Origin of the sequence: Rhizobium hidalgonense, from assembly GCF_005862185.2 — a bacterium.
Lineage (GTDB): Bacteria > Pseudomonadota > Alphaproteobacteria > Rhizobiales > Rhizobiaceae > Rhizobium > Rhizobium hidalgonense.
The window spans coordinates 3,198,766-3,252,836 of the sequence record NZ_CP054027.1 but is presented as its reverse complement, the minus strand read 5'-3'; the positions used below and the strand labels follow the sequence as shown (position 1 = coordinate 3,252,836).

Annotated in this window: 63 protein-coding genes and 1 pseudogene (1 of these 64 running past the window's edge); 28 read left to right on the top strand and 36 right to left on the bottom strand. The window is 60.7% G+C overall.

Translation table 11 applies throughout. The annotated features are described in order from the left end of the window. Positions 1-118 precede the first annotated feature (118 nt). Positions 119-490 carry a COG4315 family predicted lipoprotein gene (locus FFM81_RS15825; protein ID WP_003569690.1) on the top strand — a complete coding sequence of 124 codons (372 nt, stop codon included), beginning with the start codon at positions 119-121 and terminating at the stop codon, positions 488-490. Positions 491-687: 197 nt separating this feature from the next. On the opposite strand, the gene FFM81_RS15820 is transcribed toward FFM81_RS15825, so the two are convergent. The 5 genes from FFM81_RS15820 to FFM81_RS15800 all read right to left on the bottom strand — a co-directional run bounded on the left by FFM81_RS15820 (position 688) and on the right by FFM81_RS15800 (position 4,359). Then, a complete protein-coding gene (locus FFM81_RS15820) occupies positions 688-2,271 on the bottom strand; it encodes a hypothetical protein (RefSeq protein WP_138385152.1) in 1,584 nt (527 codons plus the stop codon). A gap of 241 nt (positions 2,272-2,512) precedes the next feature. After that, a complete protein-coding gene (locus tag FFM81_RS15815) occupies positions 2,513-2,962 on the bottom strand; it encodes a type II toxin-antitoxin system VapC family toxin (protein ID WP_003569686.1) in 450 nt (149 codons plus the stop codon). Continuing rightward, entirely contained in the window at positions 2,959-3,210 is a 252-nt protein-coding gene (locus tag FFM81_RS15810; protein WP_003569684.1) for a type II toxin-antitoxin system Phd/YefM family antitoxin, read from the bottom strand. Before FFM81_RS15810 ends, FFM81_RS15815 begins: the two co-directional genes overlap by 4 nt. A gap of 98 nt (positions 3,211-3,308) precedes the next feature. Then, positions 3,309-3,917, bottom strand: coding sequence for a hypothetical protein (locus tag FFM81_RS15805; protein ID WP_003569682.1), 609 nt, complete (start codon positions 3,915-3,917; stop codon positions 3,309-3,311). 253 nt (positions 3,918-4,170) lie between these two features. Then, positions 4,171-4,359, bottom strand: coding sequence for a hypothetical protein (locus tag FFM81_RS15800; protein WP_138385153.1), 189 nt, complete (start codon positions 4,357-4,359; stop codon positions 4,171-4,173). 178 nt (positions 4,360-4,537) lie between these two features. On the opposite strand from FFM81_RS15800, the gene FFM81_RS15795 reads away from it, so the two are divergent. Continuing rightward, positions 4,538-4,777, top strand: coding sequence for a DUF982 domain-containing protein (locus FFM81_RS15795; protein WP_003569678.1), 240 nt, complete (start codon positions 4,538-4,540; stop codon positions 4,775-4,777). A gap of 20 nt (positions 4,778-4,797) precedes the next feature. Here the strand turns inward: FFM81_RS15795 and FFM81_RS15790 are convergent, their stop codons facing one another. The 3 genes from FFM81_RS15790 to FFM81_RS15780 form a co-directional block, all read right to left on the bottom strand. Further along, positions 4,798-5,025, bottom strand: coding sequence for a hypothetical protein (locus tag FFM81_RS15790; RefSeq protein WP_138385154.1), 228 nt, complete (start codon positions 5,023-5,025; stop codon positions 4,798-4,800). 11 nt (positions 5,026-5,036) lie between these two features. Beyond that, the gene (locus FFM81_RS15785; protein ID WP_003569674.1) at positions 5,037-5,300 is read right to left on the bottom strand and encodes a hypothetical protein; all 264 of its coding nucleotides are present in this window, start codon (positions 5,298-5,300) and stop codon (positions 5,037-5,039) included. Between the two features lie 806 nt (positions 5,301-6,106). After that, positions 6,107-6,754, bottom strand: a complete 648-nt coding sequence (locus tag FFM81_RS15780) for a S24 family peptidase (protein ID WP_003569670.1) — start codon at positions 6,752-6,754, stop codon at positions 6,107-6,109. 83 nt (positions 6,755-6,837) lie between these two features. Between FFM81_RS15780 and FFM81_RS15775 the strand changes: the two genes are divergently transcribed. The 7 genes from FFM81_RS15775 to FFM81_RS15745 all read left to right on the top strand — a co-directional run bounded on the left by FFM81_RS15775 (position 6,838) and on the right by FFM81_RS15745 (position 9,392). Beyond that, a complete protein-coding gene (locus tag FFM81_RS15775) occupies positions 6,838-7,056 on the top strand; it encodes a hypothetical protein (protein ID WP_138385155.1) in 219 nt (72 codons plus the stop codon). 186 nt (positions 7,057-7,242) lie between these two features. Then, positions 7,243-7,497, top strand: coding sequence for a sigma-70 family RNA polymerase sigma factor (locus FFM81_RS15770; protein ID WP_097537477.1), 255 nt, complete (start codon positions 7,243-7,245; stop codon positions 7,495-7,497). Positions 7,498-7,529: 32 nt separating this feature from the next. After that, complete coding sequence (locus FFM81_RS15765) at positions 7,530-7,895, top strand: hypothetical protein (protein WP_138385156.1); 366 nt, start codon at positions 7,530-7,532, stop codon at positions 7,893-7,895. Further along, entirely contained in the window at positions 7,861-8,256 is a 396-nt protein-coding gene (locus FFM81_RS15760; protein WP_138385199.1) for a hypothetical protein, read from the top strand. Before FFM81_RS15765 ends, FFM81_RS15760 begins: the two co-directional genes overlap by 35 nt. Next, a complete protein-coding gene (locus FFM81_RS15755; protein WP_003569661.1) occupies positions 8,253-8,564 on the top strand; it encodes a GcrA cell cycle regulator in 312 nt (103 codons plus the stop codon). Before FFM81_RS15760 ends, FFM81_RS15755 begins: the two co-directional genes overlap by 4 nt. An 11-nt stretch (positions 8,565-8,575) precedes the next feature. Beyond that, on the top strand, positions 8,576-8,773 hold the full coding sequence (locus FFM81_RS15750) for a response regulator transcription factor (RefSeq protein WP_172643046.1): 198 nt from the start codon (positions 8,576-8,578) through the stop codon (positions 8,771-8,773). A gap of 13 nt (positions 8,774-8,786) precedes the next feature. Next, positions 8,787-9,392, top strand: coding sequence for a hypothetical protein (locus tag FFM81_RS15745; protein WP_138385157.1), 606 nt, complete (start codon positions 8,787-8,789; stop codon positions 9,390-9,392). Positions 9,393-9,539: 147 nt separating this feature from the next. On the opposite strand, the gene FFM81_RS15740 is transcribed toward FFM81_RS15745, so the two are convergent. The 3 genes from FFM81_RS15740 to FFM81_RS15730 form a co-directional block, all read right to left on the bottom strand. Then, a complete protein-coding gene (locus FFM81_RS15740; RefSeq protein ID WP_138385158.1) occupies positions 9,540-9,842 on the bottom strand; it encodes a hypothetical protein in 303 nt (100 codons plus the stop codon). A gap of 344 nt (positions 9,843-10,186) precedes the next feature. Then, positions 10,187-11,170: a phosphotransferase enzyme family protein gene (locus FFM81_RS15735; RefSeq protein WP_138385159.1), complete on the bottom strand. Its 984-nt coding sequence runs from the start codon at positions 11,168-11,170 to the stop codon at positions 10,187-10,189. Between the two features lie 75 nt (positions 11,171-11,245). Beyond that, on the bottom strand, positions 11,246-11,941 hold the full coding sequence (locus FFM81_RS15730; RefSeq protein ID WP_138385160.1) for a class I SAM-dependent methyltransferase: 696 nt from the start codon (positions 11,939-11,941) through the stop codon (positions 11,246-11,248). A 423-nt stretch (positions 11,942-12,364) separates the two neighbouring features. Between FFM81_RS15730 and FFM81_RS15725 the strand changes: the two genes are divergently transcribed. After that, positions 12,365-13,195 carry a glycosyltransferase family 25 protein gene (locus FFM81_RS15725; protein WP_138385161.1) on the top strand — a complete coding sequence of 277 codons (831 nt, stop codon included), beginning with the start codon at positions 12,365-12,367 and terminating at the stop codon, positions 13,193-13,195. Positions 13,196-13,299: 104 nt separating this feature from the next. Here the strand turns inward: FFM81_RS15725 and FFM81_RS15720 are convergent, their stop codons facing one another. The 7 genes and pseudogenes from FFM81_RS15720 to FFM81_RS15690 form a co-directional block, all read right to left on the bottom strand. Then, on the bottom strand, positions 13,300-14,694 hold the full coding sequence (locus FFM81_RS15720; RefSeq protein WP_138385162.1) for a sensor histidine kinase: 1,395 nt from the start codon (positions 14,692-14,694) through the stop codon (positions 13,300-13,302). Positions 14,695-14,700: 6 nt separating this feature from the next. Next, positions 14,701-15,378: a winged helix-turn-helix domain-containing protein gene (locus FFM81_RS15715; protein WP_003569642.1), complete on the bottom strand. Its 678-nt coding sequence runs from the start codon at positions 15,376-15,378 to the stop codon at positions 14,701-14,703. Positions 15,379-15,747: 369 nt separating this feature from the next. Continuing rightward, the gene (locus FFM81_RS15710; protein ID WP_246401115.1) at positions 15,748-16,671 is read right to left on the bottom strand and encodes a transglutaminase domain-containing protein; all 924 of its coding nucleotides are present in this window, start codon (positions 16,669-16,671) and stop codon (positions 15,748-15,750) included. Between the two features lie 141 nt (positions 16,672-16,812). After that, positions 16,813-17,352, bottom strand: a complete 540-nt coding sequence (locus tag FFM81_RS15705) for a DUF995 domain-containing protein (protein WP_138385163.1) — start codon at positions 17,350-17,352, stop codon at positions 16,813-16,815. Between the two features lie 169 nt (positions 17,353-17,521). After that, a pseudogene (locus tag FFM81_RS15700) lies at positions 17,522-17,758 on the bottom strand (response regulator); the annotation flags it as partial. A gap of 147 nt (positions 17,759-17,905) precedes the next feature. After that, the gene (locus FFM81_RS15695) at positions 17,906-18,685 is read right to left on the bottom strand and encodes a hypothetical protein (RefSeq protein WP_138385164.1); all 780 of its coding nucleotides are present in this window, start codon (positions 18,683-18,685) and stop codon (positions 17,906-17,908) included. Positions 18,686-18,902: 217 nt separating this feature from the next. Beyond that, positions 18,903-19,208, bottom strand: coding sequence for a hypothetical protein (locus FFM81_RS15690; protein WP_138385165.1), 306 nt, complete (start codon positions 19,206-19,208; stop codon positions 18,903-18,905). A gap of 133 nt (positions 19,209-19,341) precedes the next feature. On the opposite strand from FFM81_RS15690, the gene FFM81_RS15685 reads away from it, so the two are divergent. Beyond that, positions 19,342-19,872: a dihydrofolate reductase family protein gene (locus FFM81_RS15685; protein WP_138385166.1), complete on the top strand. Its 531-nt coding sequence runs from the start codon at positions 19,342-19,344 to the stop codon at positions 19,870-19,872. An 81-nt stretch (positions 19,873-19,953) separates the two neighbouring features. Here FFM81_RS15685 and FFM81_RS15680 read toward each other — a convergent pair whose 3' ends face one another. Continuing rightward, positions 19,954-21,744 carry an ABC transporter ATP-binding protein gene (locus FFM81_RS15680; RefSeq protein ID WP_138385167.1) on the bottom strand — a complete coding sequence of 597 codons (1,791 nt, stop codon included), beginning with the start codon at positions 21,742-21,744 and terminating at the stop codon, positions 19,954-19,956. A gap of 390 nt (positions 21,745-22,134) precedes the next feature. Beyond that, a complete protein-coding gene (locus tag FFM81_RS15675; RefSeq protein WP_003569631.1) occupies positions 22,135-22,632 on the bottom strand; it encodes a DinB family protein in 498 nt (165 codons plus the stop codon). 477 nt (positions 22,633-23,109) lie between these two features. On the opposite strand from FFM81_RS15675, the gene FFM81_RS15670 reads away from it, so the two are divergent. Together FFM81_RS15670 and FFM81_RS15665 are read left to right on the top strand one after the other, a co-directional pair. After that, positions 23,110-23,616, top strand: a complete 507-nt coding sequence (locus FFM81_RS15670) for a hypothetical protein (RefSeq protein WP_025415571.1) — start codon at positions 23,110-23,112, stop codon at positions 23,614-23,616. A 99-nt stretch (positions 23,617-23,715) separates the two neighbouring features. After that, positions 23,716-24,411: an SDR family NAD(P)-dependent oxidoreductase gene (locus tag FFM81_RS15665; RefSeq protein WP_138385168.1), complete on the top strand. Its 696-nt coding sequence runs from the start codon at positions 23,716-23,718 to the stop codon at positions 24,409-24,411. Between the two features lie 177 nt (positions 24,412-24,588). Here FFM81_RS15665 and FFM81_RS15660 read toward each other — a convergent pair whose 3' ends face one another. The 5 genes from FFM81_RS15660 to FFM81_RS15640 all read right to left on the bottom strand — a co-directional run bounded on the left by FFM81_RS15660 (position 24,589) and on the right by FFM81_RS15640 (position 29,435). After that, on the bottom strand, positions 24,589-26,517 hold the full coding sequence (locus FFM81_RS15660) for an adenylate/guanylate cyclase domain-containing protein (protein ID WP_138385169.1): 1,929 nt from the start codon (positions 26,515-26,517) through the stop codon (positions 24,589-24,591). Between the two features lie 232 nt (positions 26,518-26,749). Further along, a complete protein-coding gene (locus FFM81_RS15655) occupies positions 26,750-27,541 on the bottom strand; it encodes an aldolase (RefSeq protein WP_138385170.1) in 792 nt (263 codons plus the stop codon). Positions 27,542-27,683: 142 nt separating this feature from the next. Beyond that, entirely contained in the window at positions 27,684-27,998 is a 315-nt protein-coding gene (locus FFM81_RS15650; protein ID WP_003569626.1) for a hypothetical protein, read from the bottom strand. Between the two features lie 268 nt (positions 27,999-28,266). Beyond that, complete coding sequence (locus FFM81_RS15645) at positions 28,267-28,581, bottom strand: hypothetical protein (RefSeq protein ID WP_245456691.1); 315 nt, start codon at positions 28,579-28,581, stop codon at positions 28,267-28,269. Positions 28,582-28,730: 149 nt separating this feature from the next. Then, positions 28,731-29,435 (bottom strand): TetR/AcrR family transcriptional regulator, encoded by a 705-nt coding sequence (locus tag FFM81_RS15640; protein ID WP_128399546.1) that lies wholly within the window; start codon positions 29,433-29,435, stop codon positions 28,731-28,733. Between the two features lie 293 nt (positions 29,436-29,728). Here FFM81_RS15640 and FFM81_RS15635 point away from each other — a divergent pair, with 293 nt between their 5' ends. Together FFM81_RS15635 and FFM81_RS15630 are read left to right on the top strand one after the other, a co-directional pair. After that, a complete protein-coding gene (locus tag FFM81_RS15635; RefSeq protein WP_138385172.1) occupies positions 29,729-30,217 on the top strand; it encodes a RidA family protein in 489 nt (162 codons plus the stop codon). Positions 30,218-30,502: 285 nt separating this feature from the next. Beyond that, positions 30,503-30,859, top strand: coding sequence for a hypothetical protein (locus FFM81_RS15630; RefSeq protein ID WP_080687555.1), 357 nt, complete (start codon positions 30,503-30,505; stop codon positions 30,857-30,859). 115 nt (positions 30,860-30,974) lie between these two features. Here FFM81_RS15630 and FFM81_RS15625 read toward each other — a convergent pair whose 3' ends face one another. Beyond that, on the bottom strand, positions 30,975-31,319 hold the full coding sequence (locus FFM81_RS15625; protein ID WP_003569620.1) for an ArsR/SmtB family transcription factor: 345 nt from the start codon (positions 31,317-31,319) through the stop codon (positions 30,975-30,977). A gap of 107 nt (positions 31,320-31,426) precedes the next feature. Here FFM81_RS15625 and FFM81_RS15620 point away from each other — a divergent pair, with 107 nt between their 5' ends. Continuing rightward, positions 31,427-32,173 (top strand): glucose 1-dehydrogenase, encoded by a 747-nt coding sequence (locus FFM81_RS15620; RefSeq protein ID WP_003569619.1) that lies wholly within the window; start codon positions 31,427-31,429, stop codon positions 32,171-32,173. A gap of 290 nt (positions 32,174-32,463) precedes the next feature. On the opposite strand, the gene FFM81_RS15615 is transcribed toward FFM81_RS15620, so the two are convergent. The 3 genes from FFM81_RS15615 to FFM81_RS15605 all read right to left on the bottom strand — a co-directional run bounded on the left by FFM81_RS15615 (position 32,464) and on the right by FFM81_RS15605 (position 37,429). Then, complete coding sequence (locus FFM81_RS15615) at positions 32,464-33,573, bottom strand: sulfite oxidase (protein ID WP_138385173.1); 1,110 nt, start codon at positions 33,571-33,573, stop codon at positions 32,464-32,466. 617 nt (positions 33,574-34,190) lie between these two features. Beyond that, on the bottom strand, positions 34,191-35,483 hold the full coding sequence (locus tag FFM81_RS15610) for a mechanosensitive ion channel family protein (RefSeq protein WP_025415595.1): 1,293 nt from the start codon (positions 35,481-35,483) through the stop codon (positions 34,191-34,193). Positions 35,484-35,722: 239 nt separating this feature from the next. Further along, positions 35,723-37,429 carry an adenylate/guanylate cyclase domain-containing protein gene (locus FFM81_RS15605; RefSeq protein ID WP_138385175.1) on the bottom strand — a complete coding sequence of 569 codons (1,707 nt, stop codon included), beginning with the start codon at positions 37,427-37,429 and terminating at the stop codon, positions 35,723-35,725. A gap of 512 nt (positions 37,430-37,941) precedes the next feature. Here FFM81_RS15605 and FFM81_RS15600 point away from each other — a divergent pair. Continuing rightward, a complete protein-coding gene (locus FFM81_RS15600) occupies positions 37,942-39,903 on the top strand; it encodes an elongation factor G (RefSeq protein WP_138385176.1) in 1,962 nt (653 codons plus the stop codon). 119 nt (positions 39,904-40,022) lie between these two features. Here FFM81_RS15600 and FFM81_RS15595 read toward each other — a convergent pair whose 3' ends face one another. Further along, the gene (locus FFM81_RS15595; protein ID WP_138385177.1) at positions 40,023-41,090 is read right to left on the bottom strand and encodes a cyclic nucleotide-gated ion channel; all 1,068 of its coding nucleotides are present in this window, start codon (positions 41,088-41,090) and stop codon (positions 40,023-40,025) included. A gap of 300 nt (positions 41,091-41,390) precedes the next feature. On the opposite strand from FFM81_RS15595, the gene FFM81_RS15590 reads away from it, so the two are divergent. Further along, positions 41,391-41,771 (top strand): hypothetical protein, encoded by a 381-nt coding sequence (locus FFM81_RS15590; protein ID WP_003569613.1) that lies wholly within the window; start codon positions 41,391-41,393, stop codon positions 41,769-41,771. Positions 41,772-41,906: 135 nt separating this feature from the next. Here the strand turns inward: FFM81_RS15590 and FFM81_RS32760 are convergent, their stop codons facing one another. Further along, the gene (locus FFM81_RS32760) at positions 41,907-42,107 is read right to left on the bottom strand and encodes a hypothetical protein (RefSeq protein ID WP_025415599.1); all 201 of its coding nucleotides are present in this window, start codon (positions 42,105-42,107) and stop codon (positions 41,907-41,909) included. Positions 42,108-42,323: 216 nt separating this feature from the next. On the opposite strand from FFM81_RS32760, the gene FFM81_RS15580 reads away from it, so the two are divergent. Then, positions 42,324-42,674, top strand: a complete 351-nt coding sequence (locus tag FFM81_RS15580) for an AraC family ligand binding domain-containing protein (protein ID WP_138385178.1) — start codon at positions 42,324-42,326, stop codon at positions 42,672-42,674. A 112-nt stretch (positions 42,675-42,786) separates the two neighbouring features. Here FFM81_RS15580 and FFM81_RS15575 read toward each other — a convergent pair whose 3' ends face one another. The 4 genes from FFM81_RS15575 to FFM81_RS15560 form a co-directional block, all read right to left on the bottom strand. Then, positions 42,787-43,599, bottom strand: a complete 813-nt coding sequence (locus tag FFM81_RS15575) for an alpha/beta hydrolase (protein ID WP_138385179.1) — start codon at positions 43,597-43,599, stop codon at positions 42,787-42,789. A 200-nt stretch (positions 43,600-43,799) separates the two neighbouring features. Continuing rightward, complete coding sequence (locus tag FFM81_RS15570; protein ID WP_173883790.1) at positions 43,800-44,420, bottom strand: glutathione S-transferase family protein; 621 nt, start codon at positions 44,418-44,420, stop codon at positions 43,800-43,802. Next, entirely contained in the window at positions 44,413-44,889 is a 477-nt protein-coding gene (locus tag FFM81_RS15565; protein ID WP_003569609.1) for an SRPBCC family protein, read from the bottom strand. Before FFM81_RS15565 ends, FFM81_RS15570 begins: the two co-directional genes overlap by 8 nt. After that, on the bottom strand, positions 44,882-45,214 hold the full coding sequence (locus FFM81_RS15560; RefSeq protein WP_003569608.1) for an ArsR/SmtB family transcription factor: 333 nt from the start codon (positions 45,212-45,214) through the stop codon (positions 44,882-44,884). Before FFM81_RS15560 ends, FFM81_RS15565 begins: the two co-directional genes overlap by 8 nt. Positions 45,215-45,466: 252 nt before the next feature. Here FFM81_RS15560 and FFM81_RS15555 point away from each other — a divergent pair, with 252 nt between their 5' ends. After that, a complete protein-coding gene (locus FFM81_RS15555; RefSeq protein WP_138385180.1) occupies positions 45,467-45,814 on the top strand; it encodes a hypothetical protein in 348 nt (115 codons plus the stop codon). A gap of 137 nt (positions 45,815-45,951) precedes the next feature. Further along, complete coding sequence (locus tag FFM81_RS15550) at positions 45,952-46,485, top strand: YidB family protein (RefSeq protein ID WP_138385181.1); 534 nt, start codon at positions 45,952-45,954, stop codon at positions 46,483-46,485. 189 nt (positions 46,486-46,674) lie between these two features. Here the strand turns inward: FFM81_RS15550 and FFM81_RS15545 are convergent, their stop codons facing one another. Further along, positions 46,675-47,544, bottom strand: coding sequence for a dienelactone hydrolase family protein (locus tag FFM81_RS15545; RefSeq protein WP_425504972.1), 870 nt, complete (start codon positions 47,542-47,544; stop codon positions 46,675-46,677). A 159-nt stretch (positions 47,545-47,703) separates the two neighbouring features. Here FFM81_RS15545 and FFM81_RS32755 point away from each other — a divergent pair, with 159 nt between their 5' ends. From FFM81_RS32755 to FFM81_RS15510, 7 genes are all read left to right on the top strand, one after another. After that, positions 47,704-48,258, top strand: coding sequence for a hypothetical protein (locus FFM81_RS32755; RefSeq protein WP_246401113.1), 555 nt, complete (start codon positions 47,704-47,706; stop codon positions 48,256-48,258). Positions 48,259-49,175: 917 nt separating this feature from the next. Then, entirely contained in the window at positions 49,176-49,412 is a 237-nt protein-coding gene (locus FFM81_RS15535) for a spike base protein, RCAP_Rcc01079 family (RefSeq protein WP_128398695.1), read from the top strand. Positions 49,413-49,429: 17 nt separating this feature from the next. Next, positions 49,430-49,900, top strand: a complete 471-nt coding sequence (locus FFM81_RS15530) for a terminase small subunit-like protein (RefSeq protein ID WP_128398694.1) — start codon at positions 49,430-49,432, stop codon at positions 49,898-49,900. Next, entirely contained in the window at positions 49,866-51,437 is a 1,572-nt protein-coding gene (locus FFM81_RS15525) for a terminase large subunit (RefSeq protein WP_138385183.1), read from the top strand. Before FFM81_RS15530 ends, FFM81_RS15525 begins: the two co-directional genes overlap by 35 nt. Then, positions 51,437-53,539 carry a hypothetical protein gene (locus FFM81_RS15520; protein WP_138385184.1) on the top strand — a complete coding sequence of 701 codons (2,103 nt, stop codon included), beginning with the start codon at positions 51,437-51,439 and terminating at the stop codon, positions 53,537-53,539. Before FFM81_RS15525 ends, FFM81_RS15520 begins: the two co-directional genes overlap by 1 nt. A 21-nt stretch (positions 53,540-53,560) precedes the next feature. Beyond that, a complete protein-coding gene (locus FFM81_RS15515; protein WP_138385185.1) occupies positions 53,561-53,872 on the top strand; it encodes a hypothetical protein in 312 nt (103 codons plus the stop codon). Between the two features lie 72 nt (positions 53,873-53,944). Beyond that, positions 53,945-54,071, top strand: the 5' portion of a protein-coding gene (locus FFM81_RS15510) for a hypothetical protein (protein ID WP_138385186.1). Its footprint extends 905 nt past the window's final position; the window shows 127 of its 1,032 coding nt (coding positions 1-127); the start codon lies at positions 53,945-53,947; its stop codon lies beyond the right edge, outside the window.

Genomic DNA, 54,071 nt, shown 5'->3' with positions numbered 1-54,071 from the left:
ATTGCTGGCCTGTCGTGTTCGTCCCCCGTGGACGGAACTGCTTTCATAGTTGGGCGTTTTTCTCAGTTAGTCCGGCACTGCTGGCATTCCGCCGGCACTGCCGGATGGGAGAAAAATCATGAGAACGATATTGATCGCGATAGGTGCCTTAACTGCTGTAGCCGGGTCTGCTTTTGCGGCCGAGCCTGCCAAGACGGTGGACACGAAAATGGGCAAGGTCCTGGCTACTGAAAAGGGCATGGTCCTTTACACCTTCGACAAAGATACAAAAGGCAAATCCAACTGCGATAAGGATTGCCTGAAGAAGTGGCCGGCGTTCCACGCCGGAGCCAAGGCCAAGGCAGAAGGCGAATGGACGCTGGTCAAAGCTGCGGATGGCAAAGAGATGTGGGCCTACGAGGGCAAGCCGCTCTACACCTATGTCGAGGATAAGAAAGCCGGTGAGGCCAACGGCGATGGCGTTGGGGGAGTTTGGCACGCGGCCAAATAGCCGAACCGGCGACCGTTTGAACGGGCGTTCGCCGGATCGCCTAGAACGGCGGCGCGGCTTACCGACGCAATGCCGGGGGCACGTTGTCGTAGCGCGGCCCGGCGAAGCCTGATCTGGAGATCTGCTCGTGTCAGTACCGGTCATTCCGGCCGGAACGCGGTTGGAGAAGAAGCAGCGTGCGGCTCTGTGCTGCGATCTCAGCCGCCGACCGTGATTTCACCGTCGGCAACACGTTTGACAAATATCTTCAAACCTTCATGCCGCAGTTTCTTCCAGCCGCCGTCGGAAACCATCGATTTAGCCAGATCGGCAAACCCCTCGGTAAGGTAGGGAACCTGCGATGCCGGTCGTTTGCCGAGCGCTTGAATCAAGCAGTCGGTTCTTGGCGGGGACGAGAACGTGTTTCCGGAACGTTGCATGACGATCTCCAAATGATCTGTGCCGTCTGGAAATCGGATCGTCCCATAGCCGCACTTGGCCGCGGCATTCACTTCGGCCTTGGAGAGATTGTCTTGCAGAAGAAATGACAGCTGGCTGAAACTGTTGTCAGTGTAGTCGAACTGCCCCAATATGATGAAGTCCAGTTCGTTCTGCCCCTTCCTGGCGCCTTTGATCTTGCCAAAGAAGTTGGAATTCACCTTGGTGTCTTTGCCTGTCTTCATGGCAAGCATTTCGCCCAGCTTGATATAGGTCCTCGGTTTTGACGAACCGTTTTCGGCACCGGCCGCGGCGTTGCCTGAAGGCAGACTTGCGGTCTCCGGCTTGGCATAGGCGTCAGCGAAGGCTTGCAGCGTCGTCAGATTGAGCGCCTCGGGAAGCCCGCTCTCAAACTTGCGGCAGGAGAGTGCGGCCTGCCGTGTTGCCTTGTCAGGCTTGCCCTCGACATTCCCTGGCTTGCAGCCCAAATGAACCAGTTGCTGCTGCAACCTCTTGAGCAAAACTGCTTGTTCGGCGGAATAGTCGCTGACACCGCGGGTCACACTGACATTGCGGACATCGATGCCGATACCATCCGGCTGCACCACGTCAAACTGGGACGTATGATGGTCATAGTTCTTCCATTCGTTGCCCCAGCCCATCATCACCGGGCCGAGAATGAAGTTGAATGATTTCGGGTCGCGGTTTGATTGCGGCTCGCACTCGTTCGATTCCCAGCAATGCGGCGCTTGGTTGGTTGCTTCACCTTCGGCGGCGTAGATCACCTTGTTGTCGCAGCTTGCCGCAACCCATCCGCTCTCATCGTTTGCCCATCGGATTTTCAGCGAGAATGTCGCCCATTTGCCGAAATCTCCCGGTTTCTGGCACTGGCGGGCGAGAAAGTTCACGCCGTTGCGCGTGTCGGCTTTCAGCATGTAGATGAAATTGTGGATTGCCGGTCCTTCCCAGGACGCGAGGCGCAAATGGCTGTCCCAGCCATCGGGATAAAAGCCATTTGCGGAGTTGTTGTGCCAGCCCTTGTAGGCAAAAGCCGGATCGAGCCGGAAATCAAACTTGTATTCGACGCTTTCGCCAACCCTCATGTCTCGCATATAGCGGATCGTCGAGCGGACGTTGCCATTGCGACAATCATTTTCGCCGCGTCCATCTCCATAGTCGACATTGGAACACTGACGGTCGAATATCTCGAACCGGGTCACGCCGTCCTTGACCTCCGGTCTGACCGATCCGTTGAATTTGTGGCGCTCAAAACCTTTGGGGAGCGGGTCGGCAGTCGCACCTGCGTGGGGCGCAAAAACCATAAGCGCGCCAACCGCCAGCCCAACTATGGGATTTTTCAGCATAGCTCCCTCTCCAAATTGGACGCCAACCATACCACGATCTCTCTTGGAAGGTCGGGTTTAGCTCGGGTTCAGATCGGTGCGTGAGGCGCTGCGATGAGAAGGAGCCGCGGTCAAAGCTGCCCAACTGCTTGTGCTTGATGTCTTCAACGATGCCACCGAGGCCGAGCAGGCGCGACGGGCGTTTAGCCGGCAGCCAGGGCGAGCGACATCAAGGGCGGCTCGTGATCGGCGATGCTTCGGATCATTCCGACCGGAACGCGGCGGGGAGATCGACAGCGACGTCAAGCGGCTGGAAATGCCGCAGGTTTTCCGTAATGACGGTAAGGTCGTAGGCCCGCGCGGTCGCCGCGATGATGAGGTCGCCGAGACCGGGGTGACGGCCTTGGCTCTCGGCTTCATCTTCCAGAGCGCCGGCGATGCGCGCGACAATAGTATCCATCGGCAAGATCCGATCGCCGAAACTGTCGGTGATGAAGTCCAGCCATGTCGAAAGGCGCTTTGCCCGCTCGATCCCGCCGCGACGGTGAAGGCTCCGCATTCCCTTCTCGATCTCGGCGACCGATAGAGCCGACAGAAACAGGCTATCGGCTTCGCCTTGTTCATGAAACCATGCCCGTACCGGATCGGACGGCGGCATCTTGCCTGGCGCGAACTTCGAAATGATATTGGTATCGAGCAGGTAGGCGGTCACAGATCGATATCGCGCATTGTCGACGGGTTCCGCTCCAGTTCGACCCCGCCGGGGAAGGTCAACAGGAAATCCCCGAAATTCGGCCGTGGCTTCTTCAAAGCCCTTTTCGCGGCCTCGGCCGCTTTGACGGAAACGAGGACGGCAGCGGGCTTTCCGTGCCGCGTGATCGTGACGAATTCCCCCTTCGCCGCGTCATCGACCAAACCGGCGAAACCGGCCTTTGCCTCTGCCACGCTGATTGTCGACATCGCCGCCTCCGTTTCTAAATGACCATATATAGTCAAATTAGGCGGCGGCGTCGGCGAAATCAAGGGCGAGAATTTTCCAAGGGCGCTGCGGCGGCGGCTTAAGGAAACGCGTTCGGCAGACTATCGTCCAGAATATAGAAGTGTTCGCCGATCTTTCTGATGTTGACGTATTCGTCCGGACCTGAATCGAGATCCACGCATTCCTTCTTTTCCGAGCATGATATTTGGACACGCTGTTGCCAGGCCGCGGATTGCTCGCCCCTGGGCAAGGAGACTTCATCACTCTCGTCGTAGACGAGCGTCGAGTAGGTTTTCTCGAGGAAGGTATCGTCCCATACGAATGTCCTGAATCGTTGCTCTCCGCCCGGCAGATCGGTTCGTTCGATCTCTGCCAGGTACGTTTGCTTGGTCAGCGCAAATCTAACGCTGTCGGACGTTATGCCGACAGCAGCGAGGATACGGAGCAGGACCAGCAACAGAAGGGGTGCGATCAGGAGAGAGACGAGACGCCGCCAGCGTCGCTGCGCCAGATTGATGCAGAGGGAGCCTGCGACGGCGATTAGGGTCACTACCCATATGATCAGGCTAATCGTCCACCAATCCAATTGGGGATGAAGCCAATATAGCCAATTTTGCGCCAGGAATGGCAACAGCCAGAGGGCATATGTCCACGTAAACCTGTCTCTACGCTTTACTGGCTCTGGCACGTTTTAGCCACCGGCAAATTTCATTGATTCTCTGATCCACAATAACATGACAGGCGCCTCAACCGGAGCAGTCTGCCGTATTTCGCGCGAGGTGCCGCGTCATGAGCATTGGTCGCGGTCGAGCCTATTTGCTCGGCGCCCCGGCGCTCAGCAGCGCCCGCACCAATGCCGCCTGGCTGCCGCCCATCGCGCGGTCCCCAGTGATAAGGGATCGCAGCATAACATGATCGATCTGTCTGACCATAAGGGCACCTCATGCCTTGATGACGCCAGCCAGAAGCAGCGTCACGCCGGCGGTTGCGGCCGTCAGCCCGAGGAGCCGAAGCCTCAGGCGCGGAAGGGTGATCTGATTTTGGTAGTATCGGTCCCCGGCCGCAGCGCCCATCGGCATCGGGCGGCGACGGTTTGGCATATGCGCGGCGACCAGACTCTGAAGGTCCATTGTGTTGCCTCCTGGTTCGGGCTTCATCTGCCGCATTCTCGCACGCGTCCGGGCCCTGCTCTGTCATGCAGGCGGAGGACATCGGGCTCGGCGCCCGGCTGGCGAACGAAGAGCCGTCTCAACCGGAACGAGTCGCAAAGTGATTCGTTGAGTCGCGTTCCGTGTGAGATACTGGGCCATGAGCAAGCGACGAAGCTTCAAACCGGTGAAGATCACCATCAATGGCAAGGTGAGGACGGTCTATAATGTCGTTCAGGCCGGCAATGCCTTACTGAACGACTGGCCCGACCAGACGCCGGCGGCCAAGGTTGCCGAAGGGCTGGTGCTCGACGTCTTCAACGATGCCGCCGAACCCGAGCAGGTGCGGCGGGCCTTCATCACCGCGGCCAAGGCGAGCGACATCAAGTTCAGCTCCTGATCGGTGATATCGAGCAAAGCTTATTTCCATGACATCAGCTCCTGATCGGCGAGATCCTGCGTCTTGAACTGTGTCTCCAACCAGGCGGCGGTGACGATGGCGGCGAGGAAGCCGAAGGCGAGGCAGGTGATGGCCTGCTTGCGCCAGGAGATGAAGGTGACCGGCGGGGAGGTGAGGGGCTTTTCCGCGCATTCACCGGCTGGGCAGGCGCAGCCGGAAAAAGCCTTGACGATGCAGTCTGACGACATCTGCGTTTTCCTCAGGCGTAAAGCTGGTCGCGATCGGTCATGCCCATGATCTCGCGGGCATAGCGGTAATGCTCCTCGACGGAGGCACTCGCACCGCGCAGCCAGGATGGGCCGCGGACCGAATGTTCGGGACGGCGGAGATAGGCAAAACCGAGAGCACCCATGCGCTGGGCCTCGATCGCCATATAGGCGCTGCAGTCGCTCGTCCCGCGCGCGCCATTCCAGCGGGCGCCGCGCTTGCTTTCCTCGGTCTCGATATTGCGGATGTGCTGCATCGCCCTGTCCTCTGCCTGCCGTATCGGCTCGAGATAAAGGTATATATCATACCCAATCACGTCAACCGTAAAAGGTATAAAAAATACCTTAATGATTGACGAGGTACGAATCATAGGCGTATGTCTGGGCCAAGTGATTGGGCGACCGGGTGCAACTCCCGAGCTGACGAAGCCCAGCGGCGCGGGAAGCGAAAGTCCTTAAGTGCGCTGTCAGAAAATCAGGACGAGGGCGAAGCGAATGGCCCCTCTGGCACGTGTCCCATCCCGGCTCCGGCCTTCAGGACCCTGGCCAATGCTCTCCCGGCTTCATGGGCTTTGCTCATGGGGTAGGGGGAAGCTTTGGCCGGAACCCTCCCTCACCAGCCTTCAGGATCGAAGACAGAAAGATAGAAACAAGGTTATCCTGGAATCTGATGCTGCGAAAAAACGGAGGCGCAACGAGATCGAAATCGCCGACGCGGTGATCGAGCCCGGGCCTTGGGCTCGCCCAATTTAACGATCTGGGGGAGAGTGGCTGCCGAAGGATGTTGCTCGCAGCCATTCGTTCCATTCCGGCGAGAATGCCGGTGGTATGCGGATGGCGTCTGCAGCTTCCGCAATGTGTAGTTTCAGGGGGGGTGCCTCTCACGATCCTGGTCGCCGGATCGGGGGAGTCGGAGCGAGATCCTACAGGCCGTACATCTCACGCGCGGCGCTGAAGGTCAGCAGAGATACCGCTGATGTGACGATATAGAGCCAAATTCTGCCGGCGGAAGAAGGGCGGATCATCTTGTTTTCCCTAATGAATATGGTTTATTCGCAACGGCTTACATCTCGATGATCGATCGGCGGACGCGGCCGACGATGGTGACGGCACCCTGGAATTGCGGCGGCGGCACATCCTCGTAGGAGGCGGGCTGGAAGGGCGGGTCGTCGTTCGGGCGATAGCGTTTGTAGGTGGCGGCCCCGGTCTCGTCGGCGACGACATAGAGCGCGTTCGGCGCCAGGCGCTTGTCGCGAAGGTTGACGAAGATGATCGAGCCGGGCGGCGAGATCTTGTTCATCGAATTGCCTTCGACCTCGAGCGCGATCCATTCGCCATCCGGCAGATCAAGGGCTGCCACCGTCGGGAATTCCGAAAAGTCGGTGATCGGCGCCTGTTCGCTCAGCTGGCCGGCGCTGACCCAGGAGATCTTCGGCACATCGGCGACGGAGACCGGCAGCTCATCCGGATCGAGCGCGTTGCCGGTTCCGAACTGCAGCCAGTTGAGGTTGACCTTGAAGGCGCGGGCATATTTCTTCGCATCGGCAATGCCGAAGCCGTTGCGGCCGGACTCATGCGCCTTGTAGACATTCGCATTCCAGCCGAACCGCTCGACGATCGCCTTCGGCCCGGCAAAGCCCGCGTTTTTCCTGGCCATGACCAGCCGCTTTGCGCGTTCTTCGCGCTCAAATTGTTCCTGATCTTTCAACATGATATAAAAAATACCCTAGTTTAGGGTATATGTCATGCCCTTTTACGCTTGACATATCGGGTATTAATTGTACCCTAATCGACATGACAAACAGCGATATCATCAACAACTGGCCAAGCCTCCGGCGCTGCGGCGCCCACTACACCGGCTGCCCGAACTGCGGCAAGGCGCTGTCGATCGCCGAGGTGATCGAGCGCCACTGCGAGACCTGCGGCCGGCAGACGAACCCGAAAGAGATGCGGCGGACCGCCGATCCAGGCTCTTCTCGGCTCACCGATCCCGACGGCGTCACCCCTCCCTGACGGCGCTCGGCGGCCGGCGTCGCTGCCCTCCCTCGGCGACGCCGGCGTCCATACCCCGGACGGCGGCCCGGCAGGCGACCGGAGCCTTTGCTCCTGCAACTGAGCCGGCGCTCCGGTCGCCGTCGATGAATTCACATGAAGCAGCTGGCAGCCCCGCTTCGGCGGGAACGCCGCGCTGCGCTCGAAATGGACAAGAAGGATCACACTGGCATGAACTCGCTAGAGCTTTTCCGCACCGGCAGGGACTACATCGAAATCGCCGCCATCCTCGGCATGTCGGTGCCTTCGGTGGAAATCGAGATCCACCGGCTGCGCAGCGCCGAGAAGGGCGATACCGCCCACGAGGTTCATGCCGGTGCGGAAATCCACCGGTTTGGCCGCCGTCTCAAGCCCGGCACGCCGGTCAATTTTGCCGGCGGCCAGCGGCGGCTGGGGGTTTGAGCGTGGCTCGATCGACCGGGAAAGGAAAATGCATGGCGAAGGAAACAATGAGCAAGGACATCATGGACATCCTCGGCCCGGTGCTGGGGGAGGAGCTGGCGGCAGCCGTCATCGAGCATCGCAAGCGCACGCTGAAGCGGCCGCTGACGGCTTACGCCGCAAAGATCCAGGCCAGGGAATATCTGCTGACCGGCGATCCGGCCGGTGCTGCCGAGATGCAGATCTTCCGCGGCTGGCAGGCGATCAAATGCGACTGGTACCTCAAGGAGAAGGCGAGGGAAGCCCAATCGATCAACAGCAGCCCGAGAAGGACGACAGTCGATGCCGCAAGAGATTTCCTCTCCGGTGAAGATCATAGCGGCGATGCTTTCGGGTTTCCCGGCATCATCAGGCACTGATCCCGATATGCAGATCCGCGCCTATCTGCTGGCGATCGACAGCATCCCGCCGGAGGCTGTCTGGCAGGCCGCCAAACTCTTCATCTCCGGAAAGGTCAAGAACCATAACCGCGCCTTCGCCCCGAGCTGCGCCAGCTTTGCCGAGCAGTGCCGCCGTCAGCAGGCGGCGATCGAAGCGCAAAGCCGCCCGCGCCTTACGCGGCAGCCCGAGACGCCGCAGCCGAAAGTCGCGGCCTACAAGATGCAGCTGCTGCGCGACGCGGCGAACGGCAGCCGCAGCGCCAGGCGGAAACTGGCGGAAATGTTCCCCGACAACCCGATCATTGCAAAAGCCGCACGGCACGAGGAGGCATTGAGATGAGAGGCCTATTCTGGACGGAAGACAAGATCGTCGAGGCGCAGAAGCTCTGGCAGGCGGGGCGCTCGGCACGAGAGATCGCCGATCTGTTCGGATCGAAAAAGAACACCGTCATCAACATGGCGCACCGCAACCGCGACAGGTTCCCCGCACGGCAGGCCATCAGGCAGCCGCTGCCCGAGACCTGCCAGGCGCCTGCGCCGATCCGCCATCCCGATCGGGTCACGCGAGTGACGCTGTCGGGTGCTGAGGTGACGATGCCGCGCGTGCCCTGCATCGATGGGCCGGCGCCACAAGCCCGCCCATCATGAGCCCGGCCATCGTGAGGACCGTCACCCCGCGGGAAACCGAAATCATCGGCTGGATGGCGGCGGGAAAGACCGCTGCCGAGATCGCCACCATTCTCGGCATATCGCCGATCACGGTGAACACGCACATATCAAACGCCAAGGTGAGACTCGGCGTCTTCAAGGATACCGCACTGGTCGCCGCCGCTCTTCGCAACGGCATCATTCGATAGAAGGACAATCAGCATGGGTGGCAAAGCAGCCAAGGTTAAGACACAACGGGTAAACAAGGGCGCCGGCCGGCCGCGCAAGGCCAATGTCGAGCGGTTTCCCTGCGGCAAGATCAAGCCTTTCGAGACCGAGAAGGACAATATCAGCGTCGCGATATCAGCCCGCCGCCGCATCCACGGCTTCGGCCGGACGGTCAGCGACGAGACGGTCAAGAGCCCGTTTGCCGGTTATACGCTCGGCCGCATGTTTCTCGACGGCCTGATCACCGCCGAACAGCGCCAGGCCGGCGACGACTATGCCGAGGCGATGGCCCGCTACCACAAGACCACCGGCATCCCCGCCCCGAGCCCGAGGGCGCAATCGCTCTTCGCCGTCAAAGGCCACGAAGGCGAAGTGACCGAAAGCCTCGCCGACCGCGCCCGCAAGGCCAGCAACCGCATGATGGCGCTGCAGGCCATCCTGCTGCGCTGCCAGGACGGCCCGCAGGTCAGGAGCACGGTCTATAACGTCACGGTGATGGACTACGAACATCTGCGCCAGATGCCGCCGCAGCAATTGCTGTGGCTGCGGCGGGGGTTGATCGCGCTACGAGATTATAAATCACGGGTTGCGCGGGGATGATTGAGATGCAACGGCGAATATGCGGCTCAATCCCCAATTGCCTCCCAAACCGAGGCCTGGGAGGGAGACAGGTGGGGCAATTCGAGGTCTATGGCTTAGGCTTGCGATAGGACCGGCGAACCTCTTGGTAGTTCTGACGGCCGTTCATCATACCTTTTGGACGAAGGGCAGGAGCTTGAACAGGTCGCCATCCGAATTTACGCCTCGGTAACGGCCTGATTTCACGTTGGCGTCTAGCACCAAGACCCGATCCTTTGAGGAGTTGAAGTCCGATTGGAAATAGATGCGATCGCAGAACGCTTCGATTGTTTCGGGAGACTCGACAACGATGAAGGATGTTGTTTCTGCCCACCAAACGCCTGAGGCCTTCACCTGTTCATTGAAGGAAGAGTAGCGCTTGTCGTAGGTATCGTCATAAGCGAAGTCGAAGCTGACGGTATATACTGCCATGTCTGATTTTTCCTGCGGTATGCCACAGGACGGCTTGACGACTTTTCACGCGGGACTAAAGTCAGAAGTGCTTTCATGCCGAGCCGTCCTTTTGGCTTGGTTTGAGTTGGGGGTGATGGTTGTAGTGGACCATCACCCCACACGTTTCCGAAGAAAATCGAGTCTGGCAAGCAAAAAGGCGTGTCAAGTCAGCAGATTTGCTTACGCTTCAACAGAAGTCCGTGGTTAATCGGAGCGCTTTTACCAATCCGTAGACAATGAACGCTTGTTGTGAGCCGCGCGAATCAGTGTTGGGCGCTTTGCTCCTCTTCTAGCGGGGAGAGACCCACGGCCCAGAACCGAATTCAGAGCAGACGATCGACAAATTGCTCGCTCTCCCAGACCTTCAGAAAATTCGCTTCCCGGGCGATCCAGCCGACGGCCTCGCTGCCCCATTCCTGGGCCCGGCTGGCATATTCGCCCATCAGCCAGATGTGGCGGACGATCACAAAGCGCTGGGCGGCTTCGAAGTCGTCCGGGGTTATCGGCCGCACGGTCCGATAGCCGTCGATGAAGGCGTGCCACATGGGAGTCGAACTCCGGCCGAAGGAGACTTGCGCCCATAGAAAGACCGACAGGTCGTAGGCGAGGTATCCCGGACCGCCGTCGTCAAAATCGAAAAATACGGCTTCGCCAGCATCGTTGATGCGCGCATTGAAGCCGTGGCAGTCCCCGTGGCAATTGGTCCAGGTCAGCTCGCGGAATGCGTCGATCGCCTTTGCGGTCCGCGCCGCGATGGTTTCAAGCTCGCGATAGACGTCGGCATCTTCGACGACGCCGCTGTCGCGTATGCGCGCCAGCGGCCGATGCAGCAGGTGTTCGAGGTCGAGCCGATAGAGCGCGCCGTCGGGCGAAAATGTCTCGGCGGCATTGTGCAACAGGGCAAGGGTCTTGCCGTTGGCCAAGGCATCGCCGGCATCGGTTGCCTGCGGCGTGCGGCCATCGAGCGCCCGGAAGAGCACGCCCTCGCGCCCACCCTCCGGCGCTGACCCCTGCAGGAACAGGGCGCCCGCGCGTGTCGGGATGGGTGCGGCGACGGGAACGCCCGATTGCGTGAGATGCGTGAGAAACGCCGTTTCGGTTTTGACGTCGGCCGGCCCCCGCGCCCGTCGATGCGAAAGCCGGAAGACATAGCGCTCGCCGTTGCCGCCGACGACCAGATAAACGTCGTTCAGGCCGCGTTGCAGCAGGCGGCAAGAGACCGGCTCTGCCAGCGCATAATGCGCATCGATGAACCGTTCGACAGCCTCGACCCGCGGGGTCGAATAGAGCGGATCAAAGTCGAGCATCGATGCTGTCCCCTAAGAGCTTTGTGAAAAGGCCATGCTGGCGTTCCTGCAGGAATCTTCCCTTCCGGGCCGTCGTCATGTCTTCACCACCGAAAAGAACAGGAACCGCGGCGTGGTCGTCAGGCTCCGATAGGCCTGCGGAAAAAGCGTGCGGGCGCGAGGATCGGGCTGGGGTTCGCTGACGATATCGATCTGAAAACCGGCGGCCTTGAGTGCGTCGAACATGGCGTGCAGCGGCCGATGCCAGAAGCGCATGGCGATCTCCTTGCCGCCGTGCTGCCAGGTTTCGTCGAAGCTGTAGGTCTCGAAGTAGTTGTCGCGGCCGCTCGAGGGGTGATCCATGAAGGGATGGTGGGTGGAGAAGACCAGCCGGCCGCCTTGAGGCAGCAGCCGGTTGAATTCCAGCAGCGGCCCCGACCAGTCCGGCAGATAATGCAGGACCAGCGGGGCGAGGATCAGATCGAAAGCCTTGTCCTGGAAAGGCAATGGTTCGTTCAGGTCGGCCAGCAGCAGGCGGGCGCGTCCTTCCAGGCGGCGCTGCGCGATATCGAGCATGCCGGCGCTTGCGTCGATCCCGGTGACCACAGCCCCGCGCTCGAGGAGCGCTAAGGCATGCGCCCCGCCGCCGCATCCCGCATCGAGCACGGAAAGCCCCGCGACCTCGCCGACCAGGGCAAGAATGGCCGGCCGTTCGTAGTAGGCATTCCAGGCGTTGACCTCATTATCGGCGTCATAGGCCGCCGCGAAGGCGTCATAATCATTCTCGGTCACGGTTTGCCTTTGCGGAGAGTTTATCGAGAGTGGATGCCGGCGGGTGAGGGGTGGGACGTACCATTTTTGCGAGAATCTCTGGGAAATGCAAGCAGCATAGATCTCCGTTCAGAAATCGTCGCGTGCCCCTCATCCGCCTGCCGGCACCTTCTCCCCGCACGCGGGGCGAAGGGGCCTCTCGCTCCCTCGCAACTCTCACGCAGGGCACGTCCCCTCTCCCCGTTTTACGGGGAGAGGGTTAGGGTGAGGGGCAACGCCCATGGTCCAAACGGGAAGGCATCCGGCCCGACATCTCCCGCAAGTTTGCAATTTGACGACGCTCCGGCAGCCACCTTACGAAACTGTATAATCCGGGCGAGGTGCCTGTGAGTTTTCCGGCGCAGGCTTGGCGCAGTTGTTGCCAAGTCGAAGGCCAGATTTCTCATGAACATGCGCGCCACACCTGCCGCCCTGATGCCGGCGATCCATCCGGTCAGCTTGCGGGTCGATACCTATCTGATCAATCTCGACCGCGCGCCGTTACGCCGGTTTCGCATGGAACGGCTGCTGGTGGACATCGGCCTGGCCTTCGAGCGCGTGCCGGCAGTCGATGGCGCAGCGCTCGGCCTGCCGCATCCGGATTTTGACGAAGCAGCCTATCTCAGCCGGCACGGCCGCCGGCCGAACCCTTTCGAGATCGGCTGTTTTCTCAGCCATGTCGAATGCGCCAGGCGCTTCCTCTCCGGCGATGCCGAATTCGCGCTCATTCTGGAAGACGACCTCGATTTCGACGACGACCTGGCCGAGGTGCTCGAGGCCGCCCTGCAGCATCAAAAGCGCTGGGACATCCTGCGTCTTTCCACCGTCAACACCGGGAAAAAGCATCGGGTGGAGCCGCTGACGGCGTCGCGCTCGCTTGCCATCGCGCTGACCCGCGAGAAGGGCTCCGGCGCCTATCTGATCAACCGGAAGGCGGCCGGCTGGATTGCCGGGGCAATGCTGCCGATGCGGCTGCCCTATGATCTCGCCTTCGACCTGGAGTTTGACGAGGGGCTAAGCGCCTGCTTCGTCGATCCGCTGCCGGTCAGCCAAAGGGCCGATCCCTGCTCTCAGATCCAGGCCGGCCTGTCGGCCTACCGGCTTGGCCGCCGGCGGCCGTGGAGCGTCCTGCCCTATCGCACGGCGGCTGAGCTGCGCCGGTTTGCCCGCCGCTTCCGCCGTCTCGCGGCCTGGCGGATGAGCGGTCGGGACCACTCCGTCGGGCTGAGCGGTTAGAAGGTCTCAGACGGAACGAGCGGCTGGGGCGGCTCTCCCGGGGGAGCGATCAGCACCGTTCCCCCCGGGCCGAGCGGTCAGGACCGATCGGCCGGACTGGGCGGTCAGGACCGTTCAGCCGGGCTGAGCGGAAAGCCGATCGAGACGATAAGGCCGGGATGATTATCGGCCATGCTGATCTCGGCCGCATGCAGCTCGGCGATCGCCTTGACGAGGCTGAGCCCGAGCCCGCTTCCGGGCGTCGTGCGGCTCTTGTCCAGCCGGTAGAGCCGCCGGAAGACCTTCTCCCTTTCGCCGGCGGGAATGCCGGGGCCGGTATCGGCGACCGAGAGGATGGCGCGGCCGCCCTGGCGGCGCAGCGCAACCGCAATATCGGTGCCATCAGGGCAGTGGTTGATCGCATTCTCCACCAGGTTGGCGATCAACTGCGTCAGCAGGTCGCGATCGCCATGGATGATGGCGGGACAGCGCGCCGTGATCGTCAGCGATTTCTGCGCATCTTCGGCGACATCGGCATAGACCTCGGAAATCACCGCAAGCACGGCGTCGAGATCAGTCGCCTGGAAACGCTCCTTGCGGGCGCCGGCCTCGATCTGCGAAATGCGCAGCAGCGCCTCGAAGGTGGCGTTGATCCGGTCGCTCTCGTGTCTCGCCTCGTCGAGAAGGGCGGAGACATCGGCTTGCCGGTCATTGCCGGCCACCGCCGCATCCAGCGTCAGGCGCAGCCGGTTGAGCGGCGTTTTCAGATCGTGGGCGATATCGGCGCTCACCTGCCGCATGCTCTCGACCAAGGTCTGCAGCCGCCCGAGCGCCGCGTTGATCTGGATCGCCACCGTATCGAGATCGTCGCCGCGGCCGCTGATCGGGATGCGGGCGTCAAGCGCGCCGTGGGAGACCTCGTTCATGGTCAGCGCCACCCGGTCCAGCCGCGCCTGGGCGCGAACGGCCAGAAAGACGCCGCCGCCGATCGCCGTCGCCACGACGATCGCGCCGGCCCATTCGAAACTGACCAGCACGATCCGCAGCATTTCGTCGACATCGTTGAAGTTTTCCGCGACCACCAGGCTGTAAGGGCCGATCGTCGACACCCGCATCCGGTAGCGTTCATGTCCCTTCAGCCCGACATCGCGCGAGCTGACGGTATAGACGCCGTTCGGGATCGGCGGTGCGGCGAAATTGCCGGCGAGTTTGTTGCCGGCATGGTCGGTCAGCGAATAAAGCCCGTCGGAGGTCGATTGGAAGCTCGCATAATTGTTCAGCGTGTTGGCCAGATCCCCGGTGTCGCCGGGCTCGTAGGTCGAAACGATAAGCGAATTCATCTCGGTGAGCGACTGTTCGAGATCGCGGGAGAGGCCAAGGTCCAGCATGTGATAGATGATCGCGCCGCTCAAAAAGAAGGTGACGACGAAGAGCACGCCGAAGGTGACGGCAAGCCGGAACGGCGTGCTCCGACGCAGGCTGGAGAACGATGCCGAAAGATGGCTGCGGCCAGAGATCATCCTGTTTCAGCGCGGCGGATGCAGGCTGTAGCCGGTGTTGCGCACCGTGTGCAGAAGCTGGGCCTCGAACGGCCTGTCGAGTTTGGCCCTCAAGCGGCTGATATGGGTCTCGACGACGCTGGTCTTCGGATCGAAGTGAAAATCCCAGACCCGCTCCAAGAGCATCGTCTTGGTGATCACCCGGCCTTCGCCGCGCATCAGCACTTCCAGCAGGGTGAATTCGCGCGGCTGCAGCTCGATCACCTGGCCGGCGCGGCGCGCCGCGCGCCGGATCAGATCGAGCTCGAGATCGGCAACCCTCAGCACCGTCTTCTGCTCCTGCACCGGCGGCCGGCGGCCAAGCGCATTGACGCGGGCCAGAAGCTCGGAGAAGGCAAAGGGCTTGGTGAGATAATCGTCGCCGCCCGCCTCCAGCCCCTCGACCCGGTCGTCGACGCCGCCGATCGAGGTCAGGAACAGCGCCGATGTGCCGATCTTGGCAGCCCGCAGCGAGCGAACGATCGCCAGCCCGTCGAGCCCCGGCAGCATGCGATCGACGACAATGACGTCATAGGCCTCACGCTGCGCCTGAAACAGCCCATCGCGGCCGTCGCCGACGACGTCGCAGACATGGCCTGCCTCGGAAAGGCCCTTGGCGATATAATCGGACGTCTTCCGATCGTCCTCGATAAGCAGGATCCGCATCAGCCCGATCATTCCCGGCATGTCTGGGGGCAATCTAGCGGAGCCGGCGGCCGGGCGGCAACTTACGGATTTGTAAGGTGGGGGCGGGGGCGTTCTGTTTGTGCGGGATGAGCCCACTCGGGTTGGGGCGGCATGCCATACCCGTGGACTGGCTGACTGTCGTCCTGATCAGCGTCGTGGGCACCAACAGCGTAACCCCGCCGCCGAGAAGTTAACGATGGTTCGAGGGGGCGGGGCGGGCAGCTTTCGGCGCAACCGGACGCCAAGAGCCCAAGACGGGCGCGACCGGGAAGCCTCGCGCGACGGTGCAGACGAGGACACCGCTATAGCGTGTCACTGCATCTCTGGCGATCGCCCGCCTCAGGCCTTTTATGGCAGCCAGTCCGGCAAAACCTCGATCAAATCCTGCGCGGGATCACTGGCGAGTTTGTCCAGCAGCGGCAGTTCTTGCTGAAGTACCAGCCTTTGAGAGAAATGTGCTTCGCGCCACCGATCCCAATCGGAGGTTTCGCGGCCATTCAACACGTAATGATCTCTGACGACATTGATCTTCACGAACCACAGGCCCTTCACCTCACCGTGGCCAAAGGCGTTGGGATCGACCGTCTCTCGACGACATTTCAGCCAGGCTTCTCCTGCGGGCAGGAAACAGTCACGTGGTACGTCGGCTGGGTCGAACTTGATCTGATTCTTCTCTTTCAGCATCCGGTCGATTTGCGCGTCGCTCAAATGCCAGCGTCTGGTTGCCGCGTTCCAATATTCACAAACCCAATGATCCTCCCATCCTGCAGAGAAGTAGGAGGCAAAGCCGCAGCGCACGCGGGCAGGAACAGTTTTGCTGCGCAGGATCGAAGACAATGCGAGTGCGAAATCGCGGCACGTGCCGGTGGATCGTCTCTCTGCGGGGCGGCGCCGGTGGAGCGGCTGAGGGTCTCTGGCGAACACATCGTCGAAACGTTCAGCGATCGGCAATGTTTTTCTCGCCGATCCGTCTAACTTTGTTTGGTCGAGACCGTATTCTTCTGCCCAATCGGCGTGAACCAGCACGCCTTGGATAATATCATTCAGTCGCCCGACCTCGTTTGGCAATTCCGCCATCAACCCCCTGTGATGGATTGGATCGGACATCTGACTATGGTTGGTCCAGCGTTTCTTTTCCTCCATGTCGCTATGATTGCCTTTCCCTCGCAAGATCCCGATCAAAGCGGCATAGATTTTACCGACGCCTGCAACATCACAGGATAGGGAGTTTTGCGACAGCCACAATGGCAGGTTCAGGCGCTTCTGCGTCATTATTGCATTCGGCCTGGAGCGGGCTCGCTTCTGGCAGTTCGAGGCGGTGAAGGCCGGTCAAAAAAGCATGCCCCGCGCACCGGCGGGGCAAATTCGGAAGTAAGAGCAGTCGCAAGCTGCGGCAGTAAGACCCGAGGCTTGTTATTGCGCAGGGAATTTCGCTTCTATCTTTGTCGCGGTCGCGCTGATCTTGTCACCTGTTTTGAACTCTTTATCGTAGACAGTCCCATCCTTCCACACCCAGAAATAGTCAGGCTTCTTCTGCATCTTCAGCCCAAGGGCTTGTTTGACCTTCTTTTTGCCGCCGTCGCTGCCTGGTCCGAAGCGAGCCTCCCAGCAGCGATCCGTTGTCGGGTCTTTCATCCCGGTGCTGGTCCTGACATCATTGGACCAGCAAAGCGCGCCGTCCTTGCTTGTCCAGGTGCCGTGTCCGGTCTGAAAGTCGCCCTTGTCGCCTGCCCAGACGGCAGTGAATTTTCCATCGGGAGCGAAGTAGGCGCCGCAGCCTTTGCAGGGCCAGAGCCAAGACTTTCCAGAGAAGAACTTCTGAATTTCGGCGGCCGGTGCAGGCTGACCGCCGCCGTCGAACTTGAAATCTGCCCAAACCGTGGTTGCTGCCAGCTGCGCAATCAGTAGCGTCGCTGCCGCCAGGCGAAGTGGCCGATGCGGACGATTTTCCATGACTCCCTCCCCAGGTTGAAATTGAGCTGCGCAGGGAGGTTACTCCGGTTGTCGAGCGTTTCAATTCACCCAGTGGGAGTATGACGGATCGCTGGTCGCGCTATTGTGGGGTGGGAGCGGCCGAGATCGTATTCGGATCGAAATGGAAATCCCAGACGCGCTCCTTCGCCGCCGTCAGGAACAGCGGCGATGTGCCGATCTTGGCAGGCCGCAGCGAGCAAACGATCGCCAGCCCATCCAGCCCCGGCAGCATGCGATAGACGACGACGTCATAGGCCTCACGCTGCGCTCGAAACAGCCCATCGCGGCCGTCGCCGACGACGTCGCAGACATGGCCCGCCTCGGAGAAGCCCTTGGCGATATAATCGGATGTCTTCCGATCGTCCTCGATAAGCAGGATCCGCATCAGCCCGATCATTCCCGGCAGGTGTGGGCAATCTAGCGGAGCGGGCGGCCGGGCGGTAACTTACGGATTTGTAAGGTGCGGGAGGGCGTGAGCGTCCGGCGTAGTCGGACGCCTTAAGCAGCGCAGCTGATCAATTCTGCATCGATTTCAAGAAGCCTCTTCAAGCTTCTGAATGATTGATCCAACTAGACCAACCATGTCCGATAACGTTCGGAACACTTCGCAGCCATCTAGGTTGTCTGTTTCCGAGAATAGCAGTCCAACTCTAAGTCGCATCTTTTTGGTCATCATGGTGGCGATTTGCTCAGCATCGTCATCATCTGGCTTGAGTTTAAATTCTAGCCCGTCGGAGGCTCGATTCCCGTTATCGATCATCGCAGACGCGAAGCGACCCGCAAACGCTCCAATAGACATATCGTCCATGAAATTGGCGGACGGATGAAAGGCTGTTACGTTTCCGATCTCAGCGATCGAACCGATGAGATTGTTATGTTTGTCGGTGTTGCAGAGATCGCTAAGCCCATGCAGCAGCTCGTTTCCCCCGCGATAGGGGGCAAAGGATGCAATTACATCCTTCACCCGTTGCGAAAGGCCGTTCATTTTTCCTTGAATACCCTTGTTGGAGAATTCTGACTGCGTCTTTGCAAACGGAAAGGCCACACGCCTGACGTCGGCAGCGCCGTTAGCTCGAGCCAAGGCCACCGCTGCGACATCCAATGCGGATCGAAGTTGATAAGCCGCCTCGCCAACAATTACATGTACAATGTCGTTAACGTCGAACAGCCTGAGACGAATGAAGCTTTCACCGGTCTCTGCGTCGGTCCTCGCGACAAAGCGATGAATGCCGGTCGAGCCAAGCGCATGTTTCGCCTCATCTATCTTTAAGGCGGCTCGATTGATCTTGAGGCGTGGTTGATGGAGTTGCATTCGGCCTTCTTCCAACTAAAGCGATACGCGGTTGCACATAAGAAAGCACGCGCGAGATGAAATTGTCAGGGCGCATCGCGCCTCTCCCGATCGATGCAGTCTCGTCCGACGTCGCTGTCTCGCAGAGAGACAAAGTCGATTTCAATGAACAGTAAGTTGCTCGAAAACCTGAGGCATTCGACGATCTGCTTCATCGACGCGTCGTGTTCGCGGTTCCTTAAATCCCCGAGCCGTCGAGCTGCTGGGCGTCGTCGCCCTCCCAGGGTGAGGGCATCGCGAGGCGAGCGAGGTTGGCCGAGGGCATCGGCATCCAACACTTCAATTCCGGTTCGGCATATTCGATGATCTGCCCGGGCGAGGAATCAGAGGCACGCCAGCCTTCTGCGCCAAACTGATCGCCATGCGACCAATAGGCGAGATCAACTTCCGCCGGCCCCTGTTCGGACGGGCGGATGGTGACCAGGATGCGACTGCCGTCTCTCGGTGCGCTGGCCATGCTGCGCCAGCGGTCTGCCTCGTCCATTTTTTTGCCTCCTGCCTTGCTGCAGCTAACTGTCGCCTCGCCATCGAAAGCGGTCAACCCAAACTTTGCGGGGACCCTTCGCTATCGATGGCGGTTTAAGCTATCCTGCCGTCCCGGAATGGAGAATTAGCGCATGGCGAAGCTCGTCTTCGGAATGAACCTCTCCCTGGACGGCTATGTCGACCACAAGGAATTCGGGCCTGATCCCGCCCTCTTTCGCCACTGGATCGAGCAGGTGCGCGGCCTGACGGGCAGCCTCTATGGCCGACGCATGTACGAGGTGATGCGCTATTGGGACGAAGACCATCCTGAGTGGACCGCGGAGCGGCGCGACTTCGCAATGGCATGGCGGCGCCAGCCGAAATGGGTCGTGTCGCGCTCGTTGACGTCGGTCGGCCCCAATGCCACGCTTGTCGCGGAGGAGATCGAGACGGTGATCCGCGGGCTGAAGACGGAGCTTGCCGGCGAGATCCAAGTCGCCGGGCCGGAGCTTGCCGGAAGTCTGACCGACCTTGGCCTGATCGATGAGTACCGGCTCTATTTCCACCCCGTGGTGCTCGGCCGCGGCAAGCCATTCTTCACCGGTCCGCGACCGCCGCTCCGCCTTGTCGCCAGCGATTTGATCGGCGGGGCTGCGGTGCGATTGACGTATGTTCCTGCTTGAATGGGTGAGGGCGCCACACGGCGTGGCGCCGACGACGATCGGTTATACGGAAACGCCAGGGCAAAACCCTGGCGTTTCGATTCAGGCCACCAGGCCCTTGGTCAGCTCCAGCGCCTGCCGCTCGAACAGCCGGCGGTAGATGCCGTCATGGCGGCGGATCAGCGCCTGGTGGTCGCCTTCTTCGACGATCTTGCCTTTGTCGAAGACCAGCAGCCGGTCGAGCGCCCGCACCGTCGACAGGCGATGGGCGACGACAAGTGTGGTGCGGCCGTCCATCAGCCGTTCCATCGCCTGCTGGATCTGCACTTCGCTCTCGCTGTCGAGGCTTGATGTCGCCTCGTCGAGGATCAGGATCGGCGCATCGGCGAGGAATGCACGGGCGATGGCGACGCGCTGCCGCTCGCCGCCCGACAGTTTGACGCCCCGTTCTCCCACCATCGTTTCATAGCCCTTCGGAAGGCTCAGAATGAAGTCGTGGGCGCTCGCCTGTTTCGCCGCCTGCTCGATCTCGCGCCGCGAGGCGTTCGGCCTGGAATAGGCGATGTTTTCGGCCAGCGTGCGGTGAAACAGGATCGGCTCCTGCTGCACGATGGCGATCTGGCCGCGCAGGCTTGCTTGCTCGACCCGGGCGATATTCTGCCCGTCGATGCGGATGGCGCCCGAATTGACGTCGTAGAGGCGCTGGATGAGCTTGACGAAGGTCGTCTTGCCCGAACCGGAATGCCCGACCAGCCCGACACGCTCGCCCGGCTTGATGGTGACCGAAAACTCCTCATAGAGCGGGCTCGGATGCGCGCCATATTGGAAGGTGATGCGATCGAAGACGATCTCGCCCTTGCCAATCTGGATCGGTGTGGCGTCCGGCCTGTCCTCGATGCCGAGCGGCATCTTGTCGAGCAGCACCAGCTCTTCCATGTCGTTGACGGCACGCTGCAGATTGCGGATGTCCTGGCCGACATTGCGCAGATAACCCTGCAGGACGAAGAACATCGCCAGCACGAAGGTGACGTCGCCAGGCGTCGCCAGCCCCTGCTGCCACATGACGAGGCCGGTTCCCAGAATGCCGGCCTGCATGGAAACCATCATGAAGCCCTGGATCGTGCCGCTCAATGTGCCGCGCTTCCATGTCCGCCGCGTGCGTTTGTCCCACCGGCCAAGCACGTGGCCGAGCCGGATCTCCTCGCGGCTTTCGGCGCCGAAAGCCTTGACCACCGAGTTGCAGCTGATCGCATCGGCCAGCGCGCCGCCGAGCTTGGTATCCCAGGCATTGGCAAGCCTTGCCGCCGGCGACACGAAGCCCATGGAAAGCGCCACGGTGACGCCGATATAGATCAGCGATCCCAGGCTGACGATCAGCCCCATGACCGGCCAGTAGCTGCCGAGCACGATGCTGGCGCCGACCAGCATGACGATCGACGGCAAGAGCGCCACCAGCAGCAGGTCGTTGAGCGAATCCAGCGCCCACATGCCGCGGGTGATCTTGCGCACCGTCGAGCCGGCAAAGCTGTTGGCGTGCCAGTCGGTGGAGAAGCGCTGCACCTTATGGAAGCCGCCATTGGTGACATCCGCCATGGTGCGCAGTGTCAGCCGGATGATGCCGTTGAAGATGAAATAGCGCAGCGCCACGCTGGCGAAGCCCAGAGCGACGACGATGACGAAGGCGCTGAGCGCGCTGTCGGCCGCATGCGTGCCGGCGATGGCATCGACGATCTGGCCGGAGAAGACCGGCACCATGACTTCGGCCAGCGTGCTTGCTATCACCAGCACGATGATCAGCCCCACCAGACCAGGACGGTGGGTCCAGTGATGAAAGATAAAGCCGAGCACGTTGCGATAGGCATCGGCGCGGAAATCGAGCTTCTTGCGAGTCATTTGAACCAACCCGGCCGCATATCGGCAACCGGTCCTCAAAACGAGAGTTAAATGGCACAGCCCGAACGGGAGACGAAATGATCCCGTCAGATCAATCGGGCTATGAAGGGAGTGGAAACCGCATGTCGGGCGCGCTTGAGGCGGGCCGCGGATGGAAATGACCTAGTGTCGGTTCATTCCACATGGGAGGAACTTGGTTTCTGCTGATCGCATGCAACGCCTCCCTTATGTTTGATCTGACGCGGTGCGCCTCTTGTAGCGAAGGTGATCGCCGTTGCCAACCGGGAATTTACAACCTGACAGAAAGTGATGCGAAAACGACACAATCTGGAACGTGCAGGTTTTGCGGCGTCGCTTGCCGCCGGGTTGTCCGAGCCGATGTCGGGCAGGTTATGCTAGAGCCGAAAGGTCGGTCGGCTCCGGTTTCGCGCCCGCTGCCGTCAGCATCGCGTGGATCTGGCCGCGGTGGTGGGTCTGGTGGTTGAAAAGTTCGATCGCGCAATTGGCCTTTGGCTTCTCGACCCGCCTCGCACCGTCGCCGGGATACCAGACAAGCATGCCGTCAAGCTCCGCGTCGCGCAAACCTTCCGCCCAGGCTTCGATTTCCGCGTTGCGTTGCAGACGCAGGGTCTTGAAGGCATGCCAATCCGATGGGCTGGTGAGCGAATGGGTGATGGTTTCCTCGGGGCGCTGGTTGCCCTTCAATCGCTCCAGTATCAGGGCGTCGGCCCAATAAAGATGGTTGAGCGTTGCGGCGATCGATTGGAAGAACGCCCCTCGATCTTTCCAGCGCTCCACATGCGTCAGCCCGTCGGCGGCGGTGACGAGAGAGCTATTCTGCCAGCTGTTATAGCGGGCCATGAGTCGGCAATATCCAGCTGAGATCATTGTCTCGGGCTCCAAAGGTTAGCGATGTTGGGGGAGATCGGCGAAGGGCAGGCAAGACCCATGGGGTCGTTCATGCTCTGCCGCCTGCGCCAATGTACGGCGTGCCGTGCCGAACGGCACGGACAACGACAAGTTTATCCCAAAGCAGCGTCGGGGCAAATGGCTGATGACATTTTTGCTTTTCCAGGGATTCGAAACGGCTCAGAGCGCTCGGACTTCGGCAAGCCGCGTGACTGGGTTTTCGTCGTCCCCTCTCGCCGAGCAGCGCGTGCCGCGCTCATTCGGGAGGAAGCCGGAATTCCCGTGATTGCCACCGTTCATTAATGGCCCGGTTTGGCCATTGTAAGAAACAGGATCTGTTCGCCGATGGTAGGGATCGTTAGGCTCGACAACAACAGCTGTTCACCTCTGCCCGCGGGGCGTTGCCAACCGTCACGGTATCGGGCAGACAATCTATTCTGAGTAAAGACGGAAGACATGGAAAAAACGATATCAGACATCTCTGACGCACTGGGGCTCTGCCTTGTTCAAGGCCGCCACGGATGGAGCGATTTGTTGTGCTTCCATCATGGAACGGTCACAGAGTGTCGGGTGAGTGAAGCCTTCTCTGACCCTGTCTTCGAGATGATCAGACTCTGTCGTGCCATCTTGGAGAACCGGCATGAGATTGTGTCCCTACACGATGAACCGGGCGGTTCCCGCCTGTCTGTGACACCGGACATTCAAATGCAGCATATTATGCTTTTCGAGGTTCGCACCTTCCAAAGCGATGAGACAGAGCAGAAGCCGCCTGTTCTATCCGTTCGGATAAAGCGGAAACAACTCCTTGCATTGTTGATGACGGAGCTTTGGAAGCTCTATCGATTTCATAAGGAGCTATCGTTCCAGCGTGACAGGCCGCAGTTTTCGAGCGCGGATGCCTTGCTCCAGCTCAACGCCGAATGGGATAATCACCCGCATCTCGGTCCTTCTTTGCTAAAATGAAGCTGCGGATTTCGGTGGTAAACTCCGCAGCGTGTTATCACCATTGCTGAGAGCCGCGTCCCGACGCCTTGCGTTTAGGTTGAACTCAACAGGTATTTCATGAAGAAGAACATCCTCATCGTCGGCGGAAGCTCTGGCATCGGACTTGAACTTGCAAGACATTATGTCAGTGAAGGGCATCGTGTCTGCATCACGGGTCGTGGCGATCCGGGGTTGTCAAATGCGCAGTTCTTCCGGCTGCCAATCACTGCATCGGCCGATGATTTGGCCAAGGGGATCAGCGATCTCGTCGCTGCCTTCCACGGCGTGCATACACTCGTTTACGCCGCAGGATTTTTGCAACGCGGACCCATCGAAACCCTGAGTGACGAGGCGCTTCTAACAATGACCCATGTGGGTCTGTTGGCTCCGATGATGCTGGCAGCGCGGCTAAAACCTTTGGCCCCGATGCCCTTGAAGCTGATGCTCGTCACGTCAAGCTCCCAATATACCCCAAGGCCACAAGAGCCCGCCTATTCGGCAACCAAGGCCGGATTGGCCATGCTCGGCGCTTGCCTCGTTCGCGATCCGGGTTTTGGCAAGGTTCTTGTCGTGGCGCCTTCCGGTATTCAAACGCCATTCTGGGATCGAACCGACGAAGACACCAGCACCATGCTCGACCCGATTTGGACAGCCGAGCAAATCGTCGCCCTTTCCAGTGGGCCTTTTAAATACAAGTATGCCAAGCTTCTCCGAAATCCCGCGCGTGTCGAGGTCGTCGAAACCTTCGACAACAACTTCTCGCCCATCAATTAAAGTCGTCATGTCGCTTCTGACTGTCCTCCTCGGGGCTTGACCCGAGGATCCACGCCGGCTCCCACCAGCGGGGCCATGGATCCCAGGCTCAAGGCCTGGGATGACGGAGATGGGGGGACCCGTGCTTCAGTGAGCGACTTCAGGAGCGTTTGACTTGCAAGCAGGCCGAGTTAAGCCTCAGTCTTTGATTTCCCCGACAAGCTCCCATATGTCGACCTTCACGGCGCGGCCCTTGACGGGGGCGAGGCCGAGCGGGCGGAAGGTGAAGCGGTCGGCGACCGCGGCGCGGGTGGCGGCGCTGACCAGGATCGATGTGTTGAGCTCCTTGTTCAATCCTTCCAGCCGTGACGCGACATTGATCGTATCGCCCATCGCCGTGTACTGCTGACGCGAGATTGCGCCGAAGCTGCCGACGACGGCCGGGCCGGTGTGCAATCCAAAGCGCGTGACGAGTTCGGGGCGGCCATTCCTGAGATTGGCTTCGTTCAAGCCGTCGATCGCCGCTTTCATGGCCAGCGCGCATCGACAGCCGTGTTCGGCATGTCTGATATCGTCCACCGGGGCATTCCACATGACGAAAATGGAATCACCGAGATATTGCACGACGGTGCCGCCATGGCGTTCGGCGATCGTGTTCAGCAGTTCGAAATAGGCCGAAAGCGTGTCGACCACCTCCTCGGGCGAATGTTGTTCGGAGATGGTGGTGAAGTCCTTGATGTCGGTAAACAGCGCGGTGACGTCCTGCCGCTTGGCCCTGACGATCGTTCTTGTTTCGGGATTGACGATCCGCCGGACCACTTCACGCGGAACATAGAGGGCAAACTGGCCGATGGCGTGACGGCTGGCGACCAGCGCAGTCGCCAGCGTGTTAATCTCCGATATCCACGAATGCGACTCGCCCTTCTCGCCGATATCCAGATCGCCGATCCTGCGCGCCTCGTCGGCCAGGCGATAGAGAGAGCGGCTGACCATGCGAGACAGCGCGACCGATGCGGCGACACCGGCGAGCACGAAGGCGGCGGCAACGAAAAGATTGCGCACCAGCAGCCGATTGGCCTCGGCCACCAGATCCTCCAGCGGCACGACGATGGCAGCCACGCTTCCCGTAAACAGGCCGGACACCCCGACCGGGGCGATCTGCACCAGATGGGTTTCGCCATTTAAATCGACCCGTGCCAGGCCGCCGCCGGCAAAGGCCGGATCCTGCCTGAGCCGCTCCACGGTTGCGAGGCTCGGGTCGAAACTGTTTGCCGTCGCGGCAAATGCCCCTGATGTTCTCGACCACAATGCGATGATCCTGCGCATGATATCAGGGTCGGAATGGGCGACGAGATTGCCGCCGGCATCGATGATGTAGGCCCGGGCGCGCGGCGAAATCTCACCTGCATCAAGCAGCCGGCTGACGGTCTGCAGGTGAATGTTGATGCCGATGACGACCTTGCCGTCGTCCCGCATCGGGGCGGCGATCGCCAGCGTCGGAACTTTGAGCGTTCCGGTGACATAGGGGCCGACGGAAACCGGCACGCCGTCTTGAATCACCGATTGATACCAGGGGCTTTGCCGCGGATCGAACGATGTATCCTCGACATTGCGCTCCCCGATCATCTTTGTATCGCTGTCAAGAAAACCAAGCGTCGAGATGATATCGGCCGCTGAACTTTGGGCGATTGGTCTGCGGGCGATCATTCTGATCGCGAAAGCCGTGCCATCGGGTGTGGCAAGCGTCTGGCGGACGTCGCGCCGGGCAGTATTGATCACCTGCAGGTAGGAGCCATCGGGATAGCCGGCGTAAATGCTGGTGGCGTTCGGGACGTTTCTGAGAACCTCCTGAAAGAATTGCTGTTTTGCCTTGATCTCCTCAGGCGGTGGGGAAACGAGCTGCGGCAGGGTAGTTGCCAGCGCCACCGCCTCGGTGCCGCCCTGCAGCGTATTGCGGTATCCCTCGATCAGTCGTAGGCTCATCTGGCGCATCTGCTGCGCGCCGGCGCTGACCGCAGCCTCGCTGCCGTGGTTGAACGCCATCCAGATGATCGGCGCCGACGTAAAAAGCAGCGACGAGACCACCAGGACGCCGAGATGCAGTCTTAGGGGTTTGGACCAGCGCACGCGATTTCCCCCGAAATGCGGACACGTCTCAGCACAATAGCGCAATGCCTGTTATTTGGGCCTGTTATTTGGGCCTGTTTTGTGGGCCTGCTTTGCGGAGCTTTGGCAAGCGGCAACGAACATACCCGACGTTGCCAGCTAACTGCTTTTTGAAGGTTTGCACAAGCTGGCGATATCAGCGCTCTCGCCCTCAAGAGAACTTGGCTCTTGCTGCACGAAGCCGCGGGGTGCCTCAGCTTTTATAATCGGGCTCGCTGCGATCGAGCGTGCGTTTCACCGCCTCCAGATGCAGCCGGGCCGAGTCCGGGTCTCCTTCGCGCATCTGCCGATAGGCCGCTTCGGCGATCTCAGGCGCGACGGCAAGGACTTGGCGTCCGGTCGACAAAGCGAGCGTCTGCACTTCGCAGGCACGCTCGAGATAGTAGAGGTCGTCCCAGGCCTCGGCGATATTGGGTGCACAGACCATCACGCCATGGTGCTTCATGAAGACGATGTCGGCATCGCCGATCGCTGCAGCGATCCGATCGCCCTCGCGCGCATCGAGCGCCAGACCGTTGTAATTGCGGTCGATGGCCGTGCGACCATAGAATTTCAGTGCGGTCTGCCCGGCAAAGATCAGCGGGTCGCCTTCGGTCATCGAAAGGGCGGTGGCATAAGGCATATGGGTGTGGAACGCCGCCTTGGCGCGGGGAATGTTCTTGTGAATCCTGGCGTGGATGTAAAAGGCGGTGGCCTCGGGCTGACCGCTGCCCGACACGACGTTGCCGTGAAAATCGCAGATCAACAACATCGAGGCCGTCAGTTCGGCGAAGGCGTAGCCATAGGGATTGACGATGAACAGGTCGTCATAACCGGGAACCACTGCCGAGAAGTGGTTGCAGATCCCTTCCTCCATGCCGAGCCGCGCCGCCATCCGGAAGCAGGCGGCCAGATCCACGCGGGCCTGCCAGATTTCTTCCGTATCGAGTTTCGGCTGGTTGGGCCCAGTGGCGGGCGAGGGGGTCGTGTTCAGCGAGTGGGCCATGAGATCGTTTCAGATTGGTGTCGCGGAGAGGGCTATTCGAATTACGCCCGCATGATCCTGGCATCAAGCCCACTGGAGCGAAACACGCAGCCGATGGGGCATGGAGCCCCGGCTCGGGGCTTGGAACGACGAAGGGTGCAGGCTAACTGCTGATAAAGAAATCGCGTCCGGCATAGTCGATTTTAACATAGGCGAGCCGTTCAGCCTCCTTGGGCAAGGCAAGCGCAAAGGTTACGCCTTCCTGCTTCAGGATCATCCGTCCCTGCAGCTTGTCAGCCTCCAGCGCCCCCAAATAAAGATGGCTGCCGAGCTCGGTGATCTGCCCGGTCGTTTCACTGGTGGACGGCGATGCCCATTCAATCGACGGTACCAATTCCCTATCGCGCTCGCTTCGCGACATGTATTCACCGAACCTGCGGACTTCGTTCAACGCCTTTCGCGTGAGCAAGACCTTCATATCATGATCCTCCGAACCCCTGACGTTGAGTTTCGATCAGCAGCGGCATGGATCCCAGGCTCAGGGCCCGGGATGACAGAGGTCCGCGGCGCCCTTTCGCCAAATCTGTCGCCGGCATGCGGACAATGCGAGGGGTCCGTGAATGGTTCCGCAACGGCAAGGCGCGCCTCTTCCGGTCCCGTGCAGTCGACGTAGGACCCCAGCGTTCGGGCCGCATCCGCCAACGCCAGTATATATCTGCCGCCGCTGATGGAAAAGAGACGGCGTCTTACCGCGGAAACTCGGCATCATGGACGCTTTTCAATGCGTCGCATCCACCAAGCTCTTTCGCAGCGTTCGCCGCCCAATCCTGCACCTGCCGTTCGGAAAGCGGGAGGTCAGGGTCTCCATTCTGAGCGAGAAGCTTCAGGCTTGCTCCCTCCAACTTTGCGATCGTCTCTTCGACGTCCGAATAGATCTCGGTTCCCGGAGGACAGCCCTGCTTTTGGATATATCCCAAAAATCGTGGACGCATCGGCGTGGGCTCCGCTCCGCAATATTTCTCCGCCAGCACATGGATCATCAGCGCATAGTCGAGTCCCATGAATCGCGTCTCGAGTGGCTCGTTCGGCTCGATCCTGTTTCGGCAGAAATCTGGAGATGCGGCATTGGCGGCAACGAGCGGCACGCAGGTCAATATTGCAACGCCGAGGTAACGAAACAAAGCACTTTCCTTCCCACATTTTCCAGGCGCTACGAATTATATTGTTTGGGAACGAGGCCATCGAGCAGGAAGTCGAGGCCTTTGTTGAAGGCGCCCTCCCAGTCATTGTCCAGCAGCAGCCGGGAGCGTTCGATTGTGGGGTAGTGTTGGCTGAGACCGCTGAGGCGCTGCTGCGCGGCGGCTCTGTCGGCGTCCGAAAGCTCGAAGCTTGCCCGGGTGGTGGTGGCGCCGATCACATAGTTCCAGAGCGACCAGATCGCGACATTCAGGTCGGCGTCCGCCACGCCGGCTCTGGACAGGGTGCTGCTCAGCAGTTCCAGGCGAAAGAGGATGTTGGGGCCGAGCGCCCGGCGCGGCAGCAGTGCTGCCGACCAGGGATGGCGCAGCATGCCGGCGCGCCAGTCTTTCAGCATATGAACGACGTCTCCGCGCCAGTCGCCAGCCTCACCCAATGGCGCCGGGCCGCGATATGCGAGCACCGCATCGAGCGCCAGATCGAAGACCTCCTCCTTGTTGCCGACGTGCCAATAGAGGCTCATCGCACCCGCGCCGAGCCGATCGGCCAGCCGGCGCATCTTCAATCCGTCCAGCCCTTCGGCATCCAGCAGTTCGACCGCGGTCGCCACGATCCGTTCCAGCGAGAGGGGCTGTTCACTGCGCGGCTCCGGCCCGGATGGAGGAGAGACGTTACGTTCAGACCGCTTGCTCTGTCCGCCGCTGCGTTTGGCTGCCATGCATTTTCCCCAAGCCCGGCGCATCAAATTTGATGCCACCGGCTTTCGGCCCTTGTTTCGTGCATGTCGTTAACCCGGAACGTTGCAGTTCCGAGCGACATGCATTCGCTGATCGAGAGCGTCGATTTAAGCCGACAATGCGTTGAATGTCGATCCTGACGGATGACTCGTACAACGTACGATGCAAGTTAATCGTACGTTGTACGAGTCATCTCGTATTGGCGACAGATCAACGTTCAATCGTGCAGACGGCGGCGAGGTGGCCCGCCGTCCTCAACGCCCAAGAGAAAATCATGTCACGCGCAATCAAGCACCTGCTCATTGGAGGGCTCATCATCATGACCACTGGAATTCCGGCTGCGGCGACAGCCAACGCGAGCGATCCCAAGCTTCAGATCGTCAATCCGAAAAACCTCTACGACCCCACGCCGAACGGCTACAGCACGGCCGTGATCGTGCCGCGGCAAGGCCGGCTGGCCTATATCTCCGGTCAGGGCGGACAGGACGGCACCGGGGCCTTGTCGCCCGATTTCGCCGTCCAGGTGAAGCAGGCCTACGCCAATTTGCGCACCGCCCTCGATGCGCTGGGCGCGAGGCCAGACCAGGTCGCCAAACTGACGGTCTTCGTCGTCGATCACGATATGTCGAAGCTTCAAGTGTTGACCGAGAACGTCAAGGAGATGTTCGGCGCAGCGCTGCCGGCGCAGACTTTGATCCCGGTTCCCAAGCTGGCGATCGACCCGATGCTGTTCGAGGTCGAAGCCGTCGTCGTTTTGGACTAGCGCTGGGACAGGCGCAGCACTTGATCAGGCTGGAACGGTTTGCGGAAGCGTAGACCGCTCCCAGCCGGAAGTTTGATTTCACTTCCACGCAGCCGCGCTGTATCCTGATCCATTGCCGTGATGCGTGGCGGCACATGGAGAGGCGGGTCGAACATCGGCCTGGCTCTTCAGGCGCAGGTTAGTAGCAAAAACAACCAATCGAGGTATCGAAAAGATCGCGCGTTTTGGAAATCAGTGCGCAACCTCGCGGCGTTTTTCGAGGGGCTGCCTCTAAGGAGGTATGCAATGACACTCGCCACATCAGCAGTACGCCTGATCACACTTGGGGCGATCTCCGTCTGCACTATCGTTCGAACCGACGCCCATGAAGCAAAGAGCGGCTGGACCTATCCTCCGGCGTGCTGCAGAGCTCAGGGTCTGGTTGGAGATTGCCAGGCCATTCCCACTCAGGGCATCAGTCGGGGGCCTCGCGGCTTTTCCGTCTTCCTGCATCCGGGGGACCACTACCTCGCGACACAGCCACACCTGTTCTTCATCCCGTATGGGGACGAAATCCCCTCCGGAGATGGCCGGTATCATATCTGCCTGCATCCGACGGAAAACGACGTAAACTGCTTCTTCTCGCCGCCTGACAGCTCCTGACCAGCTTTGCAAGCGGGGCCGGCTACTGGCGCTGGCTCTGATGCAAGCTCGCCCTTGTTTACGCGCCCGATCGACAAACCGCTTCGCACTTTTCCTGGCATTGCTCCGGTGGCCGTCAACCCACCTTCGGCTGCCCGGGGATCTGCGCGTAAGCCAGCAGAATGGCCTTGATCAGGCCCGGGAAACGTTCGTCCAGCTCGGCGCAGCGGGTTTGATTGTGCATCTCGATCCCCTGGCGCTCGCTGAGGATCAGCCCGGATTCGCGCAGCACCTTGAAATGGTTCGACAGCGATGACTTCGGGATGACGCGGTCGCCGAGCTGGGCAAGCGCCGAACAGGTGCCGCCACCGGAAGCGCCGGCAAGCTGCGCGTAGATCGCAACGCGCTCCGGATCCGAAAGCGCATAGAGGATCGCTTCGGGCCGGATGTCATCAAGGGCTGGGTGAAACAGCGGTCTCATGAATTTTATATAGCGTCCCTTGACATTAAGATCAACAGTTCCGAATTTCTGAACTACGGAACAGGACCGCCAATTCCGGCGGCAGTCCGGATCAGAAGGATTGAGATATGGCTAAGCTCACGGGAAAGGTCGCTGTGGTCACGGGCGCCTCCAAAGGCATCGGCGCTGCGATCGCCAAGGCATTCGCAGCCGAGGGTGCGCAAGTGGTGGTGAATTACGCTTCGAGCAAGGCCGGAGCAGACGCCGTGGTTGCGGCGATCGGGGCGGCCGGCGGCAAGGCGATCGCGGTGCAGGGCGATGTTTCCAAATCCGAACAGGCGAAGGGCGTGGTCGATGCCGCGGTCAAGGAATTCGGCAAGCTCGACGTGCTCGTCAACAACTCCGGCGTCTATGAATTCGCCCCGATCGGCGAGGTGACCGAGGAGCATTATCGCCGCATGTTCGACGTCAATGTTCTCGGCGTTCTCCTGACCACCCAGGCGGCGGCCAAGCATCTCGGCGAGGGCGGCAGCGTCATCAACATCTCCTCGGTGGTCACCAGCCTGGGCTTGCCGGCATCGGCCGTCTACACCGGCACCAAGGGCGCCGTCGAGGGCATCAACAGCGTGCTTGCCAAGGAGCTCGGCCCGCGCAAGATCCGCGTCAACGCCATTCTGCCGGGCATGGTCGAGACCGAAGGCACCCACACGGCCGGCGTCATCGGCTCGGATTTGCAGCAGACCATAGTCGCCCAGACGCCGCTCGGCCGCATCGGCCAGCCGGACGATATCGCCGACGTCGCGGTCTTCCTCGCCTCCGACGATGCCCGCTGGCTGACCGGCGAACGCCTGGTCGCGAGCGGCGGTTTCCGCTGAGATGTAAGTGAAAAGCGCGCGCTGCTTGAGCGCGCGCATATTCGGACACCGGTCCACCCACCCTCCGTCGTCCTCGGGCTTGCCCCGAGGACCCACGCCCGGTCTCCTCGGTTGTGACCATGGATTCCAGGCTCAAGGCCTGGAATGACGGAAAATGAGGGTGCGTTTCCGCCCAACTCGCCGGCGGCGCGGCGCCTCGCAAATCGCGACGATTATCGGCTTTGGCATGACGCAGTGACAACGCGGGTTGCAGTTGTGCCAAGAGCCGCCATTCCGCCCCATGCCGGTGATCAGATCACGAATTCCTCCTCGTATGTCTGTGGCTCCGGAACGACCGTAACCTCCACCGGAATGATCCAATTGGCCGCGTAGCTCTCGCAATCGGAACGCTGGAGGTCGGGCTGCTCGCGCCCCGCCCCATCGATCGCGCGACATCGCAGTGTATATCGCCCCACTTCTTCAGGGGTCCACATGCACTCCCACAAGCGCCATGCAAAGGGACGTTCTGTTTCGATAAGCCTTCCCTCGCGCCAGCCCCTGCCATCCCCGGTGCAGACCTGCACCTGCCGGATAGGAGCCTCTCCGCTCCAGGCGGCACCGAAAATCCGGTACGGTTGGCCGACGCTGAGATGCGCCCCCTGTACGGGACGCGCGATCTGCGCTTTGACCTCCATCTCCGCAAGGGGGACCAGCGTGGGTTCCCCGAGGCTGCGCTCCCAACGGAAATAGTCGCGCGCCTGCCAGTAGCCAAGGAACGGTTGTTCCACAACCGTGATATCAGTGATCCACTTGACCCAAGCCATGCCGAACCAGCCACCCACGACCGCGCGGAGCGGGTAGCCGTGATCGCGCGTCAACGGCGCGTCGTTCATCGAATGGGCAAGGATCGTGCTGTCAGCGATGGCCTTCTCAAGCGGCAAACTGCGCGCAAAAGCGATGGGGCCGGGAGAAGCCGTTTTCTTGTTCGAGTCGACGATGCCGCTGTCGGCGCCTGCGAGCAGAACCTCACATGCGGTTCGCTTGACGCCCGCCATTTCCAAAATCTCGCGCAGAAGAACACCTGTCCACGCGGCATTGCCGACGGCTCCGTTCTGCCACTGCAACCCCTCCCTCGGCGGCTCATAGTAGACGCGCCCGTTCCCTGCGCACTCGACGACGGCGGTGAGAGTCGTGCTCCGCATCGCCTTGATGCTGTCGAGGTCAAGTTCGATCGGCCGCTCCACCGCCCCGCCAACGCGCAATCTCCAGTCTCGCGCATCGAGGTTCGGCGACGGGAAATGGTTTCGCACGAAAAACTGCTCGGTTGGGATCAGCCAATCGGAAAGCGACGCAAACGGAAACTCGATATTCGGTGGGGATTTCTGTCGAACGATTAGACTGGGTTGCTGTGGTATCGGCATCTTCCTCGTCTTCCCTTTGAAGAGCACAACGTCGGCTCTCGGTCGCGCGAATTCCGGTACGATCACACCGCCCCTCGCAGCGCGTCTGTCGCATCCCGTCTTCAGGCGCATCCTAGAGCCTTTCCGGGTTAGATTGAATCATTCTGTTGGCTCAAACGGAGTCGGATGATCGACCGGCCGGCGCGCGTCGTAGCAAAGCTCTACGGCCAAGCCGGCCGGTCGATCAGCCGGCTCGTTTCAGCCAACCCTCCCGCAGATTTGCATTGGCAAATCTGCAAGACTCACGAAACGCCGGACGCACTTATCGCTTCGCTATGCGAAGCGGTGCGGCCGGTAGGCCGGGCATCTCTAGCCAGGATCAAAGGCGATCGGCTCGGAGTACCTTGGGGTATGCCCATCGCCAATCGCCTTTGCCCTGACGAAAACCTGCTCCGGCAGAATGCTTCAATCTAACCCGGAAAGGCTCTAGCACATACCGCACGTCCTCGGATCGAGCTCGTACGGCAGCAAAAGCGGCCGATCTCAGACCTCGGCGGCAAGAATTCTGATGCCCGCTTTTCGTGTTGGGTGTCCCGGATCAGCAGGCGATTGTCCTTGGCGGGCACTGGGGCAACAGATCATTCCGGTTGTTTGATCTCGATAGGGCTTTTCATGATGATTTCATGATGCGGGAACGGGATAGAGACACCAGCTTTCTTGAAGGCATCCCACAGCGCCATCAGGACTTGCCCACGAACATTTGTCAGCCCGTTCGCTGGATCCGAGATCCAGAAGCGAAGCCGAAAGTCGAGCGACGACGCGCCAAAGCCGGTCAGCCAGCAGACGGGCGGTTTATACTGATTTGCGACCCGGGGCACCGTCGATGCCGTCGCAATGGCGATCCTCACGACTTGATGGGGATCGCTGTCATAGGACGTTCCGAAGTCGACGTCTATTCGTACATAATCACTCGAGAACGACCAGTTGACCACCTGCTGCGATATAAAGTCTTCGTTCGGAATGAGGTACTCCTTGCCATCGCGGGTGATCACGGAAACAAACCGCGAGCGCAGGTCACGGATCGACCCGAACGTGTCGCCAAGTGTGATCGTGTCACCCGGTTTGATCGACTTGTCGATCAAGATGATAATGCCGGATATGAAGTTTGATACCACTTTTTGAAGGCCGAAGCCGATTCCGACGCCGACTGCGCCCGAGAAAATGGTCAGCGCCGTGAGGTCGACCCCGGTCGCCGACAACGCGATGGCTCCCGCGAATATGATCAGGCTGATCTTGATGAATTTGCTGATCAGCACCTTGATGGAAGGCGACAAATCGGCCGACTGCTGAACCCAGTGGGAAAGCATATTGCCAATGAGGACGGCTATCCAGATCAAGGCGATCGCCAACGCGAGGGCTTTGAGCACAAGCAGAAGTGAGAGTCTCACCGCACCTAGATTAATCGCGAGCCCGTCAAGCGCAGATAGAACCGGGCCGTCAAGACCGACCGCATAAAGAGCGATATAGCTCCAACTGGCGATCGCGACGGCGCGTGACAGGGTAGGGTTGCGGATGATTTTGGTCAGGACGGAGATGACGAACCATGCTGCTGCCAGCGTCAGGGCCGTGGACACAAGCCAGCGTTGTGAGGGCCAAGTGCTCTTGCTCAACACGACGTTTGCGAGCCACAACCACCCCACAAGGAAAAGCCACATCATCCGGCGCATGGGAGCAATGATGACCCGAAGCAGGTCTGGATTGCCCTTGATCTGGCGCGCCTTTGCCTCCATCGCAGGCTCTGTGCGTGACGCAAGCAGGGACGCAAAACCGTAGCCGGCGATGATGATCGCAAGCTGAAAGAACGTCCATTCGTTCAGAATGAATGTCGTCAGCCACTGCTCGGCGATGTCGGTCATCTGCCTGATATTCATGATGATGATCCGATGAATGTCAGCTAGATAAAACTATCGCATGAGTTTAATTCATTTGCAGGCAACAAGCACCAGCGTTCCTCAGAAGACTCAATGATTTACTATGACCTCAGCGTCGGAGAGATGGGCGCGTATTGCCGTTTCGACCGATAGCGCTGTGACAGAGATCGCAGAAATGCGCCGCCAGCGCATATCCGTTGATCAAGTCCTCGAACGCGTCGGGATTGCCCCGCCCGCTGTCACGTCTCCGGCAGGCCAGCCTTTCGGAAGCCGTCGACAAAGTGGTCTCGTACAGATGCATCGCGTAGCGGCTGGGAGCTGAGCCAATGGCCGATCGTGAAATGAGGGTGGGCGATCAGGAACAATTCTGCTTCCCGCCGTGCCTCCTCACGGTGGCCCAACTGCGCAAGCGCAGCAGCCAGGAATTTGCGTGAGTTGGTACGATACGTGTCTTTCCTGCGCAGTGTGGCGGTTGCCGCCTCATAGTCACGCGCAGCATATTGCGCCTGCCCAAGATGACACAGGTACCAACAGGCTGGATAGGGATTGAGCCGCAGAGCTTTTTCGATCTGCGCCAGTCCGTCGGCAATCCTGCCGTCCAGCACTGTTATGTCCGACATGGCGGCCCAGGTGTCGGCGTGGTTGGGGTCCAGTTCCAGGGCCCTGGCGAAGGCGGCCTCCGATTCCTCCCATCGCCGCTCATAAGCCAAAATGGTCCCCAGAACATAACGGCAGCCGGCATCGTTGGAATCCAGGTCGACCGCTTTCTGCGCCGATGTCGTCGCCATCTTCCGGTTGGGATCTTCGGGCTCGCCGAAATGAGTCCAGGCCAGCCAACGGTTATAGGCGAGCAGGCCGAGCGCCTCGGCATATGATGGTTCGAGCTTGACCGCGCGCTGGAGCAGCATATAGGCCTCACGCTCGGTTTGCGGCGACTCTTCCGTCAGCAGGCGGGCGCGCACACACAGATCGTAGGCCTCGAAGTTCTTCGGCCGATTGCGCGGCGTCGGGATGGTCAGCCGGCCGACGAGGGCTTCAACAATCTTGGCGTTAACTTCATCCTGTAATTCGAAAACATCTTCCACCGTCCGGTCAAATCGCTCGGCCCACAAGTGCCCTCCGCCAAGCGCGTCGACCAATTGGGCATTGATGCGGACACGGCCCATTGCCCGTCTGGCGCTCCCCTCAAGGACGTAGCGGACGCCGAGTTCCTGGGCGACCAACTTTACGTTGACCGGCTTGCCCTTGTAGCCGTAGACGGAATTGCGCGCGATGACGAACAGGCCAGCCGTACGGGAAAGGTCGGTGATCAGGTCTTCGGTCAAGCCGTCGACGAAAGGCGCGTCCGCTTCATCCCCACTCATATTCGTGAACGGCAATACGGCGATCGAGGGATTTTCCGGCAGCGGCAATATGCTCTGCAGCGCATCCGGCCAATGCCACACGTGGACCGGGCGGGTCAGGTTCTTCAGGTAGCGTTCGCCTGCATCGAAGAACCGCTCGTCGATCTTGCCGAGGATCTCGCCGTGAACGCCGCCTGAAATGCAGATGCCTCCCGGCGCGGCCTGTCTCTCGAGGCGCGCCGCGACATTGACCCCGTCACCGAGGACGTCTGAACCCTCGTCAATGACATCTCCCAGATTGACGCCTATACGCAAAAGCAGGCGCCGGTCTTCGGAAGCCTCGACAGCAGCGGTGGCCCGTTGCATTTCCAACGCTGCTGCGACCGCTTCCACGGCGCTGCCGAATTCGATCAGGAAGCCGTCGCCCATGACCTTGAAGATGCGACCTTTGTGGCGCATCACAGCCGGCTCGATGATGCCGGAACGGAGTTCCCTGAGGTTATCAAGCGTTGCGACTTCATCTGCCTCCATCAGGCGTGAATATCCCACCACATCGGCAACGACGATGGCGGCAAGGCGACGCTGAAGAGATTGATCCGTCATGTGAGGACAAGCCTAACGACCAAATTAGCAAGTTATTGTTCAACCGCGGGTGAGTCAACAAATGGTAAAGAGTTAATGTCCAGCGGTTCTTGAACGTCTGGTGATGGGCGGTGAACGGCTGGTCGCAAGCGGCGGTTTCCGCTGAGGAGAGTGAAAAGCGCGCGCTTCCTCCCACCCTCCGTCGTCCTCGGGCTTGACCCGAGGACCCACTCCGGCGTCTTCGGCTGCGGCCATGGATTCCAGGCTCAAGGCCTGGAATGACGGAGGTTGAGGGTGCGTTTCCGCCCCAAGCTGGCGCGGCAGCCCGCAAGTTCACGCCCAACGACTTGTGGGAGTAGCTTCAGAGTCTCTGGATGGATCGTTTTGGATGCGTCTGTAGCCCCGCTGGCAATTCGAGAACAGCTCCTGCGTCCGTCAAGCGTTCTCGAACTGAACCCCTCTGGCGCCTTGCAGCGGTTCAGGGCATCCTATGATGGCTGAAAATTGTTTTAATGGCAGTTGGAGGAATGCCGATGCGCTGCTTTACCGTGCTTGGACCCTCGCAGACCGGAAAATCGACAGTCGTGGAAAAGCTCGGCTCCCTGGAGGGGGCGCCGAGAAAATCCAGGTCCCCTTATGGATTGAACCTCACAGAATTCACCTTTGGAAACGAGGCGTGGTGTGCGCTGGATGCGCCGGGACCCAACGAAGCGTTGGCGCATGCACAGCACGCGCTCCTTGCCAGCGACGCCTGCATCCTGTGCGTTTCGTCGGCACCCGAGGAGGCTGTGCTCGCCGCGCCCTATCTGCGGATCGTCGAAGCCTCGGGGACGCCGTGCATCCTCTTCGTCAACCGAATGGACGAACCGAGGGGGCGGCTGAGGGACGTGATCGCCGCGCTTCAGGACTACGCCAACCACACGCTTTTGCTGCGCCAGATCCCGATCCGCGAGGGAGACAGGATCGTCGGCAGTTGCGACCTGATTTCGGAACGGGCCTGGCGCTACCGGGAAGGCCAGACCTCGGCGCTGATCGCAATCCCCGAAAACGCCGCCGAGCGCGAGCACGAAGCGCGCAGCGAGCTTCTGGAACACCTGTCCGAATTCGATGACTGGCTTCTCGAGGAACTGGTCGAAGATCGCGAGCCGGCCAGCGACGCCCTCTACGCCATTTCATCGCGGGTTCTCCGGGAAAACAGGATTATTCCAGTCCTGATCGGTGCCGCGAGTCACGGCAACGGCATGATGAGGCTGATGAAGGCGCTGCGCCACGAGGCGCCGCCGGTAGAGATTCTCAGACAGCGCCTGGCTCGTGCGGGCAGTGTCGAGGAAGACAAGCTGACCGCCGTGAGCTTCCATGCCTATCATCGTCAGAATATCGGCAAGACGGTGCTGGTGCGGGCGTTTGGCGACGGACTGCGGCAAGGCGCATCACTGGGCGGCTCCAGCCTCGGCGCCGTGCAGGATCCCGCAAACGGACGCTCCAGCTCGGCGATCACGCCTGCACCGGGGGATGTCTTCGCAACCGTCAAGTCCGACCACTTGCCCGTCCCGTCGCTGTTGACATCAGGCGCGACGGTCGCCCCGCCCGAATGGACCGAGCCACCGACGCCGATGCTGGAAAGGATCCTAGTCCCGGGCAGCGAACGCGATGAAAACAAGCTCTCCGAAACGCTGGCAAAACTTTCCGAGACGGATCGCGGTCTCGTCGTTTTGCAGGAGGAAGGCACGGGCGCCCAGCTCGTCCGCGCCCAGGGCCCGGTCCATCTGCGCGATCTCTGCCGGACCCTGTCCGAGGTCTTCCACATCGAGGTCACCGATCGAACACCCAGCCCGATCTACCGCGAGACAATCGCCAAGCCCTCCGAGGTTCACTACCGGCATCGCAAACAGACCGGCGGTGCCGGGCAATTCGCGGATGTGAAGCTGAGCATTCACCCCAACGAGCGCGGCCGGGGCTTCACCTTCAGCGAAACCGTCAAGGGTGGCGTCGTTCCGCGCAACTACATCCCTGCCGTCGAAGCAGGCGCGCGCGAAGCGATGGAGAAAGGGCCGCTCGGATTCGAGGTCATCGATGTCGGGGTAACGCTGTTCGACGGTCAACACCATGCCGTCGACAGTTCGGAACACGCCTTCAGGACTGCGTCGAAAATGGGAGTGCGACAGGCGCTTTCCGAAGGGGCGGCCGTTTTAATGCAACCGGTCTTCCGTAGCGAAATTCATATTCCGTCGATCTATTCCGGCAGCCTCGTCCAGATCGTCTCCGCTCTCAAGGGTCAGGTTCTCGGCTTCGACCGGGATGAAACCGCCAAGGGATGGGACATCTTCCGGGCCCTTGTTCCAGGCGGCGCACTTGACGATCTGGCGCGGGCGCTGCGCTCGGCGACGCAGGGCATTGGCTACTTTTCCAAGACCTTCGATCACTTCGAGGAGCTATACGGCAAGGAAGCGGACGCCATCGTGAGGGCACACGAGGGACAAGGCGTCGCACACTGAAACGTAGCCGCTGGATGGGGCCGAGCGGGCACTGCTCGGATCCTCGAACTATCTCGGGTGCCGCAACGCGGTCGATCTCGACCACCGGCTGCGGCAATGCCGCGGCCATCGGGCCTGGATTATTCCTTCGGCGGCCCGCCGCGGCGCTCCAGCGCCGTCTTGCGGATGGTCTCTGCGATCTCCGGACTACTGCTCGACAACATCTGGAAATCCACGGCGTAGAGCGACAGCAGCGATACCTCGGTTGCTGCGCTGACCGTCGCCGAGCGCGGTTCGCCGCTGATCAGCGCCATCTCGCCAAAGAAGTTTCCGGAACCGAGTTCCACTGGATGGTCGGGTGTGGCCACGGTGACCCGCCCCTCCACAATGAAGAACATCTGATCGCCAACATCGCCCTTTCGGCAGATCACGGCACCTGCGGGGACAATGCGCGGTCGCAACGCCCGAACGATCTCGATCAGTGCAGCGGAGCCAAGCTTCTGGAACAGGGGTACGGCAGCGACCAATTGCCAGTTGCGAACGAAGTCTTGGCGGCGAACCTCTTCGTAGAAGCCGGTGGCGAGGATGCCGGCCCAAAGTGCAAAAATACCGATCCCGCTCATCATCACCAATCCGGCCAGAACTCGACCTGCAAGGCTCTGCGGGATCTCGTCACCGTAGCCGGTCGTCGACAGTGTCACGACCGCCCACCACATCGCCTGCGGAATGCTGCCGAACCTATCGGGCTGGACGTCTCGCTCGATGATATAACCGGCCAACGCAGCGCCAAAAAGGACGATGCCGAACACCGATGTCACGCCAATCAGATTGCGCGATTCATTCGCGACCACCTTTGCCAGCAGCCTGAAGAAGGTCGAGTCACGCAACGGCTTGAGAAGCCAAATGGCGCAATAGAGGTTTCGATCACGGGACCCAACGAACAAGAATGCAGCAGCCGGAACCAGAACGGCGAGCAAATCGATCACGAGGGCCGGGATCCCGCCCGACAAGCGGTGTCGCCGTGAAAGCAATGTGCCGCTCAATTGCAGGACATAGGCCAGCCAAATTGCCGCAAGTAGCAACTCAAAGACAAGCCTCTCCTGTCCAGTAAGGCCCTGCGTCGTCAGGGCGGCAACGACCAAGAGACCGATTGGAGCGAACAGCGCGTTGAGCGGCGTCGAAATCTTTGAGAAAGGCACTGCCGCCATTACAGACTCCCAACCGCCCGGCATTCGTCGACAATAGATACCTTCGGGCCACACGCAAGGGAACGGGGGACTCGATGGCGTTGTTGACGGCGTCGATGTCGCCTCAACGCATTGATTTCGTGGGAGCGGTGACTTGTTTCTTCAGGATCGCTGGTTCGAGTCCGCTTAAGAGCAGCAATATCACCGCTTTGCGCCACAAGCGGACATGGCTGGGTTGCAGCATTCACCACAGTCAGGCCACCATTTGCTTTTGGTCTCGCCGCTCTACCTCAATCGACAGAGGCAGTGGAGGAAGTAGCAGTGCGTAAGCCGATCATATTATTTGCCTTTGGCGCGTTCGCCTTGCCCGCAAATGCGATGGCGCAGTCGCCTGAGCTCGAGAATACCTGCAAATCCGTGGCAAAGAGCTTCTTCATGGCCGATCAGCTCGCTATCGGCACCGTGCAATCCTTTCCCGAGTTGAAGCCGCCGGGTGTTCGCATGTCGTATTCGACGCGGCAGGGAACGGCGCCGGCCGAAATGACCGACATATTCGAATGCGAGTTCGACAAGGCGGACAAGCCGCACAATCTGGTGCGCTTCTGCGTGTCAAGCACGTGCTATTCACCGAACGTCGATGACGGCGACCGCAAGCGTCGCTTTGACGAAATGCGCATTCTTCTCAACCGCGCTGAAAAATAGGATGGCGCCGTGCTCGGCCTGATGCCGATCATACCGGCCCATGCGCCGGCGCTTGCACCAGCCGGACTTTGGGCATTGTCGCGGCTGTGCAATCGATATTCGGATTGCAGGATCGGGCTATTTTGTCGGCGCTATTCAGAGCCTGCGAGCTTCCAGCCGCCGTTTGTCGCGCCCGACATATTCGGAGCCCAGCTTTGTCAGACGGAATTGTCGTTTCTGAAATTCCCCGCGGATCAAGATGAAGCCTTGCTCTTCGGCTTCGCTCAATGTCTTCAGGCTTGTGCCTTTCGGGGGAGACTGCCAATCCACGCCAACGGCGCTGTGCAGCAAGACCATTATCTTGATTATTGTGCTTCTCCATGGTCGATGCCGACAGCCGTGCCGCCGTCCGGTAAAAGCCATTGATTTAAAATAGTTATTTGGCTGGTCCGGAGTTTCGCAAGAGCTGTTTTATAAGAGCTCCAATAGGCCTGGTCAATTCGATCGCTGATACCAGCGACTTGGCGCGGGATATCTCCGCGCTACCTCCCGCCGCGGCAATGGAGGATGACGATGAAAATGCAGAAACTCACGATCGCCGACGCCTCGTTGGAGCGTTCACCAGGCCAGCATGCCGACATTTCCGTCGGCAATCTCGTTGACGAGCGGCATGGCGGGCCGGTCACGATCGGTTACGGGCGCTACGCCCCCGGCCAGAGCTTGACCGAAACGATGGCGGTTGACGACGTCATGATCGTTCTCGAAGGACGGCTCTCGGTTTCGACAGAGGCGGGAACGGTGAGCGCCGGGCCGGGCGAGATCGTCTATATGCCGAAGGGCGAGACCGTGACGATCCGCTCGCATGAGGAGGGCGCAGTCACGGCCTATGTCACCTATCCCCACTGGCGCCCGGCGCACCCTTGAACGGCCGGCTGAGGCCCCGTATTAGGCTCTCTCAAGCTTTGCGGCGGCTGCCTAGTCGGCCGTTCCTTGCCTCGCCATATCACCTGGAAACCGCTCCCGCCCGTGATGGGATCTAGGGCCGGTTTCCTTGCAGCGCTTCCACGAAACGGATGACGTCACCGACCATGCCATCATTGAAGATATCGTTGTGGCCGATACCGTCATAGATCACCATCCGCTTGGGCTCGGGTGCGATCTCGTACAGCGCCTGCCCTGAAGACAGAGGGATGCTGTCATCAAGCCGGCCGTGGAGGAACAACTTCGGTTGTCTGACCTCGCCTATGTTGAGGTCCGAGCGGAAGGGATCCTTGAGAAGAATTTGAGCCGGGAGGAACGGATAGCGCGCCTGCGCAACCGACAGAACCGACAGGTACGGCGACACGAGAATGACGCCTGCGGCCGGCCTCTTCGCGGCCGTGTTCACGGCAACGCCGGTGCCAAGTGACCGGCCGAGCACGACTATCTTGCTTCCGGTGTGTGCCGATAGCCAGTCGTAGGCGGCGATGCCATCCGTCAGCAGGCCCTGCTCGCTGGGGGAGCCGGCCGATCCGGGATAGCCGCGATAGGAGATCGCCAGCAATCCAATCCTGCGCGCCGCCAGCGCCTGTGCGAGAAACGCGTAATTGTCGACGCGGTCACCGTTTCCGAAAAAGAGGAGCAGGCAGGGCTTGTCGCTGTCGCCCTTGAGGTACAGTCCCTGAAGCATCTCGCCGTCGGGCGTCTTGATGTGGACCGACTCGCCCCAGCTTGGGTGGTCCGGAGCAGCTGTGGCGCCGGCTCCGGGATAAAGCAGGGCTCGCTGTGAGAAATAGACCAGAGCCACGACCGCCATGTAGGCGATGGCCGCCATCAGCGGCAAGATCAGCAAGTACTTTGTGGTGCTCACGACAGAATGTACCCGCCGGTTTGGCAATGCCCAGGGCGCTTTGCAGCAACGCGGCCTATTACGGCGTGGTGTGCTCGGCATAGTGGCAATATAGGCACAAATCGTTCCCGCGGAGAAGAGGTCGGGAGACGACGATGTCCTCAGCGAAAACCTCGGCGGTTACGCATTTCAAACCGGCAATAGCCCTTCGCGCGTGCCTCTCAGGCTGGGAAAGGGTTTCGCCACGCATCCAGTTCCTCAAGCCGTCCGTACCATTTTTGGATATGCGGGAATTCGGCGAGTGGGATGTCGGCAGCGGATGCGTAAGGAAGTGCAGCTGCCAATGCGAAATCCGCAACGGTCAGTGTCTTGCCGACGGCGACGCTATTGGCGGCCAGATAACCGTCGAGCACACGACCATGGAGCCGAAAACTCGTCTTGGCATCTTCGATCACCGCGACGTCGGGCTCCCCGCCGAACAACGGCTTGATCAAGGTTTCAAACCATAGTGTTGCCCCGTGCCGGGTGAAATGACTGGCATCCCAGCTCAACCAGCGCAGCACGTCGATCTGCCGGTGGTCATGCGGCCAGAAATCCGCTGCGACCGTGTCGGACAGCCTGCACATGATGGCGTTCGCTTCCCATAAGGTTCCGGCATCATCCTGCAGCACCGGGACTTTGCCGTTCGGGTTCAGCGCCAGGAATTTTGCGGTGCGCTGTTCTCCGCTGGCCAGGTCCACCCTGATGAACTCGACGTCGGCTTGAAGAAAACGCGCGGCGGCGCAGGCCTTCCGCGGATTGAGCGTCTCGCAATAATAGAGCTTCATCGCCGCCTCACGCATGGTTCGTCCCTTCGGAAGTTTCCAGAAAAGTGCTCAATCGCTCAAAGCTTTGCGACCAACCGGATTCATGACCCTCCAGTGAGGATGCGCTGGCAAATCCGCTCTGCCGAAACGTCATTTCCGTGCCTCCATCGCTTTCCCTGAAGGTGATGGTGACGACCGTTTCGGGGCTGGTTTCGCCGGTTGCGGTCTCCCAGGCATGGGTGAAGACAAGCCTGTGCGGCGGCTCGACCTCCAGATATTTGCCGCCGACCCAGTGCTCTTCCCCATCCGGGGCGATCAGGCAGGCGCGGTGTCTACCGCCGGGCCAGGCTTCAAGTTTATCGCCCACCGCCTTGAATCCGTGAGGACCGCACCATTGCGCCAAGGCTTTCGGGTCGGTCCATGCCCTGAAAACCAGATCGCATGGGGCATCGAACCTTCGGACAAGCAGCAGCTCGCGGGGGTTGTCGGTGTCTGTATTAGTCATTTTCGGTTCCCTGTAGCTTGGACAGATAGTCATCGAGACGATCAAAGCTTTGATCCCAGAAGCGTCTGTAATCGGCGATCCAGTCAGCAATGGTCTTCAGCGCGGCCGGCTCGAGGATCCGGGGACGCGAATTCGCTTCCCGGCCGGAGCGGATCAACCCGGCCTGTTCCAGGACCTTCAGATGCTTTGAGATGGCGGGCTGAGACAGTTCGAAGGGATCGGCGAGTTCGGCCACCGTCGCCTTGCCGTTCGCAAGGCGCGCGAGAATGGCTCTCCTCGTGGGATCGGAAAGCGCGGAGAAAATCGCATCGAGCCTGTCGTCCATACATCACCATCTGGCTATATAGCCTAATGGTTATATTGTGAGCAGCCAAATGTCAAAGGCAATTGTGCGATAGGAGCCTCGAAGACGGAGGCGGGGGCTGTGGCGCCAGCCCCATCCTTCGAGACGCGTCGAGTCTGTTTTATGTAACTTCGTTCTCACAAATCGGCGCCGGCTCCTCTTCCCCTCCAAGGAACAAAATCCGCAGGACGAGGTTGGTCTTGCGATAAGGCACGAAAACCATGGGAGGAACTCATGCGGAAATCTCTTCAGTTTATCCTGATCGGCCTGGCCGGCATCACCGGCTTGACGATCTCGCCAACGATCGCGGCGGCGCAGGATATGGAACTGCGCATCGGCCCCGGGGGGGTCGGCGTCTACGATCGCGATCGTGACCGTGACCGTTACCGTTATGACGGATATGAGCGCCGCGGCCCGCGCGGCTGCGATCCGGGCGATGCGCTCGATATTGCCCGCGGCGAAGGACTTCGCCGGGCGCAGGTCGTCCGCATGTCGCCGCGCAGCATCGTCGTCCAGGGGATGACGCGCCGGGGACCGGAGCGGATGGTCTTTGCCAACCGGCGCGGTTGCCCGGAAATCTGACCCGCCCATGAGCAGCAAGGTAGACGGCCGGGCCTTTAAACGCCCGGCGCGGAACCTTTGGCGGCGTCGGACATTGCTGCCCAGGCAGCGCTCTGCACGGGTCGGCTGCAGTCTTTGAACCATGGGAGGATTTCATCATGATGAGCGGTCAATTGAAGGCGCTTCTCGCCGTTCTTGCCGTTGCCGGCTACCAGAACAGAGACAAGATCGGGGAGCTCCTGCGCGGCATTCAAAACCCCCAGCAGGCCGGTCCCGCAGGCCAGCAGCCGGGTGGGCTTGGCGGCATTCTCGGTGGACTCGCCGGCTCCGGTGGTCTTGGGGGACTGCTCGGCGGGCTGACCTCCGGCGGGATCGTCAGCGGCGGACTCGGCGATCTCCTCAAAACCTTTCAGCAGAACGGCCATGGCGACACGATCGACTCATGGGTCAAACCCGGCCAGAATGCCGACATCAATGACGGCCAGCTCGCCGAAGCCCTCGGCCCCGATGTTCTCAACGAGATCGCCAGAAATACCGGCCTCTCGCGTGAGGAAATCCTCGGCCGGCTGAGCCGCGAGCTTCCGAAGGCCGTCGACGATTTGACCCCGGAGGGGAAGGTGCCCACCGAGGAAGAGGCGTTTTTGAGTTCGGCGAGCCAGGCGACCAGCTCGGGCCGACCGAGCAGTTTCTAGTCTTGGGATAAAACGCATAGGTCGCAGCACTTGCGGCAGGCTTTACTCCATCCGCCGTCTTCCCAGGGCTTGCCCGAGGATCCAATGCCGGCTCCATCGGCCGGGGCATGGATTCCAGGCTCAAGGCCTGGAATGACGGAGGGTGGGGATGCTGTCGTGCCGAACTCTGCCGGTGCTCGATCTCCGTAGTCACCGGCTTCCGTTCGCGAGGTATTTTCGCAGGAAGATGTAAACGCTGCGGATCGACTTTTCTGCGGCGTCGGGATTGTATTTTTCGATATGGCCCAACACCTTCCTTCCCACGGTGAACTCCGGGGCATCGAAATCATGGTAAGTGCCCTTGTAGATCGTGAGCTCGATCGGCGGGCTGTCGTCACTCAGCCGGGCAAGCCTCTTGCGGCAGCGTTCGGCCGGGCTCCAATTGTCTCGGTCGCCGGTCAAGATCAGGATCGGTACCGTCGCATCGCCCTGGCTTGCCGCGCACACCGGATAGTAGGCGACCGCCGCCTTGAACTTGCGGTCCATCAGCTGTTCGTTGCCTTCGATTTTCGTTCCCTCCAGCGTCGCGGTGCCGCCGGCCGAAAAGCCCATCAGGGCGACGCGCCTGATATCGACAAAGCCTTGTTGCGATAGGAAATTCAAAGCGCCGTAGGCGTCGAAGACGCGATCGGGCAGAGGGCTTTGACAGGTGTCCCGGATGTTACGGGTTGTGAAGCTGTCGACCACCAGCACCGCGTAACCCCATCGGACCAGCCGCTGCGGCCAAAGCTCTTTGATGCTCAAACGCAGGCCGTCGCAGCCATGCAGGATGACGACGGCCGGGAAGGGGCCGTCACTCTCCGGGCGGGACAAATATCCGAGCAGCGGCATGCCTTGCGGTTGAGAAAGAATTTCTCCTTGTTCGGCAGCCTTGCGGATTCGAAATGGGCTGAGCTTGACGGGCACGCTTTCGAACCGCACCAATTCATCGGCATCGGCCGGGTTTCCCGCAAGCGTGACGCCGAGAAACGCGGCAAGGCAAAGAAAGAGTCCCGAGACGGTTTTCACAGTCTCCTCCACCTGTGATCGACAGCCTGGTGACAGTATATTCTTCGCTCACGCTGGATGGTATCGCTTATCGCCTTAATCCAGGCATGAACGCGCTTGGTTTTTCCGATTTCAGGGAAGGGGCGTCGTCTTGCCTTCTCCGGCATAAGTCCTAAGGTGCCGGCGGGTTCGATGGCGATGGTTTGGGGTGGTCAAGTGCGTTTTCTGGCAGCGTTGGTGATTGCGATCCTGATGAGTGGGGATGGGGTGGCCGCGTGCCCCCTCAATGACACCTTGAAGCTTTGCGTGCTGAATGGTCAAAACCTGGCTGCCCTGCAAAGCGGAATTGATAGAAGCGATTGGACCGTCGACAAGCCTTCTCCCGTCGTCAATCCGACTCCTGAGCCTCGAACCGGCGGCGGGACCTACGAGATGCCGAATGGGCTGCAGTTCCACTTCCGTTTTCAGGAATATCGAAGCCTATTCTCTGCTACCTGCGAGCTCAATTATTTCGGCGTCCTGGCGGACGATCGTTCGGAGGATTTGCGCTGTTCGAGCGCCGAGTTCGAAGCCTTCGAAGCGGGCCTTTCGGCAGCCTCGGTGGGTTTAGTAACGACGGACCGCAAGGAAAGTGGGACGGCCTATCTGATCGAAGGCCAGAACACGTGGATGAAGGTCGTCGTTGTCGGCAAGCGGAACGACCTGTTGAACACCTGGGTCGAGACGTCAGTCCTGACGCGGCGGTAGGATAAGCGCGCGGGTCAGCCTTGATCACCCTACCATTGTGATTTGCCACGAACTCACCTCTTGCTCCGTCATCGCCTTCGAATTGCTCGTGTCAGGGGGCGTGGATTCCAGGCTCAAGGCCTGGAATGACGGAGGTGGAGGGGAACTTCCGCATATCGCTGCCGGCTCGGAAATCGATCGAAGTTAGCGCTTGATCACCCCCCGCCAGATCATTTAGGACTACCGTAAATCCAAGCTGCGAAATTTGAATTCAAAGGTGTGTCGATCAAGTCGGTGCTGCCCTTCGAACGGATGCGCTGTTCGCCAAGGCTTGCGAACAGGGGCTTGCGAACAGTCAGCGTCCCAGCTGCCACCGCAGATTTGCCAAAGTGCTCACCCCTTGCTCCGTCCTCCCAGGGCTTGACCCTGGGATCCATGTCCGCTGCTGGTGGGTCAAGGTGGATCCTCGGGTCAAGCCCGAGGAGGACGGAGGGTGGGTCTGCGTTTTGCCAAATCCCCCGTCGGTGCGGGGAGAGTAATTAGCGCATCGTCGACCCGGCTCGATTTTGAACTGGTGGGAGAGCCATAATCAGTTCTTGATCACCCCCCGGGACATCAGTTATCACTACCGTAAATCCAAGCTGCGAAATTTGAATCCCGAGGTGATGTCGACGGTCGAGTCGGCGCCGCCCTTCGAACTTGTTCACTGTTCGCCAGGTCTTGCGAATAGGGGCAGTCAGCGTTCGTGCTGCCACCGCAGATTTGCCACGGAGCTTACCCCTTGCTCCGTCTTCCCAGGGCTTGACCCTGGGATTCACCTTGGCCTCATTGGCGGCGGGCATGGATCCTCGGCTCAAGGCCGAGGAGGACGGAGGCGGGGGCAGCGGCGCCTGACGGCTGCGTCGGCAGGACATCCACCCCTCACAAGGAGAACTGCAATGGACCCTTCGATTGCTCCGGCCTCGCGGGCCGCGGTGGTGACGCCGAATGACAGTGCGATTGTCGGGGCGCGGGCGCTCTATATCGGCACGGCGGGCGATGTGGCGATTGCGCCGCGGCGCGACGTGGATCCGGTCGTCTTCAAGAGTGTGCCGGCCGGGACGATCCTGCCGGTGCATGCGGCGATCGTGGCGCTGACCGGGACGACGGCATCCAACATCATTGCGCTGTTCTGAGCTTTTCAGAAGCAACCATGGCCAGACCGACCAAGTTCACCCAGGCGCTGGCGGAAAAGATCTGCGAGCGCATCGCCGACCGGGAAAGCCTGCGGTCGATCTGCCGGGATGAGGATATGCCGGCGAAATCGACCGTGCTCTCCTGGCTTGCCGATGAAAGCAAGGCGGCGTTTCGGGCGCGTTATGCGCTGGCCCGCGAGATCCTCGCCGACGGCTTCGTCGACGAACTGGTCGAGATTGCCGACGACCGCAGCAATGACTGGATCGAAAAGAAGAATGCTAGCGGCGAAACCACCGGCTGGCAGGAAAATGGCGAGGCGATCCGGCGCTCGCAACTGCGCATCGCCACGCGGCAATGGGTCGCCGAGAAGCTGAAGCCGAAGAAATATGGCGCCAAGGTCGAGCCCGAACAGGGCGTGAGCGGCGAAGTCTCGCAATTGCTGGAAGATATCAATGGCAAAACCCGCGGACTTCCAAACGGCGGTTGACCAGTTTTCCGACTGGCGCTGGCGGCTGAACAACCTCTACTGGATCACCGACAAAGCCGGCCGGCGCGTCAGGTTCGAGATGAACTTGATGCAAATGACCTTCTTCGAGCAGATGCATTATCTGAATGTGCTGCTGAAGGCCCGCCAGCTCGGCCTCACCACCTTCATCCAGATCTTCATGCTCGATGCCTGCGTCTTCAACCGGGATATCAGGGCCGGCACCATCGCCCATACGCTCGGCGACGTGCAGACGATCTTCCGCGACAAGATCAAATATCCCTATGACAATCTGCCCGAAGGCATTCGCAACGCCGTGCCCGTCATCAGGACCAACCAGACCGAACTGCTGCTCGCCAACAATTCAAGCATCCGGGTCGGCACCTCGCTGCGCTCGGGAACGCTGCAATATCTGCATATTTCCGAATATGGAAAGCTCTGCGCCAAATATCCCGAGAAGGCGAGGGAGGTCCGCACCGGTGCCTTGAACACGGTGCAGGCCGGCCAGCTGGTCTTCGTCGAAAGCACGGCGGAGGGCCAGGACGGGCATTTTTATTCGCTCTGCGAGGATGGCCAGGTCAAGCAGCGCCAGGCGGCGAAGCTGACCGAACTGGACTTCAAGTTTCACTTCTTCCCCTGGTGGAAGGAGCCGCAATATGCGATCGCGGCCGATGGCGTCATCCTCAGCGACGCTTTCGTTAAATATTTCCGCCAGCTTGGCGAACAAGGGATCACGCTGACGGACGGGCAGAAGGCCTGGTACGTCAAGAAGGCCGAAACCCAGCTCGGCGACATGAAGCGCGAATATCCCTCGACGCCAGATGAAGCCTTCGAGGCGAGCGTCGAGGGCGCCTATTATGCCGATCAGATGGCGGTGGCCGACGCCGAGGAGCGCATCGGGGTTTTCCCGCATGTCGCGGGTTATCCGGTTCACACCATCTCCGATATCGGCATGGACGATGCCAACAGCGTCTGGCTGTTTCAGGTGCTGCCCGGCCGGGTCCGGATGATCGGCTATTTCGAGCATACCGGCACCGGCATGGACGGCATGCTCGACGAGCTGGCGCGGCGCGCCGAAGAGCACGGCTATGTCTACGGCGTGCACAACATGCCGCATGACATCAAGGTCAGGGAATGGACGCGCGGCGGCATGACCCGCATCGAGATCATGCTGAAAGAGGTGAGGGCCCGCGGTCTCGGCACGGTGCGCAAGGTCGAGCGCGCCTATGTCCACGACCGCATCAACGGCACGCGGCGCATTCTGGCAAAGGTCGAGTTCGACCAGGCCGGCTGCATCGAGGGCATCAAGTGCCTGAGGAACTACCGCAAGGATTGGGACGAGGATCTCGGCGTCTTCCGCGACGAGCCGCTGCACAACTGGGCCTCGCACGGCGCCGATGCTTTCGGCGGCCTCGCAATCATTTTCACCGGTCTGGCGCCCGAACCTCTGCGGCAGGAACGTAAGCCGCTGCCGACCTTCCAGACGATGACCTTCAACGATTTTGCCGATTCCACCCCGAGACAGAGCGAGCGTGTTTGATGGAAGACGAGATAACGGCTCTAGAGGGCGGAGAGCGCTGGGACCCGGCAAAGGTCGGCGCCCACTGGCAGCAGGAGCTCGAGCGCGCCCAGCGCTATTTCAAATCCTGGCATGACCGCTGCGTCAAGATCGAGAAGATCTATCTCGACCAGCAGTCGGACCAGACGAGCGCGGCCAAACGCCGCTTTCCGATGCTCTGGGCCAATACCTCGGTGCTGCAGCCGGCCGTCTATGCCCGTGTGCCGCAGCCGGTGGTCGAGCGCCGCTTCAAGGATGCTGAGCCGGTGGCGCGCATCGCCTCGGAACTCGTCGAGCGCAACCTCTCCTATACAGGCGACGAGGCCGATCTGGATTCCATCATGCGGGCGGTGCGCGACGATTTCCTGCTCTGCGCCCGCGGCACGGTGTGGCTGCGTTATGAGGCCGATTTCGAGCCGCTCGACATGGGCGTCGAACCCTCGAACCCGCCGGCAGGCCAAGGTCTTGGCGCGCCTGGCGGCATCGTCGACGAGATCGGCGCCATGGGCGGTCCTCAGCCTGAGGTGATCGCCGACGAGCGTGTCTGCATCGATTATGTCCACTGGTCGGACTTCCTGCATTCGCCGGCCCGCCGCTGGAAGGATGTCACCTGGGTGGCGCGGCGCGTGCCGATGACCGATGAGGAGATGGAGAAGCGCTTCGGCACGGAGGCGATGACATCGCGCGCGGCGGAAGGTGCCGCCGGCAAAAAGGGCGAAAGCCAGGCCGAGCGCGCCGAAAACGAGGGCAAGACCCATATCTGGGAGATCTGGTGCAAGAGCGAGAACTATACCATCTGGATCGCCGACGGCGCGCCGGTGGCGCTCGAAGTTTCCGAGCCGCCGCTGGATCTCACCCATTTCTGGCCGTGCCCGCGCCCGGCCTACGGCACGATGTCGACGAGCTCGCTGATCCCGGTTCCCGACTATGTCTATTATCAGCAGCAATGCGACGAGATCGATCTCCTGACCAAGCGCATCAACAAGTTGACCGATCAGCTGCGGCTGAAGATCTTCTATCCCTCCGGCGACGGCGCGATCTCGCCGGCGATCGAAAAGGCGATGCGGCCCGAGAACGACATGGTCATGGTGCCGATCCCGGAATGGGCTGCTTTCACCGACAAGGGCGGCTCGAAGGCGATCGTGACGCTGCCGATCGACGAGGTGCAGAAGGTGATCGTCGCCTGCATGGCGGCGCGCAAGCAGCTGATCGAGGACGTCTACCAGATCACCGGCATATCGGACATCGTGCGCGGCGACACCCAGGCGTCGGAGACGGCGACGGCGCAGCGCATCAAGAGCCAATGGGGCTCGATCCGCATCCGCGACCGCCAGGCCGAGCTCGCCCGCTTTGCCCGCGACATCATCCGCCTTGCCGGCGAAATCATCTGCGACCAGTTCCAGCCGGAAACGCTGATGCAGGTCAGCGGCATCAAGCTGCCGACCATGGCCGAGAAACAGCAGATGCAGCAGATGCAGATGGCGGCGCAGCAGGCGGCCATGCGGGCTGAGCAGACCGGCCAGCCGATCCCGCAGCCGCCCGAAATGCCGCCGCAGCAGCAGCAGATGATGGGGCAGCCGACGATCGACGAGGTGGTGCAGCTCTTGCGCAACGACAGTATTCGCGGCTTCCAGATCGACATCGAAACGGATTCGACCATCGAGCCCGACGAGGACGCCGAGAAACAGCGCCGCATGGAATTCGTCCAGATGGTCGGCGGCTTCATGCAGCAGGCCGGCGCCATGGCGCAGCAGAGCCCGATGCTGGTGCCCGTGATGGTCGAGACGCTGCTCTTTGCCGCCCGCGGCTTCCGCGCCGGCCGCCAGCTGGAAAGCACGCTGGAGCAGGTCGGCGCCCAGCTCTCGCAGGCCGCCAGCGCCCCGAAGCCGGAACCGCAGCCTGCGCCAGGCGAGATGATCAAGCTGAAGACCGCTCAGGTGAAGGCCGGCGCCGAACAGCGCAAGGCCGAGCTTGGCGTGGCGCAAGCCGAGATCGAGCACCGGGCCACGGTGGAAAAGGCGCGCGGCGAGATGGCGGCGCAGGCGATCGATCAGATGCGCTCTGCGCAATCCCTCTACCAATAGACTGCCGGGAGCAAAAAAAGCATGAGAGAACGCTATTGCCGCGTCTGCGGCGGCTGGCACGCGCTCGACCGATGGCCGCACAGTTGCATGCCGGCGCAAAACCCCGCGCAGTCCGATCTGCCGGCGCCGCATTTCGTCAGCGACAGCATCGATATCAGGTCGATGCATGACGGCCGGCACTACACCTCGAAAGCCAAGTTGCGTTCCGAGTACCGCGCGGCCGGCGTGGAAGAAATCGGCAATGAGAAGCCCCGGCCGATCGAAAGACCGAAGACGGATCGCAACGAGATCCGCAAGGAGCTGCGGCGGGTTTACGCCGAATACAACGCCTGACGCATGTCGCGGGATTACGACATGCACAACGCCTGAACCGGGCATCAATCCCCGACATAGGAAAATCTCTCAATGGATATGGAAGACCTCAACGAGGCCGGCAACGGCAGCGAAGATTTTGGTGCGTTCGACGACAAGCCCGTCAGCATCCGCGACAGCCTGAAGGCGGCGATCGACACCGTTGAAGGCAGTGGACCGG

What these genes read in the sequence shown, in the direction of transcription:
- FFM81_RS15825 (WP_003569690.1), top strand. Translation starts at nt 119, where the DNA reads ATGAGAACGATATTGATCGCGATAGGTGCCTTAACTGCTGTAGCCGGG.
- FFM81_RS15820 (WP_138385152.1), bottom strand. Translation starts at nt 2,271, where the DNA reads ATGCTGAAAAATCCCATAGTTGGGCTGGCGGTTGGCGCGCTTATGGTT.
- FFM81_RS15810 (WP_003569684.1), bottom strand. Translation starts at nt 3,210, where the DNA reads ATGTCGACAATCAGCGTGGCAGAGGCAAAGGCCGGTTTCGCCGGTTTG.
- FFM81_RS15800 (WP_138385153.1), bottom strand. Translation starts at nt 4,359, where the DNA reads ATGGACCTTCAGAGTCTGGTCGCCGCGCATATGCCAAACCGTCGCCGC.
- FFM81_RS15795 (WP_003569678.1), top strand. Translation starts at nt 4,538, where the DNA reads ATGAGCAAGCGACGAAGCTTCAAACCGGTGAAGATCACCATCAATGGC.
- FFM81_RS15790 (WP_138385154.1), bottom strand. Translation starts at nt 5,025, where the DNA reads ATGTCGTCAGACTGCATCGTCAAGGCTTTTTCCGGCTGCGCCTGCCCA.
- FFM81_RS15785 (WP_003569674.1), bottom strand. Translation starts at nt 5,300, where the DNA reads ATGCAGCACATCCGCAATATCGAGACCGAGGAAAGCAAGCGCGGCGCC.
- FFM81_RS15780 (WP_003569670.1), bottom strand. Translation starts at nt 6,754, where the DNA reads ATGTTGAAAGATCAGGAACAATTTGAGCGCGAAGAACGCGCAAAGCGG.
- FFM81_RS15775 (WP_138385155.1), top strand. Translation starts at nt 6,838, where the DNA reads ATGACAAACAGCGATATCATCAACAACTGGCCAAGCCTCCGGCGCTGC.
- FFM81_RS15770 (WP_097537477.1), top strand. Translation starts at nt 7,243, where the DNA reads ATGGACAAGAAGGATCACACTGGCATGAACTCGCTAGAGCTTTTCCGC.
- FFM81_RS15765 (WP_138385156.1), top strand. Translation starts at nt 7,530, where the DNA reads ATGGCGAAGGAAACAATGAGCAAGGACATCATGGACATCCTCGGCCCG.
- FFM81_RS15760 (WP_138385199.1), top strand. Translation starts at nt 7,861, where the DNA reads ATGCTTTCGGGTTTCCCGGCATCATCAGGCACTGATCCCGATATGCAG.
- FFM81_RS15755 (WP_003569661.1), top strand. Translation starts at nt 8,253, where the DNA reads ATGAGAGGCCTATTCTGGACGGAAGACAAGATCGTCGAGGCGCAGAAG.
- FFM81_RS15745 (WP_138385157.1), top strand. Translation starts at nt 8,787, where the DNA reads ATGGGTGGCAAAGCAGCCAAGGTTAAGACACAACGGGTAAACAAGGGC.
- FFM81_RS15740 (WP_138385158.1), bottom strand. Translation starts at nt 9,842, where the DNA reads ATGGCAGTATATACCGTCAGCTTCGACTTCGCTTATGACGATACCTAC.
- FFM81_RS15735 (WP_138385159.1), bottom strand. Translation starts at nt 11,170, where the DNA reads ATGCTCGACTTTGATCCGCTCTATTCGACCCCGCGGGTCGAGGCTGTC.
- FFM81_RS15725 (WP_138385161.1), top strand. Translation starts at nt 12,365, where the DNA reads ATGAACATGCGCGCCACACCTGCCGCCCTGATGCCGGCGATCCATCCG.
- FFM81_RS15720 (WP_138385162.1), bottom strand. Translation starts at nt 14,694, where the DNA reads ATGATCTCTGGCCGCAGCCATCTTTCGGCATCGTTCTCCAGCCTGCGT.
- FFM81_RS15715 (WP_003569642.1), bottom strand. Translation starts at nt 15,378, where the DNA reads ATGCGGATCCTGCTTATCGAGGACGATCGGAAGACGTCCGATTATATC.
- FFM81_RS15710 (WP_246401115.1), bottom strand. Translation starts at nt 16,671, where the DNA reads ATGACGCAGAAGCGCCTGAACCTGCCATTGTGGCTGTCGCAAAACTCC.
- FFM81_RS15705 (WP_138385163.1), bottom strand. Translation starts at nt 17,352, where the DNA reads ATGGAAAATCGTCCGCATCGGCCACTTCGCCTGGCGGCAGCGACGCTA.
- FFM81_RS15695 (WP_138385164.1), bottom strand. Translation starts at nt 18,685, where the DNA reads ATGCAACTCCATCAACCACGCCTCAAGATCAATCGAGCCGCCTTAAAG.
- FFM81_RS15690 (WP_138385165.1), bottom strand. Translation starts at nt 19,208, where the DNA reads ATGGACGAGGCAGACCGCTGGCGCAGCATGGCCAGCGCACCGAGAGAC.
- FFM81_RS15685 (WP_138385166.1), top strand. Translation starts at nt 19,342, where the DNA reads ATGGCGAAGCTCGTCTTCGGAATGAACCTCTCCCTGGACGGCTATGTC.
- FFM81_RS15680 (WP_138385167.1), bottom strand. Translation starts at nt 21,744, where the DNA reads ATGACTCGCAAGAAGCTCGATTTCCGCGCCGATGCCTATCGCAACGTG.
- FFM81_RS15675 (WP_003569631.1), bottom strand. Translation starts at nt 22,632, where the DNA reads ATGATCTCAGCTGGATATTGCCGACTCATGGCCCGCTATAACAGCTGG.
- FFM81_RS15670 (WP_025415571.1), top strand. Translation starts at nt 23,110, where the DNA reads ATGGAAAAAACGATATCAGACATCTCTGACGCACTGGGGCTCTGCCTT.
- FFM81_RS15665 (WP_138385168.1), top strand. Translation starts at nt 23,716, where the DNA reads ATGAAGAAGAACATCCTCATCGTCGGCGGAAGCTCTGGCATCGGACTT.
- FFM81_RS15655 (WP_138385170.1), bottom strand. Translation starts at nt 27,541, where the DNA reads ATGGCCCACTCGCTGAACACGACCCCCTCGCCCGCCACTGGGCCCAAC.
- FFM81_RS15650 (WP_003569626.1), bottom strand. Translation starts at nt 27,998, where the DNA reads ATGAAGGTCTTGCTCACGCGAAAGGCGTTGAACGAAGTCCGCAGGTTC.
- FFM81_RS15645 (WP_245456691.1), bottom strand. Translation starts at nt 28,581, where the DNA reads ATGGGACTCGACTATGCGCTGATGATCCATGTGCTGGCGGAGAAATAT.
- FFM81_RS15640 (WP_128399546.1), bottom strand. Translation starts at nt 29,435, where the DNA reads ATGGCAGCCAAACGCAGCGGCGGACAGAGCAAGCGGTCTGAACGTAAC.
- FFM81_RS15635 (WP_138385172.1), top strand. Translation starts at nt 29,729, where the DNA reads ATGTCACGCGCAATCAAGCACCTGCTCATTGGAGGGCTCATCATCATG.
- FFM81_RS15630 (WP_080687555.1), top strand. Translation starts at nt 30,503, where the DNA reads ATGACACTCGCCACATCAGCAGTACGCCTGATCACACTTGGGGCGATC.
- FFM81_RS15625 (WP_003569620.1), bottom strand. Translation starts at nt 31,319, where the DNA reads ATGAGACCGCTGTTTCACCCAGCCCTTGATGACATCCGGCCCGAAGCG.
- FFM81_RS15620 (WP_003569619.1), top strand. Translation starts at nt 31,427, where the DNA reads ATGGCTAAGCTCACGGGAAAGGTCGCTGTGGTCACGGGCGCCTCCAAA.
- FFM81_RS15615 (WP_138385173.1), bottom strand. Translation starts at nt 33,573, where the DNA reads ATGCCGATACCACAGCAACCCAGTCTAATCGTTCGACAGAAATCCCCA.
- FFM81_RS15610 (WP_025415595.1), bottom strand. Translation starts at nt 35,483, where the DNA reads ATGAATATCAGGCAGATGACCGACATCGCCGAGCAGTGGCTGACGACA.
- FFM81_RS15605 (WP_138385175.1), bottom strand. Translation starts at nt 37,429, where the DNA reads ATGACGGATCAATCTCTTCAGCGTCGCCTTGCCGCCATCGTCGTTGCC.
- FFM81_RS15600 (WP_138385176.1), top strand. Translation starts at nt 37,942, where the DNA reads ATGCGCTGCTTTACCGTGCTTGGACCCTCGCAGACCGGAAAATCGACA.
- FFM81_RS15595 (WP_138385177.1), bottom strand. Translation starts at nt 41,090, where the DNA reads ATGGCGGCAGTGCCTTTCTCAAAGATTTCGACGCCGCTCAACGCGCTG.
- FFM81_RS32760 (WP_025415599.1), bottom strand. Translation starts at nt 42,107, where the DNA reads ATGGTCTTGCTGCACAGCGCCGTTGGCGTGGATTGGCAGTCTCCCCCG.
- FFM81_RS15580 (WP_138385178.1), top strand. Translation starts at nt 42,324, where the DNA reads ATGAAAATGCAGAAACTCACGATCGCCGACGCCTCGTTGGAGCGTTCA.
- FFM81_RS15570 (WP_173883790.1), bottom strand. Translation starts at nt 44,420, where the DNA reads ATGCGTGAGGCGGCGATGAAGCTCTATTATTGCGAGACGCTCAATCCG.
- FFM81_RS15565 (WP_003569609.1), bottom strand. Translation starts at nt 44,889, where the DNA reads ATGACTAATACAGACACCGACAACCCCCGCGAGCTGCTGCTTGTCCGA.
- FFM81_RS15560 (WP_003569608.1), bottom strand. Translation starts at nt 45,214, where the DNA reads ATGGACGACAGGCTCGATGCGATTTTCTCCGCGCTTTCCGATCCCACG.
- FFM81_RS15555 (WP_138385180.1), top strand. Translation starts at nt 45,467, where the DNA reads ATGCGGAAATCTCTTCAGTTTATCCTGATCGGCCTGGCCGGCATCACC.
- FFM81_RS15550 (WP_138385181.1), top strand. Translation starts at nt 45,952, where the DNA reads ATGATGAGCGGTCAATTGAAGGCGCTTCTCGCCGTTCTTGCCGTTGCC.
- FFM81_RS32755 (WP_246401113.1), top strand. Translation starts at nt 47,704, where the DNA reads ATGGCGATGGTTTGGGGTGGTCAAGTGCGTTTTCTGGCAGCGTTGGTG.
- FFM81_RS15535 (WP_128398695.1), top strand. Translation starts at nt 49,176, where the DNA reads ATGGACCCTTCGATTGCTCCGGCCTCGCGGGCCGCGGTGGTGACGCCG.
- FFM81_RS15530 (WP_128398694.1), top strand. Translation starts at nt 49,430, where the DNA reads ATGGCCAGACCGACCAAGTTCACCCAGGCGCTGGCGGAAAAGATCTGC.
- FFM81_RS15525 (WP_138385183.1), top strand. Translation starts at nt 49,866, where the DNA reads ATGGCAAAACCCGCGGACTTCCAAACGGCGGTTGACCAGTTTTCCGAC.
- FFM81_RS15520 (WP_138385184.1), top strand. Translation starts at nt 51,437, where the DNA reads ATGGAAGACGAGATAACGGCTCTAGAGGGCGGAGAGCGCTGGGACCCG.
- FFM81_RS15515 (WP_138385185.1), top strand. Translation starts at nt 53,561, where the DNA reads ATGAGAGAACGCTATTGCCGCGTCTGCGGCGGCTGGCACGCGCTCGAC.